Annotated in this window: 58 protein-coding genes and 1 riboswitch (2 of these 59 cut by a window edge); of the genes, 26 read left to right on the top strand and 32 right to left on the bottom strand. The window is 73.6% G+C overall.

The genetic code is table 11. The features are described from left to right. The 3 genes from ABD363_RS12015 to ABD363_RS12005 all read right to left on the bottom strand — a co-directional run. On the bottom strand, positions 1-306 hold the beginning of the coding sequence (locus ABD363_RS12015; RefSeq protein WP_344602438.1) for a PhzF family phenazine biosynthesis protein. 570 nt of this gene lie to the left of the window's left edge; 306 of the gene's 876 nt are visible here — the first part of the coding sequence; the start codon lies at positions 304-306; its stop codon lies beyond the left edge, outside the window. 252 nt (positions 307-558) lie between these two features. Next, positions 559-774, bottom strand: coding sequence for a DUF397 domain-containing protein (locus tag ABD363_RS12010; RefSeq protein ID WP_344602440.1), 216 nt, complete (start codon positions 772-774; stop codon positions 559-561). Then, positions 771-1,706 (bottom strand): helix-turn-helix domain-containing protein, encoded by a 936-nt coding sequence (locus ABD363_RS12005; protein ID WP_344602442.1) that lies wholly within the window; start codon positions 1,704-1,706, stop codon positions 771-773. Before ABD363_RS12005 ends, ABD363_RS12010 begins: the two co-directional genes overlap by 4 nt. 151 nt (positions 1,707-1,857) lie before the next feature. Here ABD363_RS12005 and ABD363_RS12000 point away from each other — a divergent pair, with 151 nt between their 5' ends. Continuing rightward, positions 1,858-2,370, top strand: coding sequence for an ATP-binding protein (locus ABD363_RS12000; RefSeq protein ID WP_344602444.1), 513 nt, complete (start codon positions 1,858-1,860; stop codon positions 2,368-2,370). Between the two features lie 328 nt (positions 2,371-2,698). Here the strand turns inward: ABD363_RS12000 and ABD363_RS11995 are convergent, their stop codons facing one another. Beyond that, entirely contained in the window at positions 2,699-3,529 is an 831-nt protein-coding gene (locus ABD363_RS11995) for a VOC family protein (protein ID WP_344602446.1), read from the bottom strand. Between the two features lie 292 nt (positions 3,530-3,821). Here ABD363_RS11995 and ABD363_RS11990 point away from each other — a divergent pair, with 292 nt between their 5' ends. Further along, positions 3,822-4,673, top strand: a complete 852-nt coding sequence (locus ABD363_RS11990) for a sulfurtransferase (RefSeq protein WP_344602448.1) — start codon at positions 3,822-3,824, stop codon at positions 4,671-4,673. A 152-nt stretch (positions 4,674-4,825) separates the two neighbouring features. Here the strand turns inward: ABD363_RS11990 and sepH (ABD363_RS11985) are convergent, their stop codons facing one another. Next, positions 4,826-5,857 (bottom strand): septation protein SepH, encoded by a 1,032-nt coding sequence (gene sepH / locus ABD363_RS11985; RefSeq protein ID WP_344602450.1) that lies wholly within the window; start codon positions 5,855-5,857, stop codon positions 4,826-4,828. 500 nt (positions 5,858-6,357) lie between these two features. Between sepH (ABD363_RS11985) and ABD363_RS11980 the strand changes: the two genes are divergently transcribed. Further along, positions 6,358-7,194 (top strand): hypothetical protein, encoded by an 837-nt coding sequence (locus ABD363_RS11980; RefSeq protein WP_344602452.1) that lies wholly within the window; start codon positions 6,358-6,360, stop codon positions 7,192-7,194. Here ABD363_RS11980 and ABD363_RS11975 read toward each other — a convergent pair. Both ABD363_RS11975 and ABD363_RS11970 read right to left on the bottom strand, forming a co-directional pair. Beyond that, entirely contained in the window at positions 7,118-8,437 is a 1,320-nt protein-coding gene (locus ABD363_RS11975; protein ID WP_344602454.1) for a D-arabinono-1,4-lactone oxidase, read from the bottom strand. The two genes, ABD363_RS11980 and ABD363_RS11975, sit on opposite strands and share 77 nt — an antisense overlap. Next, positions 8,397-9,635, bottom strand: coding sequence for an MFS transporter (locus tag ABD363_RS11970; protein WP_344602456.1), 1,239 nt, complete (start codon positions 9,633-9,635; stop codon positions 8,397-8,399). Before ABD363_RS11970 ends, ABD363_RS11975 begins: the two co-directional genes overlap by 41 nt. Before the next feature lie 223 nt (positions 9,636-9,858). Between ABD363_RS11970 and ABD363_RS11965 the strand changes: the two genes are divergently transcribed. Both ABD363_RS11965 and ABD363_RS11960 read left to right on the top strand, forming a co-directional pair. After that, complete coding sequence (locus ABD363_RS11965; protein ID WP_344602457.1) at positions 9,859-10,986, top strand: ferrochelatase; 1,128 nt, start codon at positions 9,859-9,861, stop codon at positions 10,984-10,986. A gap of 8 nt (positions 10,987-10,994) precedes the next feature. Next, on the top strand, positions 10,995-11,810 hold the full coding sequence (locus ABD363_RS11960; protein WP_344602459.1) for an inositol monophosphatase family protein: 816 nt from the start codon (positions 10,995-10,997) through the stop codon (positions 11,808-11,810). 154 nt (positions 11,811-11,964) lie between these two features. On the opposite strand, the gene ABD363_RS11955 is transcribed toward ABD363_RS11960, so the two are convergent. After that, positions 11,965-12,138: a hypothetical protein gene (locus ABD363_RS11955; RefSeq protein ID WP_344602461.1), complete on the bottom strand. Its 174-nt coding sequence runs from the start codon at positions 12,136-12,138 to the stop codon at positions 11,965-11,967. A 422-nt stretch (positions 12,139-12,560) separates the two neighbouring features. Between ABD363_RS11955 and ABD363_RS11950 the strand changes: the two genes are divergently transcribed. The 4 genes from ABD363_RS11950 (at position 12,561) to ABD363_RS11935 (ending at position 16,097) form a co-directional block, all read left to right on the top strand. Beyond that, a complete protein-coding gene (locus ABD363_RS11950; RefSeq protein ID WP_004982445.1) occupies positions 12,561-13,214 on the top strand; it encodes a response regulator transcription factor in 654 nt (217 codons plus the stop codon). 5 nt (positions 13,215-13,219) lie between these two features. After that, positions 13,220-14,455 carry a sensor histidine kinase gene (locus ABD363_RS11945; RefSeq protein ID WP_344602465.1) on the top strand — a complete coding sequence of 412 codons (1,236 nt, stop codon included), beginning with the start codon at positions 13,220-13,222 and terminating at the stop codon, positions 14,453-14,455. A 405-nt stretch (positions 14,456-14,860) separates the two neighbouring features. Beyond that, positions 14,861-15,157, top strand: a complete 297-nt coding sequence (locus tag ABD363_RS11940; protein WP_043504706.1) for a DUF4193 domain-containing protein — start codon at positions 14,861-14,863, stop codon at positions 15,155-15,157. Positions 15,158-15,170: 13 nt separating this feature from the next. Next, positions 15,171-16,097, top strand: coding sequence for a hypothetical protein (locus tag ABD363_RS11935; RefSeq protein WP_344602467.1), 927 nt, complete (start codon positions 15,171-15,173; stop codon positions 16,095-16,097). A gap of 18 nt (positions 16,098-16,115) precedes the next feature. Here the strand turns inward: ABD363_RS11935 and ABD363_RS11930 are convergent, their stop codons facing one another. Further along, positions 16,116-16,586 carry a DUF3093 domain-containing protein gene (locus ABD363_RS11930; RefSeq protein ID WP_344602469.1) on the bottom strand — a complete coding sequence of 157 codons (471 nt, stop codon included), beginning with the start codon at positions 16,584-16,586 and terminating at the stop codon, positions 16,116-16,118. A gap of 277 nt (positions 16,587-16,863) precedes the next feature. Between ABD363_RS11930 and ABD363_RS11925 the strand changes: the two genes are divergently transcribed. The 6 genes from ABD363_RS11925 to ABD363_RS11900 all read left to right on the top strand — a co-directional run bounded on the left by ABD363_RS11925 (position 16,864) and on the right by ABD363_RS11900 (position 21,480). Next, a complete protein-coding gene (locus ABD363_RS11925) occupies positions 16,864-17,448 on the top strand; it encodes a PaaI family thioesterase (protein ID WP_344602471.1) in 585 nt (194 codons plus the stop codon). Then, on the top strand, positions 17,445-17,996 hold the full coding sequence (gene dut / locus ABD363_RS11920) for a dUTP diphosphatase (protein WP_344602473.1): 552 nt from the start codon (positions 17,445-17,447) through the stop codon (positions 17,994-17,996). Before ABD363_RS11925 ends, dut (ABD363_RS11920) begins: the two co-directional genes overlap by 4 nt. Position 17,997: 1 nt before the next feature. After that, entirely contained in the window at positions 17,998-18,753 is a 756-nt protein-coding gene (locus ABD363_RS11915; protein ID WP_344602475.1) for a DUF3710 domain-containing protein, read from the top strand. Between the two features lie 233 nt (positions 18,754-18,986). Next, a complete protein-coding gene (locus ABD363_RS11910) occupies positions 18,987-20,099 on the top strand; it encodes an alginate lyase family protein (protein ID WP_344602477.1) in 1,113 nt (370 codons plus the stop codon). Positions 20,100-20,292: 193 nt separating this feature from the next. Beyond that, the gene (locus ABD363_RS11905) at positions 20,293-20,691 is read left to right on the top strand and encodes an OB-fold nucleic acid binding domain-containing protein (protein ID WP_344602479.1); all 399 of its coding nucleotides are present in this window, start codon (positions 20,293-20,295) and stop codon (positions 20,689-20,691) included. Between the two features lie 3 nt (positions 20,692-20,694). Next, the gene (locus tag ABD363_RS11900; protein ID WP_344602481.1) at positions 20,695-21,480 is read left to right on the top strand and encodes a DUF3159 domain-containing protein; all 786 of its coding nucleotides are present in this window, start codon (positions 20,695-20,697) and stop codon (positions 21,478-21,480) included. A gap of 86 nt (positions 21,481-21,566) precedes the next feature. Here the strand turns inward: ABD363_RS11900 and ABD363_RS11895 are convergent, their stop codons facing one another. From ABD363_RS11895 to ABD363_RS11870, 6 genes are all read right to left on the bottom strand, one after another. Then, a complete protein-coding gene (locus ABD363_RS11895) occupies positions 21,567-22,352 on the bottom strand; it encodes a DUF3159 domain-containing protein (protein WP_344602481.1) in 786 nt (261 codons plus the stop codon). Between the two features lie 3 nt (positions 22,353-22,355). Beyond that, positions 22,356-22,754, bottom strand: coding sequence for an OB-fold nucleic acid binding domain-containing protein (locus ABD363_RS11890; RefSeq protein WP_344602479.1), 399 nt, complete (start codon positions 22,752-22,754; stop codon positions 22,356-22,358). A gap of 193 nt (positions 22,755-22,947) precedes the next feature. Next, a complete protein-coding gene (locus ABD363_RS11885; protein ID WP_344602477.1) occupies positions 22,948-24,060 on the bottom strand; it encodes an alginate lyase family protein in 1,113 nt (370 codons plus the stop codon). A 233-nt stretch (positions 24,061-24,293) separates the two neighbouring features. Beyond that, entirely contained in the window at positions 24,294-25,049 is a 756-nt protein-coding gene (locus tag ABD363_RS11880) for a DUF3710 domain-containing protein (RefSeq protein ID WP_344602475.1), read from the bottom strand. Between the two features lies 1 nt (position 25,050). After that, a complete protein-coding gene (gene dut / locus ABD363_RS11875; RefSeq protein WP_344602473.1) occupies positions 25,051-25,602 on the bottom strand; it encodes a dUTP diphosphatase in 552 nt (183 codons plus the stop codon). Beyond that, a complete protein-coding gene (locus ABD363_RS11870) occupies positions 25,599-26,183 on the bottom strand; it encodes a PaaI family thioesterase (protein ID WP_344602471.1) in 585 nt (194 codons plus the stop codon). Before ABD363_RS11870 ends, dut (ABD363_RS11875) begins: the two co-directional genes overlap by 4 nt. Positions 26,184-26,460: 277 nt before the next feature. Between ABD363_RS11870 and ABD363_RS11865 the strand changes: the two genes are divergently transcribed. Then, entirely contained in the window at positions 26,461-26,931 is a 471-nt protein-coding gene (locus ABD363_RS11865; protein WP_344602469.1) for a DUF3093 domain-containing protein, read from the top strand. Positions 26,932-26,949: 18 nt separating this feature from the next. Here ABD363_RS11865 and ABD363_RS11860 read toward each other — a convergent pair whose 3' ends face one another. The 4 genes from ABD363_RS11860 to ABD363_RS11845 form a co-directional block, all read right to left on the bottom strand. Beyond that, positions 26,950-27,876: a hypothetical protein gene (locus tag ABD363_RS11860; RefSeq protein ID WP_344602467.1), complete on the bottom strand. Its 927-nt coding sequence runs from the start codon at positions 27,874-27,876 to the stop codon at positions 26,950-26,952. 13 nt (positions 27,877-27,889) lie between these two features. Continuing rightward, the gene (locus ABD363_RS11855) at positions 27,890-28,186 is read right to left on the bottom strand and encodes a DUF4193 domain-containing protein (RefSeq protein ID WP_043504706.1); all 297 of its coding nucleotides are present in this window, start codon (positions 28,184-28,186) and stop codon (positions 27,890-27,892) included. Between the two features lie 405 nt (positions 28,187-28,591). Next, positions 28,592-29,827 (bottom strand): sensor histidine kinase, encoded by a 1,236-nt coding sequence (locus tag ABD363_RS11850; RefSeq protein ID WP_344602465.1) that lies wholly within the window; start codon positions 29,825-29,827, stop codon positions 28,592-28,594. Positions 29,828-29,832: 5 nt separating this feature from the next. Then, on the bottom strand, positions 29,833-30,486 hold the full coding sequence (locus ABD363_RS11845; RefSeq protein ID WP_004982445.1) for a response regulator transcription factor: 654 nt from the start codon (positions 30,484-30,486) through the stop codon (positions 29,833-29,835). Between the two features lie 422 nt (positions 30,487-30,908). Here ABD363_RS11845 and ABD363_RS11840 point away from each other — a divergent pair, with 422 nt between their 5' ends. Continuing rightward, positions 30,909-31,082, top strand: a complete 174-nt coding sequence (locus ABD363_RS11840; protein ID WP_344602461.1) for a hypothetical protein — start codon at positions 30,909-30,911, stop codon at positions 31,080-31,082. Between the two features lie 154 nt (positions 31,083-31,236). On the opposite strand, the gene ABD363_RS11835 is transcribed toward ABD363_RS11840, so the two are convergent. Together ABD363_RS11835 and ABD363_RS11830 are read right to left on the bottom strand one after the other, a co-directional pair. Beyond that, entirely contained in the window at positions 31,237-32,052 is an 816-nt protein-coding gene (locus ABD363_RS11835) for an inositol monophosphatase family protein (RefSeq protein WP_344602459.1), read from the bottom strand. An 8-nt stretch (positions 32,053-32,060) separates the two neighbouring features. Further along, positions 32,061-33,188, bottom strand: coding sequence for a ferrochelatase (locus tag ABD363_RS11830; protein ID WP_344602457.1), 1,128 nt, complete (start codon positions 33,186-33,188; stop codon positions 32,061-32,063). A 223-nt stretch (positions 33,189-33,411) separates the two neighbouring features. On the opposite strand from ABD363_RS11830, the gene ABD363_RS11825 reads away from it, so the two are divergent. Both ABD363_RS11825 and ABD363_RS11820 read left to right on the top strand, forming a co-directional pair. Beyond that, complete coding sequence (locus ABD363_RS11825; RefSeq protein ID WP_344602456.1) at positions 33,412-34,650, top strand: MFS transporter; 1,239 nt, start codon at positions 33,412-33,414, stop codon at positions 34,648-34,650. Next, positions 34,610-35,929, top strand: coding sequence for a D-arabinono-1,4-lactone oxidase (locus tag ABD363_RS11820; protein ID WP_344602454.1), 1,320 nt, complete (start codon positions 34,610-34,612; stop codon positions 35,927-35,929). The genes ABD363_RS11825 and ABD363_RS11820 overlap by 41 nt, the downstream gene beginning before the upstream one ends. Here the strand turns inward: ABD363_RS11820 and ABD363_RS11815 are convergent. Then, complete coding sequence (locus ABD363_RS11815) at positions 35,853-36,689, bottom strand: hypothetical protein (RefSeq protein WP_344602452.1); 837 nt, start codon at positions 36,687-36,689, stop codon at positions 35,853-35,855. The genes ABD363_RS11820 and ABD363_RS11815 overlap by 77 nt on opposite strands. A 500-nt stretch (positions 36,690-37,189) precedes the next feature. On the opposite strand from ABD363_RS11815, the gene sepH (ABD363_RS11810) reads away from it, so the two are divergent. Then, positions 37,190-38,221: a septation protein SepH gene (sepH, locus tag ABD363_RS11810; RefSeq protein WP_344602450.1), complete on the top strand. Its 1,032-nt coding sequence runs from the start codon at positions 37,190-37,192 to the stop codon at positions 38,219-38,221. A 152-nt stretch (positions 38,222-38,373) separates the two neighbouring features. Here sepH (ABD363_RS11810) and ABD363_RS11805 read toward each other — a convergent pair whose 3' ends face one another. Next, positions 38,374-39,225: a sulfurtransferase gene (locus ABD363_RS11805; protein WP_344602448.1), complete on the bottom strand. Its 852-nt coding sequence runs from the start codon at positions 39,223-39,225 to the stop codon at positions 38,374-38,376. Positions 39,226-39,517: 292 nt separating this feature from the next. Here ABD363_RS11805 and ABD363_RS11800 point away from each other — a divergent pair, with 292 nt between their 5' ends. Beyond that, complete coding sequence (locus tag ABD363_RS11800) at positions 39,518-40,348, top strand: VOC family protein (protein ID WP_344602446.1); 831 nt, start codon at positions 39,518-39,520, stop codon at positions 40,346-40,348. A 328-nt stretch (positions 40,349-40,676) separates the two neighbouring features. On the opposite strand, the gene ABD363_RS11795 is transcribed toward ABD363_RS11800, so the two are convergent. Beyond that, positions 40,677-41,189: an ATP-binding protein gene (locus ABD363_RS11795; RefSeq protein WP_344602444.1), complete on the bottom strand. Its 513-nt coding sequence runs from the start codon at positions 41,187-41,189 to the stop codon at positions 40,677-40,679. A gap of 151 nt (positions 41,190-41,340) precedes the next feature. Here ABD363_RS11795 and ABD363_RS11790 point away from each other — a divergent pair, with 151 nt between their 5' ends. The 3 genes from ABD363_RS11790 to ABD363_RS11780 all read left to right on the top strand — a co-directional run bounded on the left by ABD363_RS11790 (position 41,341) and on the right by ABD363_RS11780 (position 43,616). Further along, positions 41,341-42,276 carry a helix-turn-helix domain-containing protein gene (locus ABD363_RS11790; protein WP_344602442.1) on the top strand — a complete coding sequence of 312 codons (936 nt, stop codon included), beginning with the start codon at positions 41,341-41,343 and terminating at the stop codon, positions 42,274-42,276. Next, complete coding sequence (locus ABD363_RS11785) at positions 42,273-42,488, top strand: DUF397 domain-containing protein (protein WP_344602440.1); 216 nt, start codon at positions 42,273-42,275, stop codon at positions 42,486-42,488. Before ABD363_RS11790 ends, ABD363_RS11785 begins: the two co-directional genes overlap by 4 nt. A 252-nt stretch (positions 42,489-42,740) precedes the next feature. After that, on the top strand, positions 42,741-43,616 hold the full coding sequence (locus ABD363_RS11780) for a PhzF family phenazine biosynthesis protein (protein ID WP_344602438.1): 876 nt from the start codon (positions 42,741-42,743) through the stop codon (positions 43,614-43,616). A gap of 24 nt (positions 43,617-43,640) precedes the next feature. On the opposite strand, the gene ABD363_RS11775 is transcribed toward ABD363_RS11780, so the two are convergent. The 4 genes from ABD363_RS11775 to ABD363_RS11760 all read right to left on the bottom strand — a co-directional run bounded on the left by ABD363_RS11775 (position 43,641) and on the right by ABD363_RS11760 (position 49,103). After that, positions 43,641-44,291, bottom strand: a complete 651-nt coding sequence (locus tag ABD363_RS11775) for a thymidine kinase (protein WP_344602436.1) — start codon at positions 44,289-44,291, stop codon at positions 43,641-43,643. Positions 44,292-44,335: 44 nt separating this feature from the next. Continuing rightward, entirely contained in the window at positions 44,336-45,580 is a 1,245-nt protein-coding gene (locus tag ABD363_RS11770; RefSeq protein WP_344602434.1) for an alkaline phosphatase family protein, read from the bottom strand. After that, positions 45,580-46,167, bottom strand: coding sequence for a DUF5998 family protein (locus ABD363_RS11765; protein WP_344602432.1), 588 nt, complete (start codon positions 46,165-46,167; stop codon positions 45,580-45,582). Before ABD363_RS11765 ends, ABD363_RS11770 begins: the two co-directional genes overlap by 1 nt. 95 nt (positions 46,168-46,262) lie before the next feature. Next, positions 46,263-49,103 carry a bifunctional acetate--CoA ligase family protein/GNAT family N-acetyltransferase gene (locus ABD363_RS11760; RefSeq protein WP_344602430.1) on the bottom strand — a complete coding sequence of 947 codons (2,841 nt, stop codon included), beginning with the start codon at positions 49,101-49,103 and terminating at the stop codon, positions 46,263-46,265. A 176-nt stretch (positions 49,104-49,279) separates the two neighbouring features. Here ABD363_RS11760 and ABD363_RS11755 point away from each other — a divergent pair, with 176 nt between their 5' ends. Beyond that, on the top strand, positions 49,280-49,561 hold the full coding sequence (locus ABD363_RS11755; RefSeq protein WP_344602428.1) for an HPr family phosphocarrier protein: 282 nt from the start codon (positions 49,280-49,282) through the stop codon (positions 49,559-49,561). Positions 49,562-49,763: 202 nt separating this feature from the next. Here the strand turns inward: ABD363_RS11755 and ABD363_RS11750 are convergent, their stop codons facing one another. The 4 genes from ABD363_RS11750 to ABD363_RS11735 all read right to left on the bottom strand — a co-directional run bounded on the left by ABD363_RS11750 (position 49,764) and on the right by ABD363_RS11735 (position 54,631). After that, a complete protein-coding gene (locus ABD363_RS11750) occupies positions 49,764-50,459 on the bottom strand; it encodes a GntR family transcriptional regulator (RefSeq protein ID WP_344602426.1) in 696 nt (231 codons plus the stop codon). Between the two features lie 270 nt (positions 50,460-50,729). Next, positions 50,730-51,482 (bottom strand): M23 family metallopeptidase, encoded by a 753-nt coding sequence (locus ABD363_RS11745; protein ID WP_344602424.1) that lies wholly within the window; start codon positions 51,480-51,482, stop codon positions 50,730-50,732. Positions 51,483-51,495: 13 nt separating this feature from the next. After that, positions 51,496-51,695, bottom strand: a riboswitch (cyclic di-AMP (ydaO/yuaA leader). Positions 51,696-51,884: 189 nt separating this feature from the next. Then, positions 51,885-53,273, bottom strand: coding sequence for a M16 family metallopeptidase (locus ABD363_RS11740; RefSeq protein WP_344602422.1), 1,389 nt, complete (start codon positions 53,271-53,273; stop codon positions 51,885-51,887). Further along, on the bottom strand, positions 53,270-54,631 hold the full coding sequence (locus ABD363_RS11735; RefSeq protein WP_344602420.1) for a M16 family metallopeptidase: 1,362 nt from the start codon (positions 54,629-54,631) through the stop codon (positions 53,270-53,272). Before ABD363_RS11735 ends, ABD363_RS11740 begins: the two co-directional genes overlap by 4 nt. Before the next feature lie 264 nt (positions 54,632-54,895). Here ABD363_RS11735 and ABD363_RS11730 point away from each other — a divergent pair, with 264 nt between their 5' ends. Beyond that, on the top strand, positions 54,896-55,436 hold the 5' end (the start) of the coding sequence (locus tag ABD363_RS11730) for a DNA gyrase/topoisomerase IV subunit A (protein WP_344602418.1). Its footprint extends 1,913 nt past the window's final position; only the first 541 of its 2,454 coding nucleotides appear in the window; it begins with the start codon at positions 54,896-54,898; the stop codon falls past the right edge of the window.

Raw genomic sequence — 55,436 nt, forward strand, 5'->3', positions numbered from 1 at the left:
CCCGGGGCCGATCCGCTCGGCGAGCGCGACGGCGGTCGCGACCGTGGCGTGCCCGCAGAACGGCACCTCGGCCTTGGGACTGAAGTAGCGGATGCCGTACGCCCGCCCCTCCCGGCCGTCGAGGCCCTCCGGGGGCGCGGTCAGGAACGCGGACTCCGAGTACCCGAGGCCGGCGGCGATGGCCAGCATGTCACCGTCGTCCAGGCCGGTGGCGTCCAGGACGACACCGGCGGGGTTCCCGCCGGCGGGGTCACCGGAGAAGGCGGTGTAGCGCAGCACCTCGGGCCGCGGCGCGTTCGTCGTCATGCTCGCGGCAACGCGGGGTGAACCCACGCCTATTCCCGGACACGGGCGGAGACGGAAACGGGCGCCCGCGACGGGCCGGCGCGGCGGCCCGCTCCAGTCGCCGAAGGCGAACTCGTCGCCGCCCGGGCGCAGTTCGTCCCCGGTCCGGAGGGATTCGCCGCGGCGGGGGACCACGGCGCCGTCACCGGCCACGGCACGGCCCGCTCGCCCATGGGCGACGAGGTCCTCGCGGCTCCCGCGACCGTACGAGCGTCAGACGCACCGCTCCGACGAGGCCAGCCCGACGAACCCCGCCCACGCCGCACGCGACACCGTGACGACGGGCCCGGCGGCGGCCTTGGAGTCACGGACATGCACAGCAGCCGAACCGGCTGCGACCTCCACACATTGACCGCCCTCGGTTCCGCTGTAGCTGCTCTTGAACCAGACGAGGCCGGATGCGGCGGTCGAGGACTCGGCGTCGTTCATAGCGCCCCCAGCAACTCTTCGACGAACTTCATCGACTCTCGCGGACTGAGAGCCTGTGATCGGATGATCCCATAGCGTGCGGCTGCGAGAACCGTCTGTTCTGGGTCGGTCTCAAGAGCACTGGTCGCGTGCGTCTCGGTGTAGACGAACTTCTTGCCGTCTTTCCGGGTGACGACCGTGAACGGCCCGTTCACGCCTGCGTTCTCCTCACACTCGGTCGGCATGACCTGGATCTCGACGTTCTGCTTCTGGCCGATGAGGAGAATGAACTCCAGTTGTCCCCGCAGCACTTCCGTGCCGCCGTACCGATGCCGCAGCACCGCCTCATCCATCACGAAGCTCAACAGTGGGGCAGGCCGCCGGTCGAAGATGTCCTGCCGGGCCAGCCGAGCAGTTACCCGCTGCTCGACCGTTTCCGGGTTCAGGGGCGGACGCCGCATCGCGAGCAGCGCTCTCATGTACTCCTCGGTCTGGAGCAGCCCGTTGACGACGTGGGTGTCGTACATGAGCAGCTCAAGACATTCCTTCTCCAGAGCCGCCATCCCCTGGAAGAACACCGGATACTGGGCCCGCTCCACCTGCTCCTTCCACAGGCACAGCAACCCGCCCGCCCCCAGCACCTCGTCGGCCCGCTCGATCGTCCTCGGTGACGGAATCCGCCGCCCCTGCTCGAACGACGCGATCGTGGACGCCGAGTACCCGAGCCGCCGCCCGAACTCCTCGCGCTCCAGCCCCTCCCGCAGCCGCAGCGTCTTCATGGTCTGCCCGAACGCGACGACGACCCCTTTCCCCGCCTCGTCCTCCGGCCGCCGCCCGGCTCCGTCGCCGTGGTCCCAGCCGTCCCCGAGGCTCACGAACGCTCCCGCTCCGCCGTCGCCGCGCTCCCCGGGAACCGCCTCGGCCCCCGCCACCGCGTCCTCGCGCTCCGTCATGACCAACCACCGCCTCTCCTCGCTCAACGCCCCCGCGAGGGACGCCGTCACGGCACGCGGCTCGTACTCGCGCGGACGGTGCGCGTACAACCGCCCCCTGTCACCGCGTCACCGCTGGTGACGCTGCGCGACCGACGGGAGCGTGAGGGGCATGACGACGAAACCCGCCGATCCCGTCGGCGCCACCCGGCCCGCCGCCTCCAGTGCCCCCTCGAAGGCGCCCTTGCCGCCGGACCTCACCTTCGAGATGCGCTTCACCTCCACGCCCCGCGGAGCGCGCCTCGCCCGCCGCCTCGCCGCCGTCCGCCTGGACGCGGGGGGCGTCCCGTACGGCACCGACCCGCACGACGCGATCGTGCTGATCGTCGCCGAGCTCACCTCGAACGCCGTGCGCCACGGGCACGTCCCCGGCCGGGATTTCCTCCTCCGCCTGCACGCCGCCCCCGACGGCCGCACCGTACGCGTCGAGGTCACCGACACCCGTGCCGAACGCCACCCCCGCCGCCCCGCCGCCCCCGAGGACGCCGCCGGCCCCGAGGAGGCCGGCCGCGGGCTGCTCCTCGTGTCGCGGCTCGCGGCCCGCTGGGACTGGCACCCGTGCCCGGACGGTCCCGGCAAGACCGTCTGGGCGGAGTACGCGTTCCCGGCACGGTCCCGGCGGTGAACCCGCCCGGACCACCCGGAGCGGACCGGGCGAGCGCGGAGCGCACGGCCCGTGCCAGGTGACCGGCCGGCGATCCGACGCGTCCACAAGTCGCCTGCCCATGAGGAAGGCGACAGCCAGGGCCACCGGTCCTTCCGCACGGCAGGAGCCGCGCCGACCTCTGCGGTTCCCCTCGCCGACAGGCATCCCGGCGGCCCCGCTGCCCCGGCGCCTGCCGGTGCTCCCCCTCCCGCCGGCGCGCCCCGGGGCTGGGAGGGCGGTGAGGCCGGGACGCCCCCGGCGAGGGAGCGGGCGAGACACCCGGGTCGGCCGAAGGGACCGGACGGTCTCACCCTCCCGAGCGGCCCGCGGGGACGGCCTCGGGGCGCTGCAGCAGCGAGAACCGCGCCCCCTCCGGGTCCGCCACCAGGGCCACCCGCCCGCGGGCGCCGTCCCGGAGCGGCCCGAGGACGTGGCCGCCCAGGTGGACGAGGCGTGCCACGGCGTCGTCCGCGTCGGTCACCTCGAAGTACGTCATCCAGTGCGGACCCCGGTCGCGGGGCAGGGCGCTGCCCACGCCGCGGATCCCGGCGACGGGGCGGCCGTCCAGATGGAGGGTCACGTAGTCGGGATCGGCGCGGACCACCGGCTCCTGCGCGAAACCGAACACCGTCCGGTAGAACTTGGCGACGCTCTCGGCCTCGAAGGTCAGCAGCTCGTTCCAGGCGGGGGCGCCGGGCCCGCCCGCGACGGACGGGCCGGGGCAGGGCGCCGCCCGCCGGATGCCGAAGACCGCGCCGGCCGGGTCCGAGCAGATCGCCAGACGCCCCGCGCCGGGGACGTCCAGCGGGCCCACCCCGATCGTGCCGCCGCACAGCCGTGCCCTCCCGGCCGTCACGTCCACCTCGTCCGAGGCGAAGTGGGGCGTCCAGGCGACCGGCAGGCGCCGGTCCGGGGGCAGGCGGCCGATGCCGGCCACCTCGTGACCGTCGAGCAGGGCCCGCAGGCAGGGGCCGAGCCGCTGGGGGCCCGCCCGGAACTCCCAGCCGAACAGCGCCCCGTAGAACTCCTGGGCCGCGGCCGGTCCGCGCACCGTCAGGCTCACCCAGCAGGGCGTGCCGGGCGCGTGCCGGGCGGGCCGCTCGCCGTCCGGGCGGGCCGGCCCCCGTGCGTCGGTCATGGTCACTCTCTCCCCGGCCTCTCGCGGTGGCCGTGTCGCTTCCGCTCCGCCCCCCGTGCCGATGCCCGTGCCGGCCGTGGTGCGGCGCGCTTCCGGCGCGCCCCGAGGGACGGCCCCTGCCCGGAAGACGCCTGGTGTGCGGTTCCGTGTTCATCTCCGCGCGACGGCTGACGGACGCCGACCGTCCTTACATCATGTGTACGGTCCCGTACGGCCGGTGACCGGAGCCGCTCGGCGGGCAGAGTAGCCGGACACGGACGAGTCGGCCACCCCGTGCGCGAGGATGGTGGCCATGAACGCCATCATCTCCGCATCCGAACTCGCGAGCGCTCTGGCGGCGGGCGACCCGCCCGTCCTGCTCGACGTCCGCTGGCAGCTGAGCGTCCCCAAGGCGGCCGGGGAGCCGTCGTTCGACGGCCGCGCCGCGTACGGGGCCGGGCACATCCCCGGGGCGGTCTTCGTCGACCTGGACCGGGAACTGGCCTCCCCGCCCGGTGCGGGCGGACGGCATCCGCTGCCCGACGTCGCCGGGTTCGGCGCCGCGATGCGCCGGGCGGGCGTGTCGTCCGGGAGGCCGGTGGTGGTGTACGACGGCGGGCAGGGCTGGGCGGCGGCCCGCGCCTGGTGGCTGCTGCGCTGGACGGGTCACCCGGACGTGAGGGTTCTCGACGGCGGGTTGACGGCCTGGGAGGGGCCTCTGGAGACATCGGTGCCGACGCCCGCCCAGGGGGACTTCGAGCCGGCGCCGGGGGCCACCGGGCTGCTGGACGCCGACGGGGCCGCGGCGCTGGCGCGGTCCGGAGTGCTGCTCGACGCGCGCGCGGGGGAGCGGTACCGGGGCGAGGTGGAGCCGATCGACCCGGTCGGGGGCCACATCCCGGGTGCCGTCTCCGCGCCGACGACCGACAACGTGGGGGCGGACGGGCGGTTCCGGCCCGCGGAGGAACTCCGCGCGCGTTTCCGGGAGCTGGGAGTGTCCGACGGCACGGAGGTCGGCGTGTACTGCGGTTCGGGCGTCTCCGCGGCGCACGAGGTGCTGGCGCTGGCCGTGGCGGGCCTTCCGGCCGCGCTGTACGTGGGCTCGTGGTCGGAGTGGTCGGCGGACCCGTCGCGACCGGTCGCCGTGGGGCCCGATCCGCAGTAGCCGGTGCCGCGTACGGCGCGGTGCGTGGGCCGGCACCCGGCCCACGGCGGGCGGCGCCGCGGGCCCGGCCCCGGTCCGCGGGAACGGGCGTCGCACAGGACGGCGTGAGGGCCCGCACCCGACGGCGCGGACCCTCCTCCTCGTACGGCCCTCTACTCCTGCTTCTTGCGGCGCGTCCCGAAGACGATCTCGTCCCAGCTCGGGACGGCCGCCCGGCGGCCCGGGCGGACGCCGTCGGCCTCGGCCTGGCGGTCGGTGGCGCCGACGAGCCGGTCGCGGTGACTGCCGACGGAGCGCGGCATGAGCACGTCGGCGTAGGCGGCGCCGGCCGAGGCGGCGGGCGCCGGGGGCTCCTCCTCCACGGCCTCCTCGTCGGGCTCCTCCACGGACTCCGGGGAGCGCTCGGGGACCACCAGATCGCCCCGGAAGTTCGGCACCGCCTCCAGCAGGCTGGTCAGCGAGTCCCGTTCGTCCGTGCTCTCCTCGGCCGGCTCGGGGCTCTGCGCCGGCAGGGTCGGCCGCTCCCGGTCGTGGGACCGGTCCAGCGTCCGCTCGCGCGGCAGCCGGGCGATGCGCGGCACGAACGGAAAGCTGGGCTCCGGCGCGGCGAGGTCGTCGGACTCGCCGATCAGCGCGCGCGCCTCGTCGTCGACGGCCTGGACCAGCCGCCGGGGCGGGTCGTACGTCCAGCTCGCCGAGTGCGGTTCGCCCGCGACGCGGTAGACCAGCAGGACTTCCCAGGTGCCGTCGTCGCGGCGCCAGGAGTCCCACTGGACGGTGTCCTTCTCGGCGCCGCGCAGCAGCAGCCGCTCCTGGACGGCCTCGCCGAGCGGCGGGCCGGAGTTCTCGCCGGGGCGGCGGACCGGGGTCTTGCGGGCCCGCTCGGCCATGAAGGCGCGCTCGGCCAGCACGGGGCCCTCGAAACGGCGTACGCGATCGACGGGGATGCCGGCCATCTGGGCGACTTCCTCCGCCGTCGCGCCCGCACGTATCCGTGCCTGGATGTCGCGGGGGCGGAGATGGCTCTCCACCTCGATCTCGATCTGGCCGAGGCGGGGACGGTCGCCGCGTACGGCGGCGCGGAGGCGTTCGTCGATCGGAAGCGTGTACTCCGTTGAGTCCGCAGCCTTCAGCACCAGCCGTGTGCCGTCATTCGAGACGGCCACGACACGCAGTTCGGGCATGGGGACCTCCCGGGTGGTGCCTGCCGACGTCACGTGCGTCGCTGCTTCCGCTAGTCGAGTGTGGCCTGCCCGGGTGCAGCCTGCCACAACCTTGCCGAGTTGCCCGGCGTGTCGGGCGCGGGCCCTGGATCGCCGTTATGGCACGGTTACCTGTTCGCCACGCTAAGTGACCAACTCCGTCACCCTGTGCACCTAGCCCCCTTCCGGCGGTCCGTTCGGGTCCTGCGCACCCTGACGGGAGACCGGACCCAGGGCTCGCAACAGTACTCCATTCGGGCCACGTGCGTGGATTGGCACGCCGCCCGTCTTCCGGCAAGGGGGGCGACTTGGCCGCCGTGGCGCGAACTCCCCGGTCTCCGGCGTGGTGAATTTCACGCAATCGCCAGAAACGGAACTAATGGTTTCGCTTTTACGTCCCTTTCTTGCACAGTTGACTGATCGCGTCATCGATCAAGTCGAAATGGCCGATCAGGTACGGGAAAGGCAGGCAAGGTCCGGGGATGCGTGAAAGACCCGATGTCGTCGACGGGACGAGCGGCCCGCGGGAGGCGGAGAGGAAGCGGATCGACCTGAGCGTGCCGCAGGTGGCGGGCAGCGCCCTGGCGGCGGTGGTGGCCGCCGGACTCGCCTCCTGCTTCGGCGTCTACGGCACGATCCTCGGAGCCGGCGTGGTCAGCGCGATCGCCACCTGCGGCGGCACGCTCTTCCAGCACCTCCTCAAACGCACCGGCGAGCAGTTCCGGGACGCCGCCGCGGCCCCCGGGCGGCCCGGGGCGCAGGCGCCGCCCGCGCCGGGCGAGTTCACCGGGGGGACCGTCTACCGCGCCCGGGCCGGTGGCCGGAAGCGGCCGGTGCTCGCCGCGATCCTGGTCTTCGGCGTCACGATGACCGCGATCACCGCGTACGAACTGGCGTCGGGCCACCGCCTCGACGGCGGGCGGAGCACGACCGTCGGCGGCGTGCTCTCCGGCCCCGGAGCGTCCTCCTCGCGCTCCGGGGAGCCGGAAGGCTCCGACAGCTCCGGCGACCCCGACGGCTCCGGGGGCTCCGCGTCCCCCGCGGATCCGGACGCCGGCGACGAGGCGCCGCCGGCCACCCCGTCCGGCGCCCCGTCCGGGACCGGTGGCACCGCCCCGTCGGGCGGTGCCTCCCCGGACGGCGGCACCGCGTCGAGCCCGGCGCCGAACCCCACCGGAAGCCGGGACCCCGGCGGCGACTCCGGCGGCGGCACCGCGTCGAGCCCGGCCCCGAGCGCGTCGGCTACGGCCCCAGAACCCTCCGCAGATAGTCGTTCTGGAACCGCCGGTCCGGGTCGAGACGGTCCCGCAGCGCCGTGAACTCGCCGAAGCGGGGATACACCCGGGAGAGGTACGCGGCGTCCCGGGTGTGCACCTTGCCCCAGTGCGGCCGCCCCCCGTGCGCGGTGAAGATGCGCTCGGCGGCGGTGAAGTACGCCCGGTAGGGCGTGCCCCTGAACATGTGGACGGCGACGTACGCGCTGTCCCGGCCCGAGGCCGTGGAGAGCGGGATGTCGTCGGCCGGGGCGGTGCGCACCTCGACGGGGAAGCCGATCCGCAGGGACGAGCGGTCGACCAGCGCCTTCAGCTCCCGCACCGTGCCGACCAGGGCCTCGCGCGGAACGGCGTACTCCATCTCCACGAAGCGCACCCGGCGGGGCGACGTGAAGACCTTGTAGGGGATGTCGGTGTAGGTCCGCGCGGACAGGGCCCTGCTGGAGATCCGCGCGATCGCGGGCACCGCGGCGGGCACCGCGCGGCCCACCCGGCTGACCACCTCGAAGGCCCCGTTGGAGAGGAACTCGTCCTCGAACCAGGCCCTGGCCCGCCCCACCGGCCGCTCGGGGCCCGCACTGCGGTTGTTGCGTTTGGTGTGGGTGTTGCCGGTGTGGGGGAACCAGTAGAACTCGAAGTGCTCGTTCTCGGCCCACAGGGCGTCGAAGTCGGCGAGGACCCGCTCCAGCGGCATCGGCTCCTCGCGGGCCGTGAGCAGGAAGACCGGCTCCACGGCGAAGGTGATCGCGCTGACCACGCCCAGGGCGCCCAGGCCGATGCGGGCGGCCGCGAAGACCTCCGGGTTCTCCCTCGCGGAGCAGGTGAGCACGGAGCCGTCCGCCGTGACCAGCTCCAGGGCCCTGATCTCGGCGGCGATCGAGCCGGACTCGCGGCCCGTGCCGTGCGTGCCGGTACTGGTGGCCCCGGAGACCGTCTGCTCCATGATGTCGCCCATGTTCGTCAGCGACAGGCCCTCGCGCGCGAGGGCCCTGTTGAGCCGCTTGAGCGGGGTTCCGGCCTCGACCGTGACCGTCATGGCCGCCCGGTCGATGCCGCGTATGCCGGTCAGCAGGTGGGGGCGTATCAGCACCCCGTCGGTGGCGGCCACGGACGTGAAGGAGTGCCCGGTGCCGACGGCCTTCACCCGCAGCCCGTCCTCGGCGGCCCTCCGCACGGCCTCGGCCAGTTCGTCGACGGAGGCGGGAGCGACCTCCCGCGCGGGACGCGCGCGGACATTGCCGCCCCAGTTACGCCACGTGCCGTTCGTCCCGTTCGCCGTGCTGCCCAACGGTGCCTCCCCGACCCGGAGCCGGCCGCTTGAGCCGGCGGTACCCGAGGAAACCGACCACGACCGCGACGCCCCCGGCCACCGCCGGGACCCCGTACCCGGCGCGCGCCCCGGCCGCGTCGATCACCCAGCCGGCCGCGGAGGAGCCGACCGCGACCCCGACCGCGAGCCCGGTGCTCACCCAGGTCATGCCCTCGGTCAGCTGCGCGCGTGGTACGTGCTCTTCGATGAGGGACATCGTCGTGATCATCGTGGGAGCGATCGACAGGCCCGCGACGAAGAGTGCCACGGCCAGAAACGGCAGGTTCCCGACCAGTAGGAGGGGGATCATACTCACGCCCATCGCGCAGACGCCCAGCAACCAGCGGTACTCGGGCGCCCCCGTGAAACGCAGCAGCCCGAACACGGCCCCCGCCACGCAGGAACCGGCCGCGTACACCGCCAGGACGACGCTCGCGGCGCCCTTGTGGCCCCGCTCGTCGGCGAAGGCGACGGTGACCACGTCGACCGCCCCGAAGATCGCCCCGGTCGCCACGAAGGTGGTCACCAGCACCTGCAGGCCCCGGGAGCGCAGCGCCGAACCGCCGCCGTGCCGCTCACGCGGGTGGGGTTCGGGCTCGGTGGCGCGCTGCGCGGTCAGCCAGAAGACGCCGGCCGCCAGGAAGCAGGCGGCCAGCAGCGGCCCGGCCTCCGGGAACCAGGCCGTGGACAGGCCGATGGAGATGATCGGCCCGAAGATGAAGCAGATCTCGTCGACGACGGACTCGAAGGAGTACGCCGTGTGCAGCTGCGGGGTGCCCCGGTACAGGGCCGCCCAGCGCGCCCGGATCATCGCGCCGACGCTCGGCACGCAGCCGACGCCGACGCAGCACACGAACAGGAGCCAGTCCGGCCAGCCGTAGTGCGCGGTGAGCAGGAGCCCGGCCGCGGCGACGAGCGAGACGAGCGTCGCCGGGCGCAGCACCCGCCGCTGCCCGTACTGGTCCACCAGGCGCGAGATCTGCGGGCCGGCCACCGCGGCGGCGAGCGCGATGGTCGCCGACAGGGCGCCGGCGAGGCCGTAGCGGCCGGTCAGCTGGGAGACCATCGTCACCACGCCGATGCCCATCATCGACAGCGGCATACGGCCGAGGAAGCCCGCGGCGGAGAAGGCCTTGGAGCCGGGAGCGGCGAACAGGGCGCGGTAGGGGCTGGGCACGGGCTTCTCCGGCGGGTCCGGTACGGCACGGTCGAAGGGCTCCCGGCCGGCGTGCTGGGAACCGGACCGGGGGCAGGGCGCGGCAACAAGCTGAGTAAGGCGTGAACCCAGCCGATACAGATTACCGGTTAGGTAACCCTAATGCACTCCCGGTCCGGGGCCGGAGGCGGGGCCCGGCACCCGCCGTTTCCCGGCTGTCCGTGCCGGGTGGCAGGATCGAGCCATGCCAGACGTGCTCCATGCCACCCCCTACGACGCCTTGCTCCTGCTCTCGTTCGGCGGCCCCGAAGGCCCGGACGACGTGGTCCCGTTCCTGGAGAACGTGACCCGCGGACGCGGCATCCCCAAGGAACGCCTGAAGGAAGTCGGCCGGCACTACTTCCTGTTCGGCGGGGTCAGCCCGATCAACGACCAGAACCGCGCCCTGCTGGACGCCCTGCGCAAGGACTTCGCCGACCACGGCCTGGACCTGCCGGTCTACTGGGGCAACCGCAACTGGGCCCCGTACCTGACGGACACCCTGCGCGACATGGTCCGCGACGGCCGCCGCCGCATCCTCGTCCTCGCCACCAGCGCCTACGCCTCCTACTCGGGCTGCCGCCAGTACCGCGAGAACCTCGCCGACGCGCTCGCCGCCCTGGAGGCGGAGGGCCTGGAGCTGCCCAGGATCGACAAGCTGCGGCACTACTTCAACCACCCGGGCTTCGTGGAGCCCATGATCGACGGGGTGATCCGGTCCCTCGCCGACCTTCCCGAGGAGGTCCGGGACGGCGCGCACATCGCGTTCACGACCCACTCGATCCCGAACTCCGCCGCGGACACCTCCGGCCCCGTCGAGCAGCACGGCGACGGCGGCGCCTACGTCAGGCAGCACCTGGACGTCGCGCGGCTGATCGCCGACGCCGTCCGCGAGCGCACCGGCGTCGACCACCCCTGGCAGCTCGTCTACCAGTCCCGCTCCGGCGCCCCGCACATCCCGTGGCTGGAGCCCGACATCTGCGACCACCTGGAGGAGCGGCACGCGGCCGGCGTCCCGGCCGTCGTCATGGCCCCGATCGGCTTCGTCTCCGACCACATGGAGGTCCTGTACGACCTCGATACGGAGGCCACGGCCAAGGCCGAGGAGCTGGGGCTGCCGGTGCGCCGCTCGGCCACCGTCGGCGCCGACCCGCGGTTCGCCGCCGCGATCCGCGAGCTCGTCCTGGAGCGGGCCGCCGCCGAGCGCGGACAGCGCGTCACGCCGTGCGCCCTGGGCACGCTCGGCGCCGGCCACGACGTCTGCCCGGTGGGCTGCTGCCCGGCCCGTGCCCCGCGCCCCGCCGCCGCGGGCGCCGACAGCCCCTACGCGTGAGGAGCCCCGTGACCGACCCCCTGCACGAGGAACTGCTCGGGCTCGCCCGGGAGGCCGCCCGCCGCGCGGGCGAGCTGCTGCGGGACGGCCGCCCGGCCGACCTGGCGGTCGCCGCCACCAAGTCCAGCCCGATCGACGTGGTCACCGAGATGGACATCGCGGCGGAGAAGCTGATCACCGGCCTGATCGCGGACCGCCGTCCGGACGACGGCTTCCTCGGCGAGGAGGGCGCCGCCACCGAGGGCACCAGCGGGATCCGCTGGGTGATCGATCCGCTCGACGGCACGGTGAACTACCTGTACGGCCTGCCGACCTGGGCCGTCTCCATCGCCGCCGAGCGGGACGGGGAGACGGTCGTCGGCGTGGTCGCGGCCCCGATGCGCGGCGAGACCTACCACGCGGTCCGGGGCGGGGGAGCCTGGGCGACCGGCGCCTGGGACGGCGAGCGGCGGCTCGCCTGCCGCCCCGCGCCGCCGCTGGACCAGGCCCTGGTCTCCACCGGCTTCAACTACGTCGCCGAGGTCCGCGCCCACCAGGCCGAGGTCGCGCGGAGGATGATCCCGCTGCTGCGCGACATCCGGCGCGGCGGCTCGGCCGCGGTCGACCTGTGCGACCTCGCCGCGGGCCGCCTCGACGGGTACTACGAGCGCGGACTGAACGCCTGGGACTTCGCCGCGGGCGACCTCATCGCCCGGGAGGCGGGCGCGCTGACCGGCGGACGCCCCGGAGAGCGCCCGTCGCGGGAGCTGACGGTCGCGGGCACACCGGGCGTCTTCGAGCCCCTCCAGCGGCTCCTGGAGGACTTCGGCGCCTGGCACGACTGACGGCACCGCCGCGCCGGCCCGCGTGCTCGCGCGAGGGCCGGCGCCAGGAGCGGGCCGGTGACCGCGAAGGGCCGACGGCGCGTGGACGCGGCCGCCTTCCGACGGGACGGGGCCCCGGCGGTGGCACCGCCGGGGCCCCGTCCCGTCGGGCCGGTCAGACGCCGGACGCGCCGACCTCCACACCGTGCTCGGCGGCGAGGCGGCGCAGGTCGTCGAGCTCGGCCAGCTCCACTTCGACGAGGAAGTCGTCGCCCTCGTCACGAGCCCGCGACAGGTCGGACTCGGTCGCCTTTATGCGCTGCAGAAGTCCTGCGGTGAAAGCGTCCATGCTGCGCCCCCTCGTCCTGGGTCGTGGGTCGGTGGCACGGGGGTGTGCCGGTTCGGGAGGGGCGATCACGTCTCCGGTGGGCGCCCGGCGCGCCGCTCCGCCGGGCGGCGGCGGCGCCGGACATCCACGCCCGCCCTGCGGAAAGCGGAGTGCTGTGCACCGCGCGGTGGTGCGGTACATGCAGAGCGTGATCGCGGGGTGTAAACCCGTCCTCCCCCTGCTCCCTCCCGCGGAAACCTCGGCCGCCCGAGAATTTCCTCCGCCGCCGGTTCCCAGGTCCGCCCGGCCCGGCCCCCCTCCCCCTGCCTTACAGCCGACTTACGGACGAAAAGTGCAGGATGGAGGCAACACACCCACGGACACCCCGCCCGCGTGCGGCCCCCCACGCCGCCGTGCGGACGGACACAGGAAGGACAAGCGACGTGCGCGTACTCGTCGTCGAGGACGAGCAACTGCTCGCCGATGCGGTGGCCACCGGACTGCGCCGGGAGGCCATGGCCGTCGACGTCGTGTACGACGGTGCGGCCGCCCTGGAGCGCATCGGCGTCAACGACTACGACGTGGTCGTCCTCGACCGCGACCTCCCGCTCGTGCACGGCGACGACGTCTGCCGCAGGATCGTCGAGCTCGGCATGCCCACGCGCGTGCTGATGCTCACCGCCTCCGGCGACGTCAGCGACCGGGTGGAGGGCCTGGAGATCGGCGCCGACGACTATCTGCCCAAGCCCTTCGCGTTCAGCGAGCTCATCGCCCGCGTGCGCGCCCTCGGACGGCGTACGAGCGTGCCCCTGCCGCCCGTCCTGGAGCGCGCCGGGATCAAACTCGACCCCAACCGCCGCGAGGTCTTCCGCGACGGCAGGGAGGTCCAGCTCGCGCCCAAGGAGTTCGCGGTCCTCGAGGTGCTCATGCGCAGCGAGGGCGCGGTCGTCTCCGCGGAGCAGCTCCTGGAGAAGGCCTGGGACGAGAACACCGACCCGTTCACCAACGTGGTGCGGGTCACCGTCATGACCCTGCGCCGCAAGCTGGGCGAGCCGCCCGTCATCGTCACCGTCCCCGGCTCCGGCTACCGGATCTGATCCCCGTGGCCACGACACCCGCGCCCCCTCAGGCGCCCCCCAAGCCCACCTGGGACCCCCGCAGGCCGGTGCAGCCCTTCCCCTGGCTGCGGCCGACCATCCGGATACGGCTCACGCTGCTGTACGGCGGCATGTTCCTGATCGCCGGCATCCTGCTGCTGTCGATCATCTACCTGCTCGCCGCGAGCGCCCTGAACGTGGGCAGCGACCTGCCCTTCAAGATCCTCTCCGGCCAGGTGTCCAGCAAGACCTGCAACCTGGGCCCCTCCCCGCTGCCCGCGGACGAGCTCAACGAGGCGCTGGGCGCCTGTGTGAACGAGCAGCGCCAGCACGCGCTGGACACCCTGCTCAGCCGCTCCCTGCTGGCCCTCCTCGGCCTCGCCGTCATCGCCTTCGCCTTCGGCTACGCGATGGCCGGCCGGGTCCTGTCGCCGCTGGGCCGGATCACCCGCACCGCGCGCGCGGTGGCCGGCTCCGACCTGTCCCGCCGCATCGAGCTGGACGGCCCGGACGACGAGCTGAAGGAACTCGCCGACACCTTCGACGACATGCTGGAGCGGCTGCAGCGCGCCTTCACCGCCCAGCAGCGCTTCGTCGGCAACGCCTCGCACGAGCTGCGCACCCCGCTCGCGATCAACCGCACGCTCCTCGAGGTCCATCTGTCCGATCCCGGCGCCCCGGTGGAACTGCAGCAGCTCGGCAAGACGCTGCTGGCCACCAACGAACGCAGCGAACAGCTCGTCGAGGGCCTGCTGCTGCTCGCCCGCAGCGACAACCAGATCGTCGAGCGCAAGCCGGTCGACCTCGCCGAGGTCGCCTCGCAGGCCATCGACCAGGTGCGGGCCGAGGCGGAGGCCAAGGGCGTGGAGATCCGCGGCGAGCGGCAGCCCGTGGTCGTCCAGGGCAACGGCGTGCTGCTGGAGCGGATCGCCCTGAACCTCGTGCAGAACGCCGTGCGCTACAACGTCCCCGAGGACGGCTGGGTCGAGGTCACCACCGAGGCGCAGCACGGCCGGGCGGTCCTGGTCGTCTCCAACACCGGCCCGGTCGTGCCGGCGTACGAGGTCGACAACCTCTTCGAGCCGTTCCGGCGGCTGCGCACGGAGCGCACGGGCAGCGACAAGGGCGTCGGCCTGGGCCTGTCCATCGTCCGCTCCGTGGCCCGGGCGCACGGCGGGCACATCTACGCCCAGCCGCGCGAGGGAGGCGGGCTCGTGATGCGAGTCACGCTGCCCATCTGAGATCATGCCGTCGATCGTCCCGCCGACTTCCACCGATGTTCGCTTTGCGCGGAATTTTCGGAAGGGCGCGCCGACGCTCGCATGTGTGATCGATCACAACGGCGTTTTTCCGGTCGTCTACTCTCCGTGGTCGCGTACGCCCCTGGAAAGTCGGGAAAATCCTGGTTTTCAGGGGTCCTGATCACGGGAAGTACACGGTGAGACGCCTTTGAAGTGCGGCCTTCGGACCGTGTACGGTCCCCATCGCCATCCAAGCCGATCACCCCTGAGGGGTCCGGTTGGGTGTCGATTGAGTAACAGACCTTGATGTGAGGCAAAATCTCCGCCTCGGGTCGGGCACAAGTCCGGCCTCTCACGCGTTACGTGCGCTGGAGACACCGCAGACACCCAGAGGGGGAGAGCGACATGGCAACCGATTACGACACTCCACGCAAGACCGACGACGACGTCGACTCGGACAGCCTCGAAGAACTGAAGGCCCGGCGGAACGACAAGTCGGCCTCCTCCGTGGACGTCGACGAGTTCGAGGCCGCCGAGGGCCTCGAACTGCCCGGCGCCGATCTCTCGAACGAGGAGCTGGCCGTCCGGGTGCTGCCGAAGCAGCAGGACGAGTTCACGTGCATGAGCTGCTTCCTGGTGCACCACCGCAGCCAGCTGGCCCGGGAGAAGAACGGCCAGCCCATCTGCCGCGACTGCGACTGAGGGCGGGTCGGCCGTGACTGGCTCGACCCCTCCTTGGAAGCGCCGCTTCTCCAGGGGAGCGGACCGAGGGCCGTCCGACGGCCCGCACGGCACGCGTGACGACGGGCGAGGCTCAACCGACACCGGAGCGGCCTCGCTCGGACCGGCGGCCGGCCGGAGCGACCTCCCGGCGCCCGCGGAGGCCCCCGAGCCCGTCGCCCGACGCCGGACGGCGGTGATCCGGGACCTGACCAGGCGGGGCGTCCGCAAGGGCGGCGACCGCGCCCGGGCGGGCCTCGGGCACCTCGCCGACCGGATCATCGACCTGGCCCCGCGGGTCCCCGTACGGGACCTGGCGACACTCCGCAGGCAGTTCCCCGGTCTCGGGCCCGAGGAACTCGCCGACAAGCTCGTGGCGGGCGCCGCCACGGCGACGGCGACGGTCGGAGCGGGCATCGGCGCCGCGGCGATGCTGCCCGTACCGCCCGCGATGCCCGCGGAACTGGCCGCCGAGATCACCGGGGTCGCGGCGATCGAGCTGAAGCTGATCGCCGAACTCCACGAGGTGTACGGCGCGCGACCGCCCGGCAACCTCAAGCAGCGCAGCACCGCGTATCTGAACGCCTGGTCGGACGAGCGCGGGATCGACGTGACCAAGCCGTCGACGCTGAGCACGGCGATGAACGGCCATGTGAAGCGCCAGCTGCGTCAGCAGATCATGAAGCGGATGGTGCGCAACCTGCCGAACCTGATGCCGTTCCTGGTGGGCGCGACCGTGGGGGCGGTCATGAACCGGCGGGACACCAGAAGACTCGCCGCCCGCGTCCGGGAGGACCTGCGCCGGACGCAGGTGCCGTGGGAGGCGCTCGACGGCCTTCCGGACCTGGAACGCCCGGCGGACGCGCTGGAGATCGGGGAGCGTCCCGAGAACCCCTCGCACCGCGGGGGAGACGGACGCTGAGCCCTGCCGTCGGCCGCGCTACTGCGCCGTCTGCGCTGCCCGCGCCGCCTTCAGCGCCTGGGCCAGCCGCTCCGGCTCGCGGGTCGACAGGTAGAGGTACGGCGTCGGATCGTCCGGGTCGGTGACCTCGACGCGCAGGGCCGTGGGGATGTAGGCGCGCAGCAGCAGGAAAGCCCGGGTGTCGGCCTTGTACGTGCGCCAGGCGCGCGCCTCCTCGGTGTCCAGCGCCTGGGCCTCGCCCAGCGCCGTGACCGGGATCCGGGCGTCGCCCGCGATCAGCGAACCGCCCACGACCCGGATGCGGACCGAGCCGTAGGAGCTGACGACGACCGCGGCGGCGGCCGCGCCGCCGGCCAGCCCGCCCAGCATCGGCAGCGTGCCGAAGGGGAGCAGGATCAGGCCCAGGGAGACCCCGGCCAGGAACGAGACGATCCACCACGAGCGCGGGGCGGTGAGGCGTTCTTCGTACGGGGCGGCGGAGAGCTGCATGAAGCCAAGCTTGGCACGGTGTCCGGCTCGTGCCGGAGCCGGGGCGGCCGGCGCGGAGCGCTGTCCGGTGGGGCGGTGGTGGGTGACGGGCGGGGGCGGGGGTCGGCGCGGAGCGCTGTCCGGTAGGGCGGTGGTGGGTGACGGGCGGGGGCGGGGGTCGGCGCGGAGCGCTGTCCGGTGGGGCGGTGGTGGGTGACGGGCGGGGGCGGGGGTCGGCGCGGAGCGCTGTCCGATAGGGCGGTGGTGGGTGACGGGCGGGCCGGTAAGGTCTGCGCCTGTGAGTGGTACTTCCGCAGCTCTTCAGCCTCCCGCCGATGCCGTGGAACCGGTGCGGCACCCCGACGCTCCCGCGCCCGGTGAGCTGCTGGGCGCGCACTACGACGGGTGTTTCGGGTGCGGCGGCGGGCAGCCGCACGGGCTGCGCCTGGCGGCGCGGGCCGGCGAGGGCGTGTCCCTGACCGCCGAGTTCACCGTGCGGCCCGCCCATCAGGGCGCTCCCGGCCTGGCGCACGGCGGGGTGCTCGCCGCCGCTCTGGACGAGGCCCTCGGCTCGCTGAACTGGCTGCTGGGGACGATCGCGGTGACCGGGCGGCTGGAGACCGATTTCATATCTCCCGTGCCGGTCGGCGCGACACTGCATCTGGAGGCCGAGGTGACCGCGGTCGCGGGCCGGAAGATCTACTCCACCGCGACCGGGCGGATCGGCGGTCCCGACGGGCCCGTCGCCGTCCGTGCCGAGGCCCTCTTCGTCGAGGTGAAGGTCGACCACTTCATCGACCACGGCCGCGAGGAGGAGATCCGGGCCGCCATGAACGATCCGGTCCAGGTCCGCCGCGCCCGCGCCTTCGAGGTGAACCCGTGAGCCGGGGCCCCGTGGACGTGCTGATCCGGCGTGTCGACCCGGACGTACCGCTTCCGACGTACGCGCATCCCGGTGACGCGGGGGCCGATCTGCGCACCACCGAGGCATGCGAACTGGCGCCCGGGGAGCGGGCCGTCCTGCCCACGGGCGTGTGCGTGGCGCTCCCGGAGGGGTACGCGGCCTTCGTGCATCCGCGCTCCGGTCTCGCCGCCCGTTGCGGTGTCGCCCTCGTGAATGCCCCGGGGACGGTTGATGCCGGGTACCGTGGGGAGATCAAGGTGATCGTGGTGAATCTCGACCCGCGCGAGCCCGTGCGGTTCGAGCGCTTCGACCGGATTGCCCAACTGGTCGTCCAGCAGGTCGAGAGGGTCCGCTTCCAGGAGGTCGCGGAGCTTCCCGACTCGGTGCGGGCCGAGGGGGGCTTCGGGTCCACCGGCGGCCACGCCGCGGTGGGCGACGCAAGCGGCACAAGCGGTCAGGCCGCCGTGGGCGGCACGACGGGTGGGAATCGATACGCTTCGGTCGTATCCGACCGGGAAGGACAGTGACGTGTTCGGACGTCGCAAGAAGAAGGGTGCCGCCGAGGGCGCGGCCGGCGAGGCCGAGCAGGTCGTCGACAGCGTCGACACTGAGGCGGACGGCGAGGCCGAGCGGGTGAGGCTCGAACCCGAGCCGCGGCCCGACGGGCCCTGGGACAGCTCCGAGGTGCGCAACCCCGGCGAGGGCCGCGTCGATCTGGGCGGACTGTTCGTGCCGGGCGTCGAGGGCATGGAGCTGCGGGTGGAGGTCGCGGGCGACGCGATCGTCGCGGCGACCGTCGTGCTGCGCGACAGCGCCATCCAGCTGCAGGCCTTCGCCGCGCCCAAGCGCGAGGGCATCTGGAGCGAGGTGCGCGAGGAGATCGCGGCCGGCATCACCCAGCAGGGCGGCATCGTCGACGAGGTCGAGGGTCCGCTGGGCTGGGAGCTGCGGGCCCAGGTGCCGGTGCAGCTGCCGGACGGCACGGGCGGCTTCCAGGTCGTGCGGTTCGTCGGCGTGGACGGGCCCCGCTGGTTCCTGCGCGGCGTGATCTCGGGCCAGGGCGCGGTGCAGCCGCAGGCCGCGGGGCTGCTGGAGCAGATCTTCCGGGACACCGTCGTGGTCCGCGGCGACGGTCCGATGGCGCCGCGCGACCCGATCGTCCTCAAGCTGCCGAACGACGCGCAGATGGTTCCCGAGAACGTCCAGCAGGAGGAGACCGGCTCCCGCTTCGCCGGCGGCATGGGCCAGCTGCAGCGCGGACCGGAGATCACGGAGGTCCGGTAGGAACCGGGCCGGAGGAGACGCGTCAGGGCCGCGTTCCCGCGAGGGGGCGCGGCCCTTCGCCGTGTGCGGATGCGCGGGTCCGTCGGCGGGCACCGGCGGATCCGTCACCGTTCGTCCCTCCGTGCGCGGACGGACGGTGGACGGACGTACGGGCTCGTCGACCGTGCGTGTGATGGTTCGGGGCGTCGGCCGATCGTCCCGCCCGCCCCGGGAGCGGGGAGTCCGATCGGCGTGTGTCAGCTCCGCCGGCCCGGGCAGGTCCGCCCGGGCCCGGTGCCGTCACCGGGGCCAAGGGGCAGCTGGACTTCGCCCGCGGCCGGGTGATCGCCGGCGCCCAGCCCTGGAAGGGAGCCTTCGACCGGATGACGGCGAGCAGGTACGCCGATCCGAACCGCGTCCCGAAGCCCCGCGCGATCGTCGAGTGCGGCTCGTACTCGAACCCCGACAACGGCTGCACCGACGAGCGCGAGGACGCGATCGCCGCCTACACCCACGCTCTCGCCTGGTACATCACCCGCGACGAACGGCACGCGCGGAAGGCCATCGAGCTGATGGACGCCTGGTCCGCCGTGATCCGGGACCACACCGGCAGCAACGCGCCCCTGCAGACCGGCTGGGCCGGCTCCTCCTGGCCCAAGGCCGCCGAGATCATCACGTACACGTACCCGGGGACCTGGGCGAACGCCGGCCGTTTCGCCACCATGCTCCGCACCGTCCACCTGCCCGAGGTGATCAACGGCTCCCACTCCAACGGCAACTGGGAGCTGTCGATGACGGAGGCCGCCGTCGGCATCTCCGTCCTCCTGGAGGACAAGGCGTCCTACGACAGGGCCATGGCCGGGTTCCGCACCCGTACGGCCGCCTACGTCTACCTGGCCTCGGACGGCGAGCTGCCGAAGACGGTGCCCGGCCAGAACCTCGACAGCCGGGAGGAGATCGTGCGGTACTGGCAGGGCCAGTCCACCTTCGTCACCGGCCTCAGCCAGGAGACCTGCCGCGACTTCACCCACACCGGATACGGCCTGTCGGCCATCTCGCACATCGCCGAGACCAGCCGGATCCAGGGCCAGGACCTGTACGGCACCGACGTCGGTGAGCGGCTGCGGCACGGGCTCGGATTCCACGCCAAGTACCAGCTGGGCGCGGCCGTGCCCAGCTGGCTGTGCGGCGGCTCCCTCACGCCGGGGCTCGGCCCGGTCACCGAGGTCGGCCACAACGCGCTGGCCAACCGGCTCGGACACGCCATGACCAACACCGGGACGCTGACCCTGCGGAACCGCCCGGCCGGCACCAACAACCTCTTCGTCGCCTGGGAGACGCTGACCCACGGGGACAACCCCGCCTGACCGCCGGCGGGGGCCGAGGACGGTGTGGGACCGGACGTCCCGGTGGCGCCGCCCATGACGGCCGTGGCTCCCGGGCCGCTGGACGGGGCGCCGCCGATGCCGCCGGGGTCCCGGGGACGGCCGGGAGCGGCCGGTCCGGGCGGGTGGGTCCAGGGGGTACGTGGCTGTCGGCGGCCCCCGGTACTCTTCAGATATGAGTGCTGTTCCTCGTTCCGGCAAGCCGGTGGGCCGGTTCCGGCGCATGTTCGACCGGCTCTCCTCGTCGCAGGAGGACCTGGAGTCGGAGGAACTGCGGGAGGACGCCGCCATCGCCGGCTGCACGCGGATAGGCGACTGCCAGGACCGGCAGATCGTGACGGTTACTGGTACCTTGCGCACGGTCACCCTGCGGCCGCGCGCGGGCGTCCCCGCCCTGGAGGCCGAGCTGTTCGACGGCTCCGCCGCCCTGGACGTGGTGTGGCTCGGCCGGCGCTCCATCGTGGGGATAGAGCCGGGGCGCAAGCTGATCGCATCGGGCCGGATCTCGATGAGCCGGGGCCGCCGGGTGCTGTTCAACCCGAAATACGAACTGAGACCCCTCGGACGGGAGTAGCCGGTGACGTCGCTCGACAGGCCGACCGAAGACACTCAAGCGGAGGACGCCCGGGCGGTGACGGAGGCCGCGCTCTTCGAGGCGTTCGGCGGAGTGCGGGGCATGATCGAGACGGTGCTGCCCGGCCTTCTCTTCGTCACCATCTACACGGTCAACAAGGACCTGCACCTGTCGGCGATCGCGGCGCTGGCCGTCTCGCTGGTGCTGGTCGCGGTCCGGCTGGCGATGAGGGACACCGTCAAGCACGCCTTCAGCGGTGTCTTCGGCGTCGCCTTCGGCGTGGTCTTCGCGATGATGACCGGCAACGCCAAGGACTTCTACCTGCCCGGCATGCTCTACACGCTGGGCCTGGGGCTGGCGTACATCGTCACGACGCTGTGCGGTGTGCCGCTGATCGGACTGATCCTCGGCCCGGTCTTCAAGGAGAACCTCTCCTGGCGCACCCGCAACCCCGGCCGCAAGAAGGCGTACGCGAAGGCCAGCTACGCCTGGGGCCTGATCCTGCTCGGCAAGTGCGCGATCCTCTTCCCGCTGTACTGGTGGGCGGACACCACCCAGCTCGGCTGGGTCCTCGTCGCCCTGAAGATCCCGCCGTTCCTGCTCGCCGTCTGGCTGACCTGGCTGTTCCTGGCGAAGGCGCCGGCGCCGATCGACGTGTTCGCCGAGATGGAGGCGGCGGAGCGGGCCGAGCGGCAGGAGCGGGAGCACCGGGGCACGGCCGAGCAGTCCGACGGCGCGGACGACGCGGCGGACACGGCGGATTCCCGGGGCCGGCACCGCAAGGCGTGACGGAGGGCGGCAGGCTCTCCGCAACGGGGGCGCCCCGGCGGCCGGCCGCCGGGGCGCCCCCGTTGCGGAGAGCCTGCCGCCCTCCGTCACGCCTTGCGGTGCCGGCCCCGGGAATCCGCCGTGTCCGCCGCGTCGTCCGCGCCGTCGGACTGCTCGGCCGTGCCCCGGTGCTCCCGCTCCTGCCGCTCGGCCCGCTCCGCCGCCTCCATCTCGGCGAACACGTCGATCGGCGCCGGCGCCTTCGCCAGGAACAGCCAGGTCAGCCAGACGGCGAGCAGGAACGGCGGGATCTTCAGGGCGACGAGGACCCAGCCGAGCTGGGTGGTGTCCGCCCACCAGTACAGCGGGAAGAGGATCGCGCACTTGCCGAGCAGGATCAGGCCCCAGGCGTAGCTGGCCTTCGCGTACGCCTTCTTGCGGCCGGGGTTGCGGGTGCGCCAGGAGAGGTTCTCCTTGAAGACCGGGCCGAGGATCAGTCCGATCAGCGGCACACCGCACAGCGTCGTGACGATGTACGCCAGCCCCAGGCCCAGCGTGTAGAGCATGCCGGGCAGGTAGAAGTCCTTGGCGTTGCCGGTCATCATCGCGAAGACCACGCCGAAGGCGACGCCGAAGACACCGCTGAAGGCGTGCTTGACGGTGTCCCTCATCGCCAGCCGGACCGCGACCAGCACCAGCGAGACGGCCAGCGCCGCGATCGCCGACAGGTGCAGGTCCTTGTTGACCGTGTAGATGGTGACGAAGAGAAGGCCGGGCAGCACCGTCTCGATCATGCCCCGCACTCCGCCGAACGCCTCGAAGAGCGCGGCCTCCGTCACCGCCCGGGCGTCCTCCGCTTGAGTGTCTTCGGTCGGCCTGTCGAGCGACGTCACCGGCTACTCCCGTCCGAGGGGTCTCAGTTCGTATTTCGGGTTGAACAGCACCCGGCGGCCCCGGCTCATCGAGATCCGGCCCGATGCGATCAGCTTGCGCCCCGGCTCTATCCCCACGATGGAGCGCCGGCCGAGCCACACCACGTCCAGGGCGGCGGAGCCGTCGAACAGCTCGGCCTCCAGGGCGGGGACGCCCGCGCGCGGCCGCAGGGTGACCGTGCGCAAGGTACCAGTAACCGTCACGATCTGCCGGTCCTGGCAGTCGCCTATCCGCGTGCAGCCGGCGATGGCGGCGTCCTCCCGCAGTTCCTCCGACTCCAGGTCCTCCTGCGACGAGGAGAGCCGGTCGAACATGCGCCGGAACCGGCCCACCGGCTTGCCGGAACGAGGAACAGCACTCATATCTGAAGAGTACCGGGGGCCGCCGACAGCCACGTACCCCCTGGACCCACCCGCCCGGACCGGCCGCTCCCGGCCGTCCCCGGGACCCCGGCGGCATCGGCGGCGCCCCGTCCAGCGGCCCGGGAGCCACGGCCGTCATGGGCGGCGCCACCGGGACGTCCGGTCCCACACCGTCCTCGGCCCCCGCCGGCGGTCAGGCGGGGTTGTCCCCGTGGGTCAGCGTCTCCCAGGCGACGAAGAGGTTGTTGGTGCCGGCCGGGCGGTTCCGCAGGGTCAGCGTCCCGGTGTTGGTCATGGCGTGTCCGAGCCGGTTGGCCAGCGCGTTGTGGCCGACCTCGGTGACCGGGCCGAGCCCCGGCGTGAGGGAGCCGCCGCACAGCCAGCTGGGCACGGCCGCGCCCAGCTGGTACTTGGCGTGGAATCCGAGCCCGTGCCGCAGCCGCTCACCGACGTCGGTGCCGTACAGGTCCTGGCCCTGGATCCGGCTGGTCTCGGCGATGTGCGAGATGGCCGACAGGCCGTATCCGGTGTGGGTGAAGTCGCGGCAGGTCTCCTGGCTGAGGCCGGTGACGAAGGTGGACTGGCCCTGCCAGTACCGCACGATCTCCTCCCGGCTGTCGAGGTTCTGGCCGGGCACCGTCTTCGGCAGCTCGCCGTCCGAGGCCAGGTAGACGTAGGCGGCCGTACGGGTGCGGAACCCGGCCATGGCCCTGTCGTAGGACGCCTTGTCCTCCAGGAGGACGGAGATGCCGACGGCGGCCTCCGTCATCGACAGCTCCCAGTTGCCGTTGGAGTGGGAGCCGTTGATCACCTCGGGCAGGTGGACGGTGCGGAGCATGGTGGCGAAACGGCCGGCGTTCGCCCAGGTCCCCGGGTACGTGTACGTGATGATCTCGGCGGCCTTGGGCCAGGAGGAGCCGGCCCAGCCGGTCTGCAGGGGCGCGTTGCTGCCGGTGTGGTCCCGGATCACGGCGGACCAGGCGTCCATCAGCTCGATGGCCTTCCGCGCGTGCCGTTCGTCGCGGGTGATGTACCAGGCGAGAGCGTGGGTGTAGGCGGCGATCGCGTCCTCGCGCTCGTCGGTGCAGCCGTTGTCGGGGTTCGAGTACGAGCCGCACTCGACGATCGCGCGGGGCTTCGGGACGCGGTTCGGATCGGCGTACCTGCTCGCCGTCATCCGGTCGAAGGCTCCCTTCCAGGGCTGGGCGCCGGCGATCACCCGGCCGCGGGCGAAGTCCAGCTGCCCCTTGGCCCCGGTGACGGCACCGGGCCCGGGCGGACCTGCCCGGGCCGGCGGAGCTGACACACGCCGATCGGACTCCCCGCTCCCGGGGCGGGCGGGACGATCGGCCGACGCCCCGAACCATCACACGCACGGTCGACGAGCCCGTACGTCCGTCCACCGTCCGTCCGCGCACGGAGGGACGAACGGTGACGGATCCGCCGGTGCCCGCCGACGGACCCGCGCATCCGCACACGGCGAAGGGCCGCGCCCCCTCGCGGGAACGCGGCCCTGACGCGTCTCCTCCGGCCCGGTTCCTACCGGACCTCCGTGATCTCCGGTCCGCGCTGCAGCTGGCCCATGCCGCCGGCGAAGCGGGAGCCGGTCTCCTCCTGCTGGACGTTCTCGGGAACCATCTGCGCGTCGTTCGGCAGCTTGAGGACGATCGGGTCGCGCGGCGCCATCGGACCGTCGCCGCGGACCACGACGGTGTCCCGGAAGATCTGCTCCAGCAGCCCCGCGGCCTGCGGCTGCACCGCGCCCTGGCCCGAGATCACGCCGCGCAGGAACCAGCGGGGCCCGTCCACGCCGACGAACCGCACGACCTGGAAGCCGCCCGTGCCGTCCGGCAGCTGCACCGGCACCTGGGCCCGCAGCTCCCAGCCCAGCGGACCCTCGACCTCGTCGACGATGCCGCCCTGCTGGGTGATGCCGGCCGCGATCTCCTCGCGCACCTCGCTCCAGATGCCCTCGCGCTTGGGCGCGGCGAAGGCCTGCAGCTGGATGGCGCTGTCGCGCAGCACGACGGTCGCCGCGACGATCGCGTCGCCCGCGACCTCCACCCGCAGCTCCATGCCCTCGACGCCCGGCACGAACAGTCCGCCCAGATCGACGCGGCCCTCGCCGGGGTTGCGCACCTCGGAGCTGTCCCAGGGCCCGTCGGGCCGCGGCTCGGGTTCGAGCCTCACCCGCTCGGCCTCGCCGTCCGCCTCAGTGTCGACGCTGTCGACGACCTGCTCGGCCTCGCCGGCCGCGCCCTCGGCGGCACCCTTCTTCTTGCGACGTCCGAACACGTCACTGTCCTTCCCGGTCGGATACGACCGAAGCGTATCGATTCCCACCCGTCGTGCCGCCCACGGCGGCCTGACCGCTTGTGCCGCTTGCGTCGCCCACCGCGGCGTGGCCGCCGGTGGACCCGAAGCCCCCCTCGGCCCGCACCGAGTCGGGAAGCTCCGCGACCTCCTGGAAGCGGACCCTCTCGACCTGCTGGACGACCAGTTGGGCAATCCGGTCGAAGCGCTCGAACCGCACGGGCTCGCGCGGGTCGAGATTCACCACGATCACCTTGATCTCCCCACGGTACCCGGCATCAACCGTCCCCGGGGCATTCACGAGGGCGACACCGCAACGGGCGGCGAGACCGGAGCGCGGATGCACGAAGGCCGCGTACCCCTCCGGGAGCGCCACGCACACGCCCGTGGGCAGGACGGCCCGCTCCCCGGGCGCCAGTTCGCATGCCTCGGTGGTGCGCAGATCGGCCCCCGCGTCACCGGGATGCGCGTACGTCGGAAGCGGTACGTCCGGGTCGACACGCCGGATCAGCACGTCCACGGGGCCCCGGCTCACGGGTTCACCTCGAAGGCGCGGGCGCGGCGGACCTGGACCGGATCGTTCATGGCGGCCCGGATCTCCTCCTCGCGGCCGTGGTCGATGAAGTGGTCGACCTTCACCTCGACGAAGAGGGCCTCGGCACGGACGGCGACGGGCCCGTCGGGACCGCCGATCCGCCCGGTCGCGGTGGAGTAGATCTTCCGGCCCGCGACCGCGGTCACCTCGGCCTCCAGATGCAGTGTCGCGCCGACCGGCACGGGAGATATGAAATCGGTCTCCAGCCGCCCGGTCACCGCGATCGTCCCCAGCAGCCAGTTCAGCGAGCCGAGGGCCTCGTCCAGAGCGGCGGCGAGCACCCCGCCGTGCGCCAGGCCGGGAGCGCCCTGATGGGCGGGCCGCACGGTGAACTCGGCGGTCAGGGACACGCCCTCGCCGGCCCGCGCCGCCAGGCGCAGCCCGTGCGGCTGCCCGCCGCCGCACCCGAAACACCCGTCGTAGTGCGCGCCCAGCAGCTCACCGGGCGCGGGAGCGTCGGGGTGCCGCACCGGTTCCACGGCATCGGCGGGAGGCTGAAGAGCTGCGGAAGTACCACTCACAGGCGCAGACCTTACCGGCCCGCCCGTCACCCACCACCGCCCTATCGGACAGCGCTCCGCGCCGACCCCCGCCCCCGCCCGTCACCCACCACCGCCCCACCGGACAGCGCTCCGCGCCGACCCCCGCCCCCGCCCGTCACCCACCACCGCCCTACCGGACAGCGCTCCGCGCCGACCCCCGCCCCCGCCCGTCACCCACCACCGCCCCACCGGACAGCGCTCCGCGCCGGCCGCCCCGGCTCCGGCACGAGCCGGACACCGTGCCAAGCTTGGCTTCATGCAGCTCTCCGCCGCCCCGTACGAAGAACGCCTCACCGCCCCGCGCTCGTGGTGGATCGTCTCGTTCCTGGCCGGGGTCTCCCTGGGCCTGATCCTGCTCCCCTTCGGCACGCTGCCGATGCTGGGCGGGCTGGCCGGCGGCGCGGCCGCCGCCGCGGTCGTCGTCAGCTCCTACGGCTCGGTCCGCATCCGGGTCGTGGGCGGTTCGCTGATCGCGGGCGACGCCCGGATCCCGGTCACGGCGCTGGGCGAGGCCCAGGCGCTGGACACCGAGGAGGCGCGCGCCTGGCGCACGTACAAGGCCGACACCCGGGCTTTCCTGCTGCTGCGCGCCTACATCCCCACGGCCCTGCGCGTCGAGGTCACCGACCCGGACGATCCGACGCCGTACCTCTACCTGTCGACCCGCGAGCCGGAGCGGCTGGCCCAGGCGCTGAAGGCGGCGCGGGCAGCGCAGACGGCGCAGTAGCGCGGCCGACGGCAGGGCTCAGCGTCCGTCTCCCCCGCGGTGCGAGGGGTTCTCGGGACGCTCCCCGATCTCCAGCGCGTCCGCCGGGCGTTCCAGGTCCGGAAGGCCGTCGAGCGCCTCCCACGGCACCTGCGTCCGGCGCAGGTCCTCCCGGACGCGGGCGGCGAGTCTTCTGGTGTCCCGCCGGTTCATGACCGCCCCCACGGTCGCGCCCACCAGGAACGGCATCAGGTTCGGCAGGTTGCGCACCATCCGCTTCATGATCTGCTGACGCAGCTGGCGCTTCACATGGCCGTTCATCGCCGTGCTCAGCGTCGACGGCTTGGTCACGTCGATCCCGCGCTCGTCCGACCAGGCGTTCAGATACGCGGTGCTGCGCTGCTTGAGGTTGCCGGGCGGTCGCGCGCCGTACACCTCGTGGAGTTCGGCGATCAGCTTCAGCTCGATCGCCGCGACCCCGGTGATCTCGGCGGCCAGTTCCGCGGGCATCGCGGGCGGTACGGGCAGCATCGCCGCGGCGCCGATGCCCGCTCCGACCGTCGCCGTCGCCGTGGCGGCGCCCGCCACGAGCTTGTCGGCGAGTTCCTCGGGCCCGAGACCGGGGAACTGCCTGCGGAGTGTCGCCAGGTCCCGTACGGGGACCCGCGGGGCCAGGTCGATGATCCGGTCGGCGAGGTGCCCGAGGCCCGCCCGGGCGCGGTCGCCGCCCTTGCGGACGCCCCGCCTGGTCAGGTCCCGGATCACCGCCGTCCGGCGTCGGGCGACGGGCTCGGGGGCCTCCGCGGGCGCCGGGAGGTCGCTCCGGCCGGCCGCCGGTCCGAGCGAGGCCGCTCCGGTGTCGGTTGAGCCTCGCCCGTCGTCACGCGTGCCGTGCGGGCCGTCGGACGGCCCTCGGTCCGCTCCCCTGGAGAAGCGGCGCTTCCAAGGAGGGGTCGAGCCAGTCACGGCCGACCCGCCCTCAGTCGCAGTCGCGGCAGATGGGCTGGCCGTTCTTCTCCCGGGCCAGCTGGCTGCGGTGGTGCACCAGGAAGCAGCTCATGCACGTGAACTCGTCCTGCTGCTTCGGCAGCACCCGGACGGCCAGCTCCTCGTTCGAGAGATCGGCGCCGGGCAGTTCGAGGCCCTCGGCGGCCTCGAACTCGTCGACGTCCACGGAGGAGGCCGACTTGTCGTTCCGCCGGGCCTTCAGTTCTTCGAGGCTGTCCGAGTCGACGTCGTCGTCGGTCTTGCGTGGAGTGTCGTAATCGGTTGCCATGTCGCTCTCCCCCTCTGGGTGTCTGCGGTGTCTCCAGCGCACGTAACGCGTGAGAGGCCGGACTTGTGCCCGACCCGAGGCGGAGATTTTGCCTCACATCAAGGTCTGTTACTCAATCGACACCCAACCGGACCCCTCAGGGGTGATCGGCTTGGATGGCGATGGGGACCGTACACGGTCCGAAGGCCGCACTTCAAAGGCGTCTCACCGTGTACTTCCCGTGATCAGGACCCCTGAAAACCAGGATTTTCCCGACTTTCCAGGGGCGTACGCGACCACGGAGAGTAGACGACCGGAAAAACGCCGTTGTGATCGATCACACATGCGAGCGTCGGCGCGCCCTTCCGAAAATTCCGCGCAAAGCGAACATCGGTGGAAGTCGGCGGGACGATCGACGGCATGATCTCAGATGGGCAGCGTGACTCGCATCACGAGCCCGCCTCCCTCGCGCGGCTGGGCGTAGATGTGCCCGCCGTGCGCCCGGGCCACGGAGCGGACGATGGACAGGCCCAGGCCGACGCCCTTGTCGCTGCCCGTGCGCTCCGTGCGCAGCCGCCGGAACGGCTCGAAGAGGTTGTCGACCTCGTACGCCGGCACGACCGGGCCGGTGTTGGAGACGACCAGGACCGCCCGGCCGTGCTGCGCCTCGGTGGTGACCTCGACCCAGCCGTCCTCGGGGACGTTGTAGCGCACGGCGTTCTGCACGAGGTTCAGGGCGATCCGCTCCAGCAGCACGCCGTTGCCCTGGACGACCACGGGCTGCCGCTCGCCGCGGATCTCCACGCCCTTGGCCTCCGCCTCGGCCCGCACCTGGTCGATGGCCTGCGAGGCGACCTCGGCGAGGTCGACCGGCTTGCGCTCGACGATCTGGTTGTCGCTGCGGGCGAGCAGCAGCAGGCCCTCGACGAGCTGTTCGCTGCGTTCGTTGGTGGCCAGCAGCGTCTTGCCGAGCTGCTGCAGTTCCACCGGGGCGCCGGGATCGGACAGATGGACCTCGAGGAGCGTGCGGTTGATCGCGAGCGGGGTGCGCAGCTCGTGCGAGGCGTTGCCGACGAAGCGCTGCTGGGCGGTGAAGGCGCGCTGCAGCCGCTCCAGCATGTCGTCGAAGGTGTCGGCGAGTTCCTTCAGCTCGTCGTCCGGGCCGTCCAGCTCGATGCGGCGGGACAGGTCGGAGCCGGCCACCGCGCGCGCGGTGCGGGTGATCCGGCCCAGCGGCGACAGGACCCGGCCGGCCATCGCGTAGCCGAAGGCGAAGGCGATGACGGCGAGGCCGAGGAGGGCCAGCAGGGAGCGGCTGAGCAGGGTGTCCAGCGCGTGCTGGCGCTGCTCGTTCACACAGGCGCCCAGCGCCTCGTTGAGCTCGTCCGCGGGCAGCGGGGAGGGGCCCAGGTTGCAGGTCTTGCTGGACACCTGGCCGGAGAGGATCTTGAAGGGCAGGTCGCTGCCCACGTTCAGGGCGCTCGCGGCGAGCAGGTAGATGATCGACAGCAGCAGGATGCCGGCGATCAGGAACATGCCGCCGTACAGCAGCGTGAGCCGTATCCGGATGGTCGGCCGCAGCCAGGGGAAGGGCTGCACCGGCCTGCGGGGGTCCCAGGTGGGCTTGGGGGGCGCCTGAGGGGGCGCGGGTGTCGTGGCCACGGGGATCAGATCCGGTAGCCGGAGCCGGGGACGGTGACGATGACGGGCGGCTCGCCCAGCTTGCGGCGCAGGGTCATGACGGTGACCCGCACCACGTTGGTGAACGGGTCGGTGTTCTCGTCCCAGGCCTTCTCCAGGAGCTGCTCCGCGGAGACGACCGCGCCCTCGCTGCGCATGAGCACCTCGAGGACCGCGAACTCCTTGGGCGCGAGCTGGACCTCCCTGCCGTCGCGGAAGACCTCGCGGCGGTTGGGGTCGAGTTTGATCCCGGCGCGCTCCAGGACGGGCGGCAGGGGCACGCTCGTACGCCGTCCGAGGGCGCGCACGCGGGCGATGAGCTCGCTGAACGCGAAGGGCTTGGGCAGATAGTCGTCGGCGCCGATCTCCAGGCCCTCCACCCGGTCGCTGACGTCGCCGGAGGCGGTGAGCATCAGCACGCGCGTGGGCATGCCGAGCTCGACGATCCTGCGGCAGACGTCGTCGCCGTGCACGAGCGGGAGGTCGCGGTCGAGGACGACCACGTCGTAGTCGTTGACGCCGATGCGCTCCAGGGCGGCCGCACCGTCGTACACGACGTCGACGGCCATGGCCTCCCGGCGCAGTCCGGTGGCCACCGCATCGGCGAGCAGTTGCTCGTCCTCGACGACGAGTACGCGCACGTCGCTTGTCCTTCCTGTGTCCGTCCGCACGGCGGCGTGGGGGGCCGCACGCGGGCGGGGTGTCCGTGGGTGTGTTGCCTCCATCCTGCACTTTTCGTCCGTAAGTCGGCTGTAAGGCAGGGGGAGGGGGGCCGGGCCGGGCGGACCTGGGAACCGGCGGCGGAGGAAATTCTCGGGCGGCCGAGGTTTCCGCGGGAGGGAGCAGGGGGAGGACGGGTTTACACCCCGCGATCACGCTCTGCATGTACCGCACCACCGCGCGGTGCACAGCACTCCGCTTTCCGCAGGGCGGGCGTGGATGTCCGGCGCCGCCGCCGCCCGGCGGAGCGGCGCGCCGGGCGCCCACCGGAGACGTGATCGCCCCTCCCGAACCGGCACACCCCCGTGCCACCGACCCACGACCCAGGACGAGGGGGCGCAGCATGGACGCTTTCACCGCAGGACTTCTGCAGCGCATAAAGGCGACCGAGTCCGACCTGTCGCGGGCTCGTGACGAGGGCGACGACTTCCTCGTCGAAGTGGAGCTGGCCGAGCTCGACGACCTGCGCCGCCTCGCCGCCGAGCACGGTGTGGAGGTCGGCGCGTCCGGCGTCTGACCGGCCCGACGGGACGGGGCCCCGGCGGTGCCACCGCCGGGGCCCCGTCCCGTCGGAAGGCGGCCGCGTCCACGCGCCGTCGGCCCTTCGCGGTCACCGGCCCGCTCCTGGCGCCGGCCCTCGCGCGAGCACGCGGGCCGGCGCGGCGGTGCCGTCAGTCGTGCCAGGCGCCGAAGTCCTCCAGGAGCCGCTGGAGGGGCTCGAAGACGCCCGGTGTGCCCGCGACCGTCAGCTCCCGCGACGGGCGCTCTCCGGGGCGTCCGCCGGTCAGCGCGCCCGCCTCCCGGGCGATGAGGTCGCCCGCGGCGAAGTCCCAGGCGTTCAGTCCGCGCTCGTAGTACCCGTCGAGGCGGCCCGCGGCGAGGTCGCACAGGTCGACCGCGGCCGAGCCGCCGCGCCGGATGTCGCGCAGCAGCGGGATCATCCTCCGCGCGACCTCGGCCTGGTGGGCGCGGACCTCGGCGACGTAGTTGAAGCCGGTGGAGACCAGGGCCTGGTCCAGCGGCGGCGCGGGGCGGCAGGCGAGCCGCCGCTCGCCGTCCCAGGCGCCGGTCGCCCAGGCTCCCCCGCCCCGGACCGCGTGGTAGGTCTCGCCGCGCATCGGGGCCGCGACCACGCCGACGACCGTCTCCCCGTCCCGCTCGGCGGCGATGGAGACGGCCCAGGTCGGCAGGCCGTACAGGTAGTTCACCGTGCCGTCGAGCGGATCGATCACCCAGCGGATCCCGCTGGTGCCCTCGGTGGCGGCGCCCTCCTCGCCGAGGAAGCCGTCGTCCGGACGGCGGTCCGCGATCAGGCCGGTGATCAGCTTCTCCGCCGCGATGTCCATCTCGGTGACCACGTCGATCGGGCTGGACTTGGTGGCGGCGACCGCCAGGTCGGCCGGGCGGCCGTCCCGCAGCAGCTCGCCCGCGCGGCGGGCGGCCTCCCGGGCGAGCCCGAGCAGTTCCTCGTGCAGGGGGTCGGTCACGGGGCTCCTCACGCGTAGGGGCTGTCGGCGCCCGCGGCGGCGGGGCGCGGGGCACGGGCCGGGCAGCAGCCCACCGGGCAGACGTCGTGGCCGGCGCCGAGCGTGCCCAGGGCGCACGGCGTGACGCGCTGTCCGCGCTCGGCGGCGGCCCGCTCCAGGACGAGCTCGCGGATCGCGGCGGCGAACCGCGGGTCGGCGCCGACGGTGGCCGAGCGGCGCACCGGCAGCCCCAGCTCCTCGGCCTTGGCCGTGGCCTCCGTATCGAGGTCGTACAGGACCTCCATGTGGTCGGAGACGAAGCCGATCGGGGCCATGACGACGGCCGGGACGCCGGCCGCGTGCCGCTCCTCCAGGTGGTCGCAGATGTCGGGCTCCAGCCACGGGATGTGCGGGGCGCCGGAGCGGGACTGGTAGACGAGCTGCCAGGGGTGGTCGACGCCGGTGCGCTCGCGGACGGCGTCGGCGATCAGCCGCGCGACGTCCAGGTGCTGCCTGACGTAGGCGCCGCCGTCGCCGTGCTGCTCGACGGGGCCGGAGGTGTCCGCGGCGGAGTTCGGGATCGAGTGGGTCGTGAACGCGATGTGCGCGCCGTCCCGGACCTCCTCGGGAAGGTCGGCGAGGGACCGGATCACCCCGTCGATCATGGGCTCCACGAAGCCCGGGTGGTTGAAGTAGTGCCGCAGCTTGTCGATCCTGGGCAGCTCCAGGCCCTCCGCCTCCAGGGCGGCGAGCGCGTCGGCGAGGTTCTCGCGGTACTGGCGGCAGCCCGAGTAGGAGGCGTAGGCGCTGGTGGCGAGGACGAGGATGCGGCGGCGGCCGTCGCGGACCATGTCGCGCAGGGTGTCCGTCAGGTACGGGGCCCAGTTGCGGTTGCCCCAGTAGACCGGCAGGTCCAGGCCGTGGTCGGCGAAGTCCTTGCGCAGGGCGTCCAGCAGGGCGCGGTTCTGGTCGTTGATCGGGCTGACCCCGCCGAACAGGAAGTAGTGCCGGCCGACTTCCTTCAGGCGTTCCTTGGGGATGCCGCGTCCGCGGGTCACGTTCTCCAGGAACGGGACCACGTCGTCCGGGCCTTCGGGGCCGCCGAACGAGAGCAGGAGCAAGGCGTCGTAGGGGGTGGCATGGAGCACGTCTGGCATGGCTCGATCCTGCCACCCGGCACGGACAGCCGGGAAACGGCGGGTGCCGGGCCCCGCCTCCGGCCCCGGACCGGGAGTGCATTAGGGTTACCTAACCGGTAATCTGTATCGGCTGGGTTCACGCCTTACTCAGCTTGTTGCCGCGCCCTGCCCCCGGTCCGGTTCCCAGCACGCCGGCCGGGAGCCCTTCGACCGTGCCGTACCGGACCCGCCGGAGAAGCCCGTGCCCAGCCCCTACCGCGCCCTGTTCGCCGCTCCCGGCTCCAAGGCCTTCTCCGCCGCGGGCTTCCTCGGCCGTATGCCGCTGTCGATGATGGGCATCGGCGTGGTGACGATGGTCTCCCAGCTGACCGGCCGCTACGGCCTCGCCGGCGCCCTGTCGGCGACCATCGCGCTCGCCGCCGCGGTGGCCGGCCCGCAGATCTCGCGCCTGGTGGACCAGTACGGGCAGCGGCGGGTGCTGCGCCCGGCGACGCTCGTCTCGCTCGTCGCCGCGGCCGGGCTCCTGCTCACCGCGCACTACGGCTGGCCGGACTGGCTCCTGTTCGTGTGCTGCGTCGGCGTCGGCTGCGTGCCGAGCGTCGGCGCGATGATCCGGGCGCGCTGGGCGGCCCTGTACCGGGGCACCCCGCAGCTGCACACGGCGTACTCCTTCGAGTCCGTCGTCGACGAGATCTGCTTCATCTTCGGGCCGATCATCTCCATCGGCCTGTCCACGGCCTGGTTCCCGGAGGCCGGGCCGCTGCTGGCCGCCTGCTTCCTGGCGGCCGGCGTCTTCTGGCTGACCGCGCAGCGCGCCACCGAGCCCGAACCCCACCCGCGTGAGCGGCACGGCGGCGGTTCGGCGCTGCGCTCCCGGGGCCTGCAGGTGCTGGTGACCACCTTCGTGGCGACCGGGGCGATCTTCGGGGCGGTCGACGTGGTCACCGTCGCCTTCGCCGACGAGCGGGGCCACAAGGGCGCCGCGAGCGTCGTCCTGGCGGTGTACGCGGCCGGTTCCTGCGTGGCGGGGGCCGTGTTCGGGCTGCTGCGTTTCACGGGGGCGCCCGAGTACCGCTGGTTGCTGGGCGTCTGCGCGATGGGCGTGAGTATGATCCCCCTCCTACTGGTCGGGAACCTGCCGTTTCTGGCCGTGGCACTCTTCGTCGCGGGCCTGTCGATCGCTCCCACGATGATCACGACGATGTCCCTCATCGAAGAGCACGTACCACGCGCGCAGCTGACCGAGGGCATGACCTGGGTGAGCACCGGGCTCGCGGTCGGGGTCGCGGTCGGCTCCTCCGCGGCCGGCTGGGTGATCGACGCGGCCGGGGCGCGCGCCGGGTACGGGGTCCCGGCGGTGGCCGGGGGCGTCGCGGTCGTGGTCGGTTTCCTCGGGTACCGCCGGCTCAAGCGGCCGGCTCCGGGTCGGGGAGGCACCGTTGGGCAGCACGGCGAACGGGACGAACGGCACGTGGCGTAACTGGGGCGGCAATGTCCGCGCGCGTCCCGCGCGGGAGGTCGCTCCCGCCTCCGTCGACGAACTGGCCGAGGCCGTGCGGAGGGCCGCCGAGGACGGGCTGCGGGTGAAGGCCGTCGGCACCGGGCACTCCTTCACGTCCGTGGCCGCCACCGACGGGGTGCTGATACGCCCCCACCTGCTGACCGGCATACGCGGCATCGACCGGGCGGCCATGACGGTCACGGTCGAGGCCGGAACCCCGCTCAAGCGGCTCAACAGGGCCCTCGCGCGCGAGGGCCTGTCGCTGACGAACATGGGCGACATCATGGAGCAGACGGTCTCCGGGGCCACCAGTACCGGCACGCACGGCACGGGCCGCGAGTCCGGCTCGATCGCCGCCGAGATCAGGGCCCTGGAGCTGGTCACGGCGGACGGCTCCGTGCTCACCTGCTCCGCGAGGGAGAACCCGGAGGTCTTCGCGGCCGCCCGCATCGGCCTGGGCGCCCTGGGCGTGGTCAGCGCGATCACCTTCGCCGTGGAGCCGGTCTTCCTGCTCACGGCCCGCGAGGAGCCGATGCCGCTGGAGCGGGTCCTCGCCGACTTCGACGCCCTGTGGGCCGAGAACGAGCACTTCGAGTTCTACTGGTTCCCCCACACCGGCAACACCCACACCAAACGCAACAACCGCAGTGCGGGCCCCGAGCGGCCGGTGGGGCGGGCCAGGGCCTGGTTCGAGGACGAGTTCCTCTCCAACGGGGCCTTCGAGGTGGTCAGCCGGGTGGGCCGCGCGGTGCCCGCCGCGGTGCCCGCGATCGCGCGGATCTCCAGCAGGGCCCTGTCCGCGCGGACCTACACCGACATCCCCTACAAGGTCTTCACGTCGCCCCGCCGGGTGCGCTTCGTGGAGATGGAGTACGCCGTTCCGCGCGAGGCCCTGGTCGGCACGGTGCGGGAGCTGAAGGCGCTGGTCGACCGCTCGTCCCTGCGGATCGGCTTCCCCGTCGAGGTGCGCACCGCCCCGGCCGACGACATCCCGCTCTCCACGGCCTCGGGCCGGGACAGCGCGTACGTCGCCGTCCACATGTTCAGGGGCACGCCCTACCGGGCGTACTTCACCGCCGCCGAGCGCATCTTCACCGCGCACGGGGGGCGGCCGCACTGGGGCAAGGTGCACACCCGGGACGCCGCGTACCTCTCCCGGGTGTATCCCCGCTTCGGCGAGTTCACGGCGCTGCGGGACCGTCTCGACCCGGACCGGCGGTTCCAGAACGACTATCTGCGGAGGGTTCTGGGGCCGTAGCCGACGCGCTCGGGGCCGGGCTCGACGCGGTGCCGCCGCCGGAGTCGCCGCCGGGGTCCCGGCTTCCGGTGGGGTTCGGCGCCGGGCTCGACGCGGTGCCGCCGTCCGGGGAGGCACCGCCCGACGGGGCGGTGCCACCGGTCCCGGACGGGGCGCCGGACGGGGTGGCCGGCGGCGCCTCGTCGCCGGCGTCCGGATCCGCGGGGGACGCGGAGCCCCCGGAGCCGTCGGGGTCGCCGGAGCTGTCGGAGCCTTCCGGCTCCCCGGAGCGCGAGGAGGACGCTCCGGGGCCGGAGAGCACGCCGCCGACGGTCGTGCTCCGCCCGCCGTCGAGGCGGTGGCCCGACGCCAGTTCGTACGCGGTGATCGCGGTCATCGTGACGCCGAAGACCAGGATCGCGGCGAGCACCGGCCGCTTCCGGCCACCGGCCCGGGCGCGGTAGACGGTCCCCCCGGTGAACTCGCCCGGCGCGGGCGGCGCCTGCGCCCCGGGCCGCCCGGGGGCCGCGGCGGCGTCCCGGAACTGCTCGCCGGTGCGTTTGAGGAGGTGCTGGAAGAGCGTGCCGCCGCAGGTGGCGATCGCGCTGACCACGCCGGCTCCGAGGATCGTGCCGTAGACGCCGAAGCAGGAGGCGAGTCCGGCGGCCACCACCGCCGCCAGGGCGCTGCCCGCCACCTGCGGCACGCTCAGGTCGATCCGCTTCCTCTCCGCCTCCCGCGGGCCGCTCGTCCCGTCGACGACATCGGGTCTTTCACGCATCCCCGGACCTTGCCTGCCTTTCCCGTACCTGATCGGCCATTTCGACTTGATCGATGACGCGATCAGTCAACTGTGCAAGAAAGGGACGTAAAAGCGAAACCATTAGTTCCGTTTCTGGCGATTGCGTGAAATTCACCACGCCGGAGACCGGGGAGTTCGCGCCACGGCGGCCAAGTCGCCCCCCTTGCCGGAAGACGGGCGGCGTGCCAATCCACGCACGTGGCCCGAATGGAGTACTGTTGCGAGCCCTGGGTCCGGTCTCCCGTCAGGGTGCGCAGGACCCGAACGGACCGCCGGAAGGGGGCTAGGTGCACAGGGTGACGGAGTTGGTCACTTAGCGTGGCGAACAGGTAACCGTGCCATAACGGCGATCCAGGGCCCGCGCCCGACACGCCGGGCAACTCGGCAAGGTTGTGGCAGGCTGCACCCGGGCAGGCCACACTCGACTAGCGGAAGCAGCGACGCACGTGACGTCGGCAGGCACCACCCGGGAGGTCCCCATGCCCGAACTGCGTGTCGTGGCCGTCTCGAATGACGGCACACGGCTGGTGCTGAAGGCTGCGGACTCAACGGAGTACACGCTTCCGATCGACGAACGCCTCCGCGCCGCCGTACGCGGCGACCGTCCCCGCCTCGGCCAGATCGAGATCGAGGTGGAGAGCCATCTCCGCCCCCGCGACATCCAGGCACGGATACGTGCGGGCGCGACGGCGGAGGAAGTCGCCCAGATGGCCGGCATCCCCGTCGATCGCGTACGCCGTTTCGAGGGCCCCGTGCTGGCCGAGCGCGCCTTCATGGCCGAGCGGGCCCGCAAGACCCCGGTCCGCCGCCCCGGCGAGAACTCCGGCCCGCCGCTCGGCGAGGCCGTCCAGGAGCGGCTGCTGCTGCGCGGCGCCGAGAAGGACACCGTCCAGTGGGACTCCTGGCGCCGCGACGACGGCACCTGGGAAGTCCTGCTGGTCTACCGCGTCGCGGGCGAACCGCACTCGGCGAGCTGGACGTACGACCCGCCCCGGCGGCTGGTCCAGGCCGTCGACGACGAGGCGCGCGCGCTGATCGGCGAGTCCGACGACCTCGCCGCGCCGGAGCCCAGCTTTCCGTTCGTGCCGCGCATCGCCCGGCTGCCGCGCGAGCGGACGCTGGACCGGTCCCACGACCGGGAGCGGCCGACCCTGCCGGCGCAGAGCCCCGAGCCGGCCGAGGAGAGCACGGACGAACGGGACTCGCTGACCAGCCTGCTGGAGGCGGTGCCGAACTTCCGGGGCGATCTGGTGGTCCCCGAGCGCTCCCCGGAGTCCGTGGAGGAGCCCGACGAGGAGGCCGTGGAGGAGGAGCCCCCGGCGCCCGCCGCCTCGGCCGGCGCCGCCTACGCCGACGTGCTCATGCCGCGCTCCGTCGGCAGTCACCGCGACCGGCTCGTCGGCGCCACCGACCGCCAGGCCGAGGCCGACGGCGTCCGCCCGGGCCGCCGGGCGGCCGTCCCGAGCTGGGACGAGATCGTCTTCGGGACGCGCCGCAAGAAGCAGGAGTAGAGGGCCGTACGAGGAGGAGGGTCCGCGCCGTCGGGTGCGGGCCCTCACGCCGTCCTGTGCGACGCCCGTTCCCGCGGACCGGGGCCGGGCCCGCGGCGCCGCCCGCCGTGGGCCGGGTGCCGGCCCACGCACCGCGCCGTACGCGGCACCGGCTACTGCGGATCGGGCCCCACGGCGACCGGTCGCGACGGGTCCGCCGACCACTCCGACCACGAGCCCACGTACAGCGCGGCCGGAAGGCCCGCCACGGCCAGCGCCAGCACCTCGTGCGCCGCGGAGACGCCCGAACCGCAGTACACGCCGACCTCCGTGCCGTCGGACACTCCCAGCTCCCGGAAACGCGCGCGGAGTTCCTCCGCGGGCCGGAACCGCCCGTCCGCCCCCACGTTGTCGGTCGTCGGCGCGGAGACGGCACCCGGGATGTGGCCCCCGACCGGGTCGATCGGCTCCACCTCGCCCCGGTACCGCTCCCCCGCGCGCGCGTCGAGCAGCACTCCGGACCGCGCCAGCGCCGCGGCCCCGTCGGCGTCCAGCAGCCCGGTGGCCCCCGGCGCCGGCTCGAAGTCCCCCTGGGCGGGCGTCGGCACCGATGTCTCCAGAGGCCCCTCCCAGGCCGTCAACCCGCCGTCGAGAACCCTCACGTCCGGGTGACCCGTCCAGCGCAGCAGCCACCAGGCGCGGGCCGCCGCCCAGCCCTGCCCGCCGTCGTACACCACCACCGGCCTCCCGGACGACACGCCCGCCCGGCGCATCGCGGCGCCGAACCCGGCGACGTCGGGCAGCGGATGCCGTCCGCCCGCACCGGGCGGGGAGGCCAGTTCCCGGTCCAGGTCGACGAAGACCGCCCCGGGGATGTGCCCGGCCCCGTACGCGGCGCGGCCGTCGAACGACGGCTCCCCGGCCGCCTTGGGGACGCTCAGCTGCCAGCGGACGTCGAGCAGGACGGGCGGGTCGCCCGCCGCCAGAGCGCTCGCGAGTTCGGATGCGGAGATGATGGCGTTCATGGCCACCATCCTCGCGCACGGGGTGGCCGACTCGTCCGTGTCCGGCTACTCTGCCCGCCGAGCGGCTCCGGTCACCGGCCGTACGGGACCGTACACATGATGTAAGGACGGTCGGCGTCCGTCAGCCGTCGCGCGGAGATGAACACGGAACCGCACACCAGGCGTCTTCCGGGCAGGGGCCGTCCCTCGGGGCGCGCCGGAAGCGCGCCGCACCACGGCCGGCACGGGCATCGGCACGGGGGGCGGAGCGGAAGCGACACGGCCACCGCGAGAGGCCGGGGAGAGAGTGACCATGACCGACGCACGGGGGCCGGCCCGCCCGGACGGCGAGCGGCCCGCCCGGCACGCGCCCGGCACGCCCTGCTGGGTGAGCCTGACGGTGCGCGGACCGGCCGCGGCCCAGGAGTTCTACGGGGCGCTGTTCGGCTGGGAGTTCCGGGCGGGCCCCCAGCGGCTCGGCCCCTGCCTGCGGGCCCTGCTCGACGGTCACGAGGTGGCCGGCATCGGCCGCCTGCCCCCGGACCGGCGCCTGCCGGTCGCCTGGACGCCCCACTTCGCCTCGGACGAGGTGGACGTGACGGCCGGGAGGGCACGGCTGTGCGGCGGCACGATCGGGGTGGGCCCGCTGGACGTCCCCGGCGCGGGGCGTCTGGCGATCTGCTCGGACCCGGCCGGCGCGGTCTTCGGCATCCGGCGGGCGGCGCCCTGCCCCGGCCCGTCCGTCGCGGGCGGGCCCGGCGCCCCCGCCTGGAACGAGCTGCTGACCTTCGAGGCCGAGAGCGTCGCCAAGTTCTACCGGACGGTGTTCGGTTTCGCGCAGGAGCCGGTGGTCCGCGCCGATCCCGACTACGTGACCCTCCATCTGGACGGCCGCCCCGTCGCCGGGATCCGCGGCGTGGGCAGCGCCCTGCCCCGCGACCGGGGTCCGCACTGGATGACGTACTTCGAGGTGACCGACGCGGACGACGCCGTGGCACGCCTCGTCCACCTGGGCGGCCACGTCCTCGGGCCGCTCCGGGACGGCGCCCGCGGGCGGGTGGCCCTGGTGGCGGACCCGGAGGGGGCGCGGTTCTCGCTGCTGCAGCGCCCCGAGGCCGTCCCCGCGGGCCGCTCGGGAGGGTGAGACCGTCCGGTCCCTTCGGCCGACCCGGGTGTCTCGCCCGCTCCCTCGCCGGGGGCGTCCCGGCCTCACCGCCCTCCCAGCCCCGGGGCGCGCCGGCGGGAGGGGGAGCACCGGCAGGCGCCGGGGCAGCGGGGCCGCCGGGATGCCTGTCGGCGAGGGGAACCGCAGAGGTCGGCGCGGCTCCTGCCGTGCGGAAGGACCGGTGGCCCTGGCTGTCGCCTTCCTCATGGGCAGGCGACTTGTGGACGCGTCGGATCGCCGGCCGGTCACCTGGCACGGGCCGTGCGCTCCGCGCTCGCCCGGTCCGCTCCGGGTGGTCCGGGCGGGTTCACCGCCGGGACCGTGCCGGGAACGCGTACTCCGCCCAGACGGTCTTGCCGGGACCGTCCGGGCACGGGTGCCAGTCCCAGCGGGCCGCGAGCCGCGACACGAGGAGCAGCCCGCGGCCGGCCTCCTCGGGGCCGGCGGCGTCCTCGGGGGCGGCGGGGCGGCGGGGGTGGCGTTCGGCACGGGTGTCGGTGACCTCGACGCGTACGGTGCGGCCGTCGGGGGCGGCGTGCAGGCGGAGGAGGAAATCCCGGCCGGGGACGTGCCCGTGGCGCACGGCGTTCGAGGTGAGCTCGGCGACGATCAGCACGATCGCGTCGTGCGGGTCGGTGCCGTACGGGACGCCCCCCGCGTCCAGGCGGACGGCGGCGAGGCGGCGGGCGAGGCGCGCTCCGCGGGGCGTGGAGGTGAAGCGCATCTCGAAGGTGAGGTCCGGCGGCAAGGGCGCCTTCGAGGGGGCACTGGAGGCGGCGGGCCGGGTGGCGCCGACGGGATCGGCGGGTTTCGTCGTCATGCCCCTCACGCTCCCGTCGGTCGCGCAGCGTCACCAGCGGTGACGCGGTGACAGGGGGCGGTTGTACGCGCACCGTCCGCGCGAGTACGAGCCGCGTGCCGTGACGGCGTCCCTCGCGGGGGCGTTGAGCGAGGAGAGGCGGTGGTTGGTCATGACGGAGCGCGAGGACGCGGTGGCGGGGGCCGAGGCGGTTCCCGGGGAGCGCGGCGACGGCGGAGCGGGAGCGTTCGTGAGCCTCGGGGACGGCTGGGACCACGGCGACGGAGCCGGGCGGCGGCCGGAGGACGAGGCGGGGAAAGGGGTCGTCGTCGCGTTCGGGCAGACCATGAAGACGCTGCGGCTGCGGGAGGGGCTGGAGCGCGAGGAGTTCGGGCGGCGGCTCGGGTACTCGGCGTCCACGATCGCGTCGTTCGAGCAGGGGCGGCGGATTCCGTCACCGAGGACGATCGAGCGGGCCGACGAGGTGCTGGGGGCGGGCGGGTTGCTGTGCCTGTGGAAGGAGCAGGTGGAGCGGGCCCAGTATCCGGTGTTCTTCCAGGGGATGGCGGCTCTGGAGAAGGAATGTCTTGAGCTGCTCATGTACGACACCCACGTCGTCAACGGGCTGCTCCAGACCGAGGAGTACATGAGAGCGCTGCTCGCGATGCGGCGTCCGCCCCTGAACCCGGAAACGGTCGAGCAGCGGGTAACTGCTCGGCTGGCCCGGCAGGACATCTTCGACCGGCGGCCTGCCCCACTGTTGAGCTTCGTGATGGATGAGGCGGTGCTGCGGCATCGGTACGGCGGCACGGAAGTGCTGCGGGGACAACTGGAGTTCATTCTCCTCATCGGCCAGAAGCAGAACGTCGAGATCCAGGTCATGCCGACCGAGTGTGAGGAGAACGCAGGCGTGAACGGGCCGTTCACGGTCGTCACCCGGAAAGACGGCAAGAAGTTCGTCTACACCGAGACGCACGCGACCAGTGCTCTTGAGACCGACCCAGAACAGACGGTTCTCGCAGCCGCACGCTATGGGATCATCCGATCACAGGCTCTCAGTCCGCGAGAGTCGATGAAGTTCGTCGAAGAGTTGCTGGGGGCGCTATGAACGACGCCGAGTCCTCGACCGCCGCATCCGGCCTCGTCTGGTTCAAGAGCAGCTACAGCGGAACCGAGGGCGGTCAATGTGTGGAGGTCGCAGCCGGTTCGGCTGCTGTGCATGTCCGTGACTCCAAGGCCGCCGCCGGGCCCGTCGTCACGGTGTCGCGTGCGGCGTGGGCGGGGTTCGTCGGGCTGGCCTCGTCGGAGCGGTGCGTCTGACGCTCGTACGGTCGCGGGAGCCGCGAGGACCTCGTCGCCCATGGGCGAGCGGGCCGTGCCGTGGCCGGTGACGGCGCCGTGGTCCCCCGCCGCGGCGAATCCCTCCGGACCGGGGACGAACTGCGCCCGGGCGGCGACGAGTTCGCCTTCGGCGACTGGAGCGGGCCGCCGCGCCGGCCCGTCGCGGGCGCCCGTTTCCGTCTCCGCCCGTGTCCGGGAATAGGCGTGGGTTCACCCCGCGTTGCCGCGAGCATGACGACGAACGCGCCGCGGCCCGAGGTGCTGCGCTACACCGCCTTCTCCGGTGACCCCGCCGGCGGGAACCCCGCCGGTGTCGTCCTGGACGCCACCGGCCTGGACGACGGTGACATGCTGGCCATCGCCGCCGGCCTCGGGTACTCGGAGTCCGCGTTCCTGACCGCGCCCCCGGAGGGCCTCGACGGCCGGGAGGGGCGGGCGTACGGCATCCGCTACTTCAGTCCCAAGGCCGAGGTGCCGTTCTGCGGGCACGCCACGGTCGCGACCGCCGTCGCGCTCGCCGAGCGGATCGGCCCCGGGGAGCTGGTGTTCGCGACCCGCGCCGGCACCGTGCCGGTGGAGGTGACCGAAGAGGGCGGGACGCTCCGGGCCACGCTCACCAGCGTCGAGCCGCACATCGAGGAGATCGCCGGCGCCGACCTCGACGAGGCGCTCGCCGCGCTCGGCTGGCCGGCCGCCGACCTCGATCCGGCCTTCCCGCCGCGCATCGCGTTCGCCGGCGCCCGCCATCTCGTCCTCGCGGCGGCGACGCGCGCCCGGCTCGCGGATCTCGCGTACGACTTCGCGCGCCTCGAAGCCCTGATGCACCGACTGGACCTGACCACGGTCCAGCTGGTGTGGCGGGAGTCGGCCACCGTCTTCCACGTCCGTGACCCGTTCCCCGTCGGCGGCGTGGTCGAGGACCCGGCGACCGGCGCGGCGGCCGCCGCGTTCGGCGCGTACGCCCGCGAGTTCGGCCTGGTCCCCGAGGACGCCGTCCTCACCCTGCACCAGGGTGAGGACCTGGGCCGCCCCGGCGAACTCACGGTGACGCTGCGCGCGGGCGACCCGCGCGTCCGCGTCGGCGGCGCGGGAACCCGCATCGGCTGAGCGGCGGCCGCCGCCCGAGCGGGGTCAGGCCGGAGCCACGGGCAGGACGTCCGGGGACAGCGCCGCGGCGCGGGCCGTCGCCGCCGTCATGCGGCGCCGGTGGTGCCGCCGGCACAGCACCTCGTAACCGACCTCGTCCGCGGACTGGTTGACGTCGCCGACGACCACCTGGGCGCCCTCGACGACCATGACGCCGCCTATCGTGCGGGCGTTGTGCGTGGCGCGGGCGCCGCACCAGCACAGCGCCTCGACCTGCAGGACCTCGACCCGGTCGGCCAGTTCGACCAGCCGCTGGGAGCCGGGGAACAGCTTGGAGCGGAAGTCGGTGGTGATGCCGAAGGCGTAGACGTCGAGTTCCAGGTCGTCGACCACGCGCGCGAGCTGGTCGATCTGCTCCGGCGTCAGGAACTGCGCCTCGTCCGCGATCACGTAGTCCGCACGCCCGCCCTGCGAGAGGTGGTCGACGAGATACGCGTACAGGTCCGTGTCGTCCTCGACCTCCACCGCGTCGGTGACCAGGCCGAGGCGGGAGGAGAGCTTGCCCTCGCCCGCGCGGTCGTTCCGCGTGAAGATCATGCCCGTCAGGCCGCGCGCCGAACGGTTGTGCTCGATCTGGAGAGCCAGCGTCGACTTCCCGCAGTCCATCGTTCCGGAGAAGAACACCAGCTCGGGCATGGGGGGATGAGCACCTTTCGGCAGCGGACGGCAGGGGGACGGGGTCAGGGGCGTACTTCGAGCAGGGGGACCAGCTGCTCGGCAGGGGTCATCGAGCCGTGGTTGCCGGTCATCGCCGACTCCTTCGGCTCCCGCTCCGACGCGATGATCAGCACGTCGTCCCGCGCGGCGGCGACCACGTCGCCGATCCGGCCGTACACCCGCTCGTCGACGGAGGGGCCGAACCAGCCCGCCGCGATCGCCTCGTCCCGCGAGGCCACCCAGAACTGCTCGCCGAGCACCTCGCGCCAGCAGGTCAGGACGTCGTTCTCGGCGCCCGGCAGCGCGTAGACGTGCCGCGCGCGCCCCTCGCCGCCCAGCAGGGCGACCCCGGCGCGCAGCTCCCAGTCCTCGTCGAAGTCGATGCGGTGCTGCTCGTCGAAGGGCACGTCGATCATGCCGTGGTCGGCGGTGACGTAGAGCGCGCTGCGCGGCGGCAGTTGCTCGGCCAGGCGCTGGACCAGCCGGTCGACGTGGCCGAGCTGGCCGCGCCAGGCGTCGGAGTCCACGCCGAAGCGGTGGCCGGCGCCGTCGACCTCGGCGTAGTACGTGTAGACCAGGGAACGGTCGGCGGCGGCCAGTTGCTCGGCCGCGAGGTCCACGCGGTCCTCGCCGGACAGCCGCCCGAGGAACGTCCCGCCGCTGAGCGCGACCTTGGTCAGCGGGGTGTTCTCGAACGCCGGGGAGGTGACCTGGGCGGCGTGCACCCCGGCGCGCTGCGCGAGCTGGAAGACCGTGGGGTGGGGCTGCCAGGCGCTCGGCTCCGTCCACGGCTGCCAGCGCAGCTGGTTCATCAGCTCGCCGGTGGCCGGGTCCCGCACGGTGTAGCCGGGCAGGCCGTGCGCGCCGGGCGGCAGGCCGGTGCCGACGGAGGCGAGGGAGGTCGCGGTGGTGGCCGGGTAGCCGGCGGTGAGCGGACGTCCGGTGCCGCCGCGCGAGGTGGCCAGCAGGGACGTCATGAAGGGGGCGTCCTCGGGATGTGCCCGCAGCTGCTCCCAGCCGAGGCCGTCGATCAGGAAGACGCAGGCGCGGTCGACGGGGGTCAGCTCCGGGATCGCGGCGGTCGTGCCGGGGACGCCCATGCCGGCGGCGAGCGTGGGCAGCAGATCGGCGAGCGAGCCGGTGCCGTACTCGGGGCGGGGCGCGGAGTCGACGGGGAGCGGTTCCGGGTGGTCCCAGGCGGGATCCGCGGGGGCGGGCACGGAGCGGCCCCGGTCGTGGGCGGCGGGGGGAGAGGACGGGTGGGACATCAGCGCGCGCTGTCCGCGGTCGCCTCGGAGAGCGCCTGGGCGAAGGCGAGGGCCTGGCGCACGGTCTCCGGGCCGTCCCCGGCCTCGCTGACGCGCAGGCTGAGGTCGTCGGCCGTGGAGCTGCCCGTGTAGCCGTGGTCGGCCTCGCAGTTGGGGTCGCCGCAGGCGGCCGGTTCCAGATCGATGCGGGAGACGGCGCCCCAGCCGATGGTCAGCACCACCTCGCGCGGCAGCGTGCCCGGCCGGTACTGCTCCGGGTTGGCGACCACGCGGCTGACGACGATGGAGGAGATCCGGCCGAGCTTCACGGACTCGGTGGACGTCGTCGCGTACGGCGTCGGGGAGGTGTCGTCCGCGGCCTGCTCGTCGGTGTGGCTGACGATGAAGCGGTGGTCGGTGAGGACCAGCACCGTCACGTGCCGCCGCACCTCGTTCTGGTCGAACGTCGTCTCCTGGTGGACCAGGTACGACCGGATGGGCTCGCCGCCCACGGCGGTCTCCACCGCCTCGGCCACGAGGGCCGGGTAGTAGCCGCTGCGCTCGATCGCCGCACGCAGCTCCTGGGTCGTCGTACTGGTCTTGGCCATGCCGTCCATCCTACGGGGGCGCACCGACTGCGAGGCACCGGTCACGGTCGCCCCCGCGCGGGGCCGCCCGCACGCGGCCGTCCCCGTGGAGCGGCTCAGTACGCCGGGAGCGTGCGCGGGCCGAGGTCGTCGCGGGCGGGCGGCGGGGCCAGGCGCACGGAGGCGCCGAGCACGCTCAGGCCCTGCGGGGCGACCACGACCGGCTCCAGGGTGACCGCGACGACCTCGGGGTGGTCGTCGACCAGCCGGGACACGCGCAGCAGCAGTTCCTCCAGGGCGGGCGTGTCCACGGGGGCCGAACCGCGCCAGCCGAACAGCAGCGGCGCCGTCCGGATCGAGCGGACCAGCGCGGCCGCGTCCCGGTCCGTGACCGGGATCAGCCGGTGCGCCGTGTCCCCGAGCAGCTGCGAGGCGGCCCCGGCCAGCCCGAAGGAGAGCACCGCCCCGGCCGCCGGGTCGATGACGGCCCGCACCACGGTGTCGACGCCGCGCGGCGCCATCCTCTGCACCACCGGCCGCACCTCCTGCGGCCTGCCGAACAGATCGGTCAACTCGGCGTACGAACGCCGCAGTTGTTCCTCGTCGGCCAGGTCCAGGCGGACGCCGCCGAGGTCGGCGCGGTGCCGCAGGTGCGGGGCGGTGGCCTTGAGGGCCACGGGGTAGCCGAGGGCGCGGGCGGCGGCCGCGGCGTCGTCGGGGGTGGGGGCGGGCAGGGCGCGGTGGACGTGGACGCCGTACCGGGCGAGCAGTTCGCAGGTCTCCTCCGTGCCAAGCGTGAGGCCCTGCCCGCGCGCGAGGAGTCCGCCGATCAGCGCCGCGGCCCCCTTCTCGTCGATGTCGTCGTACTCGGGCACCTTGCCGGGGTCGGCGGCCTCGCGGCGCCACTGGGCGTACTTGACGGCTTCGGCGAGGGCGCGGACGGCGCGTTCGGCGGCGGGGTAGGCGGGGATGAGGTGGGCGCCCTCGGGGGCCCGTACCGCGGCGGGCGGCCGCTCCCCGGGCCGGAGCGGGTGGCCGGGCGGGGTGCCGGGCGCGGGCTGGGGCGCGGTGCTCGCGGCGGCCGACAGGGCCTCGGCGAGCCCGCCGAGCTCCACGTGCACGACCAGGACCGGCTTGGCGGGGACCGCGGCGGCGGCCGACCGCAGGGCCTCCGCCAGCGCCGCGTCCTGGGCCGGGTCCTCCCTCACCGCGGGGATCGCGGTCACGACCACCGCGTCGCAGGTGTCGTCGGCGAGCGCGCGGGCGAGGGCCGCGCGGAAGTCCGCCGCCGAGGCCGCCGTGGTCAGGTCCAGCGGCGGGTGGGGGCGCAGGCCCTCGGCGAGGCAGGCGTCGTAGGTGAGCAGCCCGAGGGACTCGGAGTTGCCGAGGATCGCCACCCGGGGTCCGGCGGGCAGGGGCTGGCGGGCGAGCAGCAGGCCCGCGTCCACCAGTTCGGTGATGGTGTCCACCCGGATCACCCCGGCCTGCCGCAGCAGCGCGGAGACGGTGGCGTGCGGCAGCCGCGTCGCCCGTACGGTGTGGCCCTGGGGGGCGGTGCCGTGGCGCGCCCCCTGGACGACGACCAGCGGCTTCGCCGCCGCCGTGCGCCGCGCGAGGCGGGTGAACTTGCGCGGGTTGCCGATGGACTCCAGGTACATCAGCACGACGTCGGTGTCCGGGTCGTCGTACCAGTACTGGAGGACGTCGTTGCCGGACACGTCGGCCCGGTTGCCGGACGAGACGAAGGTCGACACGCCGGTGACGCCGGTGACCCCTCCCCCGCGCCGGTGCAGCCGGGACAGCAGGGCGACGCCGATGGCACCGGACTGGGCGAACAGCCCGATGCGTCCGGGGCGCGGCGTCTCGGGGGCGAGGGAGGCGTTGAGCCGCACCCGCGGGGAGGTGTTGATGATCCCGAAGGCGTTGGGCCCGATGATCCGCATGCCGTACGCGCGCGCGTGCCGCACCAGGGCGCGCTGGCGCTCGCGCCCCTCGGGACCGCTCTCGGCGTACCCGGCGGAGACCACGACGAGGCCCTGCACGCCGTGCTCGCCGCACTCGGCGACGACCGCGGGGACGTGCTCGGCCGGGACGGCGACCACCGCGAGGTCGACGGGCCCGTCGATGTCCCGCACCGAGCGGTGGGCGGGCACCCCGTCGAGCTCCTTCCACTCCTCGGGGAAGGCCCGGTTGACGGCGTACAGCCGGCCGGTGAAACCGGCGTCCCGGATGTTGCCGAGGATGCTGCGGCCCACGCCGCCGGGTGTGCGGCCGGCCCCGACGACGGCGACCGAGCCCGGCGCCAGCAGCCGCTGCACGGACCGCGCCTCGGCGCGCTGCTCGCGCGCGTACTGCACGGCCAGCGAGCGGCCGGTCGGTTCGAGGTCGAGCTCCAGGCGGACGACGCCGTCCTCGAAGCTGCGCTTCTGGGTGTACCCGGCGTCCGTGAACACCTTGATCATCCTGGTGTTGGCGGGCAGCACCTCGGCGGCGAAGCGGCGGATGCCGCGCTCCCGGGCGACGGCGGCGATGTGTTCGAGGAGGGCGGAGGCGACGCCGCGGCCCTGGTGGGCGTCCTGGACCAGGAAGGCGACCTCGGCCGTCTCGGACGGGGCGGGGCCGGCCGCGGACGGGTGGGCCGGCACGGCCGCGCCGCCGGCGCCGATCCGGTCGTAGCGTACGGTGGCGATGAACTCGCCGCCGACCGTGGCCGCGAGTCCCACCCGGTCCACGAAGTCGTGGTGCGTGAAGCGGTGGACGTCCTTGGCGGACAGGCGGGGGTAGGGCGCGAAGAAGCGGTAGTACTTCGACTCGTCCGACACCTGCTCGTAGAAGCTGACCAGCCGGTCCGCGTCGTCGACGGTGATGGGGCGGATGCGCGCGGTGCCGCCGTCGCGCAGCACCACGTCGGCCTCCCAGTGGGCGGGGTACTCGTGCCGGTCCGGCGAGGTCTGCATGGGCCCCAGCGTAAGGCTCGCGTCCGGCGACGGCGCGGGGCAGGCTGTGGGGGACGGAGGTCCGGGCCGAGGCCGCGGCCCGGCCGCCGCCCCGGAGGGACGCGCGTTCCTCCGGGCATGCTTCACGATATGGGAAACTGGTCTAGACAACCCTGAACACCGAAGGGCAGCAACACATGGCTGAGCGCCGCGTCAACGTCGGCTGGGCCGAGGGCCTCCACGCCCGCCCCGCCTCCATCTTCGTCCGGGCCGCCACGGCCGCAGGCGTCCCGGTGACGATCGCCAAGGCAGGCGGCACCCCCGTCAACGCGGCCTCCATGCTGGCCGTCCTGAGCCTGGGCGCCCAGGGCGGCGAGGAGATCGTCCTCGCGTCGGACGCCGAGGGCGCCGACACCGCCCTGGACCGGCTGGCGAAGCTGGTCTCCGAGGGCCTGGAGGAGCTCCCCGAGACCGTCTGACGCCCCTGCGCGGCTTTCGCGAGGCCGGCCGCGCACGGCCGGATTTCCGGCCGGCGGCGGGGACGCCGTCGATTCCGGGACGCCGTCCCGCACCCCCGAAGGGCTCGTCCGAATTACCGGGCAAGCCCTTCGGGTTTTTCATTTCCGGGCAGCAGGAACAATCCCCCCGGGAATTTCCTGCTCTTTGTATACGGCCTCCTTGTTAATGCCGCAGGCTCGGCATGTTTACGGGAGGTTGCGAGTTCCTCACACGCTCCGGACGGTCCGCGCCCGGGGCGAACCGCAGCCGGTGCGCGGCGGCCGCGCGCTCGTTGTGCAGCGCCGTCAGCGCCCGCGCGCGTTCGCCGTCGCCGCGCGCCACGGCGTCCACGATCGCCCCGTGCTCCGCCCAGGTCTCCACGGGTCCGGCGGGCGCCTGCACGGTGTACATCCAGGCGATCTTATGGCGCAGCTGGGTCAGCGTCGCGGTCAGGGCGGGGCTGCCGGAGGCCTGGGCGAGCGTCTCGTGGAACCAGCCGCCCAGGGAGCGCAGGTCCTCGCCGCCGCCCCGGCGGGCGCGCTCCTGGCCGATCCTGACCAGGCCGCGCAACACCTTCAGATGGGCCTCGGTGCGCCGCTGGGCGGCCCGGAAGGCGCCGAGCGGCTCCAGGAGCCCGCGCATCTCCAGCAGGTCGGCGGCCTCCTGCTCGGTGGGTTCCGCGACGCACGCGCCCGCGTGCCGCCGGGTCACCACGAAGCCCTCGGCCTCCAGGGTGCGCAGGGCCTCGCGCACGGGGACGCGCGAGACGCCGTAGCGGCGCGCGAGGAGTTCCTCGGTGAGGCGGCTGCCGCGCTCGTGGACACCCGCGACGATGTCGTCCCGGATGGCCGTGCACACCGAGTGCGCCGGAATACGCATGACCGACCTCCGCCTTAATCCCCGTGAAACGCCGACGATGGACGCGTGTTCCGTGACTCTATTGCAATGAGCCGGAATTTCCGACGGCGGCCCGGAAATCATGGATATTTTTTGGACATCCGGCCGTGCGGAACGCCGAAAGCCCCGGCTCGGGGAGCCGGGGCCTCGGGAAACGCGACCGTCCGCCGTCGGACGTTCACGAGAGCGTGCGGCGCCGGGCCCCGCGGGCGGGGCGTGCGGGGCCGGACCCCGTGCGCGGGGCGTACGGCGTCAGAGGTCCACGCCGTGCGAGCGGAGGTAGGCGACCGGGTCGATGTCGGAGCCGTACCCGGCGGCCGTGCGGGCCTCGAAGTGCAGGTGCGGCCCGGTGACGTTGCCGGTCGCGCCGGACAGGCCGATCCGCTGGCCCGGGAGCACCGCCTGGCCCACCGAGACGCCGATGGACGACAGGTGGCCGTACTGGGTGTACGTGCCGTCGTGCATCCTGATCACGACCTGGTTGCCGTACGCGCCGCCCCAGCCGGCCTCGACGACGGTGCCGGCGCCGACCGCCTGGACGGGGGTGCCGCCGGCCGCGTGGAAGTCGACGCCGGTGTGGGTGCCGGAGGACCAGACGGCGCCGCCGGCCCGGTAGCCGGTGGAGACGTAGGAGCCGGCGATGGGCGGCACGTAGGTGTTCAGGCGCTTGCGCTCGGCCTCGCGGGCGGCGCGCTCCTTGGCCTCGCGCGCCTTCTTCGCCGCCTCGGCCGCCTCCTTGCGCGCGATCCGGGCGGCCCGCTGCTCGGCGGCGGCCTCCTCGGCGGCCTGCTTCTGGGCGGCGGCCTGGGCCTCGATCTGGTCGGCCAAGGACTCCCCGAGGGCGAGGACGGGGGTGAGGCCGGTCTGCTCGGCGGCGAGGGCGGGGGCCGCGGCGGCGCCGATGACACCGGTGGTGGTGAGGGCCGCGACGCCCGCCGCGCGGGCGGTGGTGCGGTGCGTCCGGCCGGAACGGCGGTGCTTCCCGGTGGCGCGGGTGAACGCCATGAAGTGTGCTGGTCCTTTCCTTCCCTCTCGCCTGCCGGGTTAGCTGACGGGTTCGGAGCAGGAAGGTCTCCTACGGGCCCCCTCGCGCTCGCGCGGGCGCCCGATTCACCCCGGGGGGACTGCTGGTCCCCTCCAGCCGCGGAGGCGGCGGGAGGAGGGTGGGTCCCCGGCTCCCCCGGCTCGCGCCGTACGGGGATTCGGCGATGGCTGCCCGCTGCCGCGGGTGCGGCGCACTGCCTGACGGACAGCCCGGAAGACGTTAAGCGCGCCGGTCCGCAAACCCCAAACACGACACGGGTTTTGTAGCGCATCCCACAGGCCGGACAGGCAACCTCCACCCCAATCCGGGCATAAGGGAGCCCTGGTGACGTATCCGTCGCCAGGGCTCCCGCGCGCGTGCCGCTACTCGGCGGACACCACGGTGACCTCACCGATGCCGAGGGCCTCCACCGGCTCCTTGATCTGCGCCGCGTCACCGACGAGGACGGTCACCAGGCGGTCCACCGGGAAGGCGTTCACGACCGCCGCGGTGGCCTCCACGGTGCCGGTCTCGGCGAGCCGGCGGTACAGCGTGGCCTGGTAGTCGTCGGGCAGGTGCTGCTCGACCTGGTCGGCCAGGGTGGCGGCGACGGCCGCCGCGGTCTCGTACTTCAGCGGCGCCACGCCCACCAGGTTCTGCACGGCGACGTCGCGCTCGGCGTCGGTGAGCCCCTCCTCGGCGAGCGTGCGCAGCACCGTCCACAGGTCCCGCAGGGCGGGGCCGGTGTTCGGGGTGTCCACGGAGCCGCTGATGGCGAGCATCGCGGCGCCGGTGCCCTCCGGGGAGGACCTGAGGACCTGCCCGAACGCCCGCACGCCGTAGGTGTAGCCCTTCTCCTCGCGCAGGACGCGGTCCAGGCGGGAGGTGAGGGTGCCGCCGAGGCAGTACGTGCCGAGCACCTGCGCGGGCCACACGCCGTCGTGCCGGTCCGGGCCGGTGCGGCCGATCAGCAGCTGCGTCTGGACGGCGCCGGGGCGGTCCACGACGACCACCCGGCCGGTGTCGTCGGCGATCACCGGGGGCACGGGCCGCGGCTCGGCCGGGGAGCCGGTCCACGCGCCGAGCGTGTCGCCGAGCAGCGCGTCGAGGTCGATGCCGGTGAGGTCGCCGACGACCACGGCGGTGGCCGTGGCGGGGCGGACGTGCTTCTCGTAGAAGGCGCGGACGGCCGCGGAGTCGATGTTCGCGACCGTCTCCTCGGTGCCCTGGCGCGGGCGCGACATGCGCGAACTCGCCGGGAACAGCTCCCTGGAGAGCTCCTTGGCGGCCCGGCGGGCGGGGTTGGCCAGCTCGTGCGGGATCTCGTCGAGCCGGTTGCGCACCAGCCGCTCCACCTCGCCGTCCGCGAACGCGGGCGACCTGAGGGCGTCGGCGATCAGCCCGAGCGCCTTGGCCAGGCGGGAGGCCGGCACCTCCAGGCTCAGGCGTACGCCGGGGTGGTCGGCGTGCGTGTCGAGGGTGGCGCCGCAGCGCTCCAGCTCGGCGGCGAACTCCTCGGCGGAGTGCTTGTCGGTGCCCTCGGCGAAGGCCCGCGCCATGATCGTGGCGACGCCGTCGAGGCCGGCCGGCTCGGCGTCCAGGGGGGCGTCGAGGAGGACCTCGACGGCGACGACCTGCTGGCCGGGGCGGTGGCAGCGCAGGACCGTCAGGCCGTTGCCGAGCGTCCCGCGCGTGGGGGCCGGGAACGCCCAGGGCCTGGGCTCGCCTCCCTCGGGCCGGGGGTGGAACTCCATCGTGGCGAGCTCGGTCACTTCGCCGTCTCCTCGTTGTCGTCGGTGGCCGCGGCGTCCGCTTCCCCGGCCTCGGTGGCGACCGGCTCGTAGACGAGCACCGCGCGGTTGTCGGGGCGCAGGCGGGCCTTGGCCACCTCCTGCACCTCCTCCGCCGTCACCTCCAGCACGCGCTGGACGGCGGTCAGGGCGAGCTGGGGGTCGCCGAAGAGGACCGCGTACCGGCACAGCTCGTCGGCGCGGCCCGCGACCGTGCCGAGCCGGTCCAGCCACTCGCGCTCCAGCTGGGCCTGGGCGCGCTCCATCTCCTCGGCCGTGGGGCCCTCCTCGGCGAACCGGGCGAGCTCCTCGTCGACGGCGGCCTCGATGACGGGCACCTCGACGTCACCGGACGTCTTCACGTCCAGCCAGCCCATCGAGGGCGCACCGGCCAGCCGCAGCAGGCCGAACCCGGCCGCCACCGCCGTGCGGTCGCGCCGGACGAGCCGGTTGTACAGGCGGGAGGACTCGCCGCCGCCCAGGACGGTGAGCGCCAGGTCGGCCGCGTCGCACGCGCGCGTGCCGTCGTGCGGCAGGCGGTAGGCCGCCATCAGGGCGCGCGCCGGGACCTCCTCCTCGACGACCTCGCGCAGCTGCCGGCCGATGATGTCGGGCAGCGAGCCGTCCCGGGGCTCCGGCTTGCCGTCGTGGGCCGGGATGGAGCCGAAGTACTTCTCGACCCAGGCGAGCGTCTGCTCGGGGTCGATGTCGCCGACGACCGACAGCACCGCGTTGTTCGGCGCGTAGTACGTGCGGAAGAACCGGCGGGCGTCCTCCAGGGTCGCCGCGTCCAGGTCGGCCATCGAGCCGATCGGGGTGTGGTGGTAGGGGTGGCCCTCCGGGTAGGCCAGGGCGGTCAGCCGCTCGAAGGCCGTGCCGTAGGGGACGTTGTCGTAGCGCTGGCGGCGCTCGTTCTTGACGACGTCCCGCTGGTTCTCCATGGACTCCTCGTCCAGCGCGGCCAGCAGCGAGCCCATGCGGTCGGCCTCCAGCCAGAGGGCGAGCTCCAGCTGGTGGGCGGGCATGGTCTCGAAGTAGTTGGTCCGCTCGAAGCTGGTGGTGCCGTTCAGCGAACCGCCCGCGCCCTGGACGAGTTCGAAGTGGCCGTTGCCCTTGACCTGGGCGGACCCCTGGAACATGAGGTGCTCGAAAAGGTGAGCCAGGCCGGTGCGTCCCTCGACCTCGTGGCGCGAGCCCACGTCGTACCAGAGGCACACCGCCGCGACCGGGGTCAGGTGGTCCTCGGAGAGCACCACGCGCAGGCCGTTGGCCAGGCGGTGCTCGGTCGCTGTCAGGCCCCCGGAGCCTGCCTGGGCTGTGGCCGTGTGACCCATGGGCATGTACGTCCCTTCGATCGCGATGCGGTGGCTGAGACCGCGCCTTTCCTGCCGTCCTGCCACTGTATGCAAGCGTGCGGGCCGCCGGTGAAGTTCCCGGCCGCCGTACGCCGAGAGCGAGAACGGGGCGATCCGGCGCGAGGGCGTAGCCTGCGGGCAGCGCCGGGCCGGGCGCCCACCCCGGGTCCTGGTCCCGCGCTGTCAGTGCCGCGGTCCACAATGGTCCGCGTCAGACACCGTTCACGCTTCAGCAAGGAGCCGGCAGCGATGGCCCGCCGTAGCACGAAGACCCCACCGCCCGACGACTCGTACGAGGAGAAGATCCTCGACATCGACGTCGTCGACGAGATGCAGGGCTCCTTCCTTGAGTACGCGTACTCGGTGATCTACTCCCGGGCCCTGCCGGACGCCCGCGACGGCCTCAAACCGGTGCACCGCCGCATCGTCTACCAGATGAACGAGATGGGCCTGCGCCCCGACCGCGGCTATGTGAAGTGCGCCCGCGTGGTCGGCGAGGTCATGGGCAAGCTGCACCCGCACGGCGACGCGTCGATCTACGACGCCCTGGTGCGCATGGCCCAGCCCTTCTCCATGCGCGTCCCGCTGGTCGACGGCCACGGCAACTTCGGCTCGCTGGGCAACGACGACCCGCCCGCCGCCATGCGGTACACCGAGTGCCGGATGACCGAGGCCACGAGCCTGATGACGGAGTCCATCGACGAGGACACCGTCGACTTCCAGCCCAACTACGACGGCCAGGAGCGCGAGCCGGTGGCGCTGCCCGCCGCCTTCCCGAACCTGCTGGTCA

The organism is Streptomyces glaucus (assembly GCF_039533365.1).
GTDB lineage: Bacteria > Actinomycetota > Actinomycetes > Streptomycetales > Streptomycetaceae > Streptomyces > Streptomyces glaucus.

Coding starts and splice junctions, on each gene's coding strand:
- ABD363_RS12010 (WP_344602440.1), bottom strand. CDS start 774: ATGAACGACGCCGAGTCCTCGACCGCCGCATCCGGCCTCGTCTGGTTC.
- ABD363_RS12005 (WP_344602442.1), bottom strand. CDS start 1,706: ATGACGGAGCGCGAGGACGCGGTGGCGGGGGCCGAGGCGGTTCCCGGG.
- ABD363_RS12000 (WP_344602444.1), top strand. CDS start 1,858: ATGACGACGAAACCCGCCGATCCCGTCGGCGCCACCCGGCCCGCCGCC.
- ABD363_RS11995 (WP_344602446.1), bottom strand. CDS start 3,529: ATGACCGACGCACGGGGGCCGGCCCGCCCGGACGGCGAGCGGCCCGCC.
- ABD363_RS11990 (WP_344602448.1), top strand. CDS start 3,822: ATGAACGCCATCATCTCCGCATCCGAACTCGCGAGCGCTCTGGCGGCG.
- sepH (WP_344602450.1), bottom strand. CDS start 5,857: ATGCCCGAACTGCGTGTCGTGGCCGTCTCGAATGACGGCACACGGCTG.
- ABD363_RS11980 (WP_344602452.1), top strand. CDS start 6,358: ATGCGTGAAAGACCCGATGTCGTCGACGGGACGAGCGGCCCGCGGGAG.
- ABD363_RS11965 (WP_344602457.1), top strand. CDS start 9,859: ATGCCAGACGTGCTCCATGCCACCCCCTACGACGCCTTGCTCCTGCTC.
- ABD363_RS11955 (WP_344602461.1), bottom strand. CDS start 12,138: ATGGACGCTTTCACCGCAGGACTTCTGCAGCGCATAAAGGCGACCGAG.
- ABD363_RS11940 (WP_043504706.1), top strand. CDS start 14,861: ATGGCAACCGATTACGACACTCCACGCAAGACCGACGACGACGTCGAC.
- ABD363_RS11930 (WP_344602469.1), bottom strand. CDS start 16,586: ATGCAGCTCTCCGCCGCCCCGTACGAAGAACGCCTCACCGCCCCGCGC.
- ABD363_RS11905 (WP_344602479.1), top strand. CDS start 20,293: ATGAGTGCTGTTCCTCGTTCCGGCAAGCCGGTGGGCCGGTTCCGGCGC.
- ABD363_RS11890 (WP_344602479.1), bottom strand. CDS start 22,754: ATGAGTGCTGTTCCTCGTTCCGGCAAGCCGGTGGGCCGGTTCCGGCGC.
- ABD363_RS11865 (WP_344602469.1), top strand. CDS start 26,461: ATGCAGCTCTCCGCCGCCCCGTACGAAGAACGCCTCACCGCCCCGCGC.
- ABD363_RS11855 (WP_043504706.1), bottom strand. CDS start 28,186: ATGGCAACCGATTACGACACTCCACGCAAGACCGACGACGACGTCGAC.
- ABD363_RS11840 (WP_344602461.1), top strand. CDS start 30,909: ATGGACGCTTTCACCGCAGGACTTCTGCAGCGCATAAAGGCGACCGAG.
- ABD363_RS11830 (WP_344602457.1), bottom strand. CDS start 33,188: ATGCCAGACGTGCTCCATGCCACCCCCTACGACGCCTTGCTCCTGCTC.
- ABD363_RS11815 (WP_344602452.1), bottom strand. CDS start 36,689: ATGCGTGAAAGACCCGATGTCGTCGACGGGACGAGCGGCCCGCGGGAG.
- sepH (WP_344602450.1), top strand. CDS start 37,190: ATGCCCGAACTGCGTGTCGTGGCCGTCTCGAATGACGGCACACGGCTG.
- ABD363_RS11805 (WP_344602448.1), bottom strand. CDS start 39,225: ATGAACGCCATCATCTCCGCATCCGAACTCGCGAGCGCTCTGGCGGCG.
- ABD363_RS11800 (WP_344602446.1), top strand. CDS start 39,518: ATGACCGACGCACGGGGGCCGGCCCGCCCGGACGGCGAGCGGCCCGCC.
- ABD363_RS11795 (WP_344602444.1), bottom strand. CDS start 41,189: ATGACGACGAAACCCGCCGATCCCGTCGGCGCCACCCGGCCCGCCGCC.
- ABD363_RS11790 (WP_344602442.1), top strand. CDS start 41,341: ATGACGGAGCGCGAGGACGCGGTGGCGGGGGCCGAGGCGGTTCCCGGG.
- ABD363_RS11785 (WP_344602440.1), top strand. CDS start 42,273: ATGAACGACGCCGAGTCCTCGACCGCCGCATCCGGCCTCGTCTGGTTC.
- ABD363_RS11780 (WP_344602438.1), top strand. CDS start 42,741: ATGACGACGAACGCGCCGCGGCCCGAGGTGCTGCGCTACACCGCCTTC.
- ABD363_RS11775 (WP_344602436.1), bottom strand. CDS start 44,291: ATGCCCGAGCTGGTGTTCTTCTCCGGAACGATGGACTGCGGGAAGTCG.
- ABD363_RS11770 (WP_344602434.1), bottom strand. CDS start 45,580: ATGTCCCACCCGTCCTCTCCCCCCGCCGCCCACGACCGGGGCCGCTCC.
- ABD363_RS11765 (WP_344602432.1), bottom strand. CDS start 46,167: ATGGCCAAGACCAGTACGACGACCCAGGAGCTGCGTGCGGCGATCGAG.
- ABD363_RS11760 (WP_344602430.1), bottom strand. CDS start 49,103: ATGCAGACCTCGCCGGACCGGCACGAGTACCCCGCCCACTGGGAGGCC.
- ABD363_RS11755 (WP_344602428.1), top strand. CDS start 49,280: ATGGCTGAGCGCCGCGTCAACGTCGGCTGGGCCGAGGGCCTCCACGCC.
- ABD363_RS11750 (WP_344602426.1), bottom strand. CDS start 50,459: ATGCGTATTCCGGCGCACTCGGTGTGCACGGCCATCCGGGACGACATC.
- ABD363_RS11745 (WP_344602424.1), bottom strand. CDS start 51,482: ATGGCGTTCACCCGCGCCACCGGGAAGCACCGCCGTTCCGGCCGGACG.
- ABD363_RS11735 (WP_344602420.1), bottom strand. CDS start 54,631: ATGCCCATGGGTCACACGGCCACAGCCCAGGCAGGCTCCGGGGGCCTG.